Source organism: Anaerococcus hydrogenalis (assembly GCF_002871895.1).
Lineage (GTDB): Bacteria > Bacillota > Clostridia > Tissierellales > Peptoniphilaceae > Anaerococcus > Anaerococcus hydrogenalis.
This window is the reverse complement of sequence record NZ_PNHP01000006.1, coordinates 1-57,671: the sequence shown is the minus strand read 5'-3', so window position 1 is coordinate 57,671 and position 57,671 is coordinate 1. Positions and strand designations below refer to the sequence as shown.

At 30.2% G+C, this 57,671-nt stretch carries 44 protein-coding genes (1 of these 44 running past the window's edge); 35 read left to right on the top strand and 9 right to left on the bottom strand.

The annotated features are described in order from the left end of the window. The 8 genes from CJ192_RS08045 to CJ192_RS08010 all read left to right on the top strand — a co-directional run. Nucleotides 1-89, top strand: the end of a protein-coding gene (locus CJ192_RS08045; RefSeq protein WP_102198418.1) for a restriction endonuclease subunit S. It extends 1,135 nt beyond the left edge of the window; 89 of the gene's 1,224 nt are visible here — the last part of the coding sequence; its start codon lies beyond the left edge, outside the window; the stop codon is at nucleotides 87-89. 8 nt (nucleotides 90-97) lie between these two features. After that, complete coding sequence (locus tag CJ192_RS09395) at nucleotides 98-478, top strand: PDDEXK family nuclease (protein WP_219721375.1); 381 nt, start codon at nucleotides 98-100, stop codon at nucleotides 476-478. 18 nt (nucleotides 479-496) lie between these two features. Beyond that, entirely contained in the window at nucleotides 497-3,127 is a 2,631-nt protein-coding gene (locus tag CJ192_RS08040) for a type I restriction endonuclease subunit R, EcoR124 family (RefSeq protein WP_219721374.1), read from the top strand. A gap of 101 nt (nucleotides 3,128-3,228) precedes the next feature. Continuing rightward, nucleotides 3,229-3,489 carry a DUF4177 domain-containing protein gene (locus CJ192_RS08035; protein ID WP_102198417.1) on the top strand — a complete coding sequence of 87 codons (261 nt, stop codon included), beginning with the start codon at nucleotides 3,229-3,231 and terminating at the stop codon, nucleotides 3,487-3,489. A 288-nt stretch (nucleotides 3,490-3,777) separates the two neighbouring features. Next, a complete protein-coding gene (locus tag CJ192_RS08030) occupies nucleotides 3,778-4,461 on the top strand; it encodes a hypothetical protein (RefSeq protein ID WP_146001769.1) in 684 nt (227 codons plus the stop codon). Between the two features lie 63 nt (nucleotides 4,462-4,524). Next, nucleotides 4,525-4,797, top strand: a complete 273-nt coding sequence (locus tag CJ192_RS08025) for a hypothetical protein (RefSeq protein ID WP_102198415.1) — start codon at nucleotides 4,525-4,527, stop codon at nucleotides 4,795-4,797. 802 nt (nucleotides 4,798-5,599) lie between these two features. Next, entirely contained in the window at nucleotides 5,600-9,808 is a 4,209-nt protein-coding gene (locus CJ192_RS08015; protein WP_102198414.1) for an NACHT domain-containing protein, read from the top strand. A gap of 183 nt (nucleotides 9,809-9,991) precedes the next feature. Beyond that, entirely contained in the window at nucleotides 9,992-10,294 is a 303-nt protein-coding gene (locus CJ192_RS08010) for an ArsR/SmtB family transcription factor (RefSeq protein WP_102198413.1), read from the top strand. 435 nt (nucleotides 10,295-10,729) lie between these two features. On the opposite strand, the gene CJ192_RS08005 is transcribed toward CJ192_RS08010, so the two are convergent. Next, nucleotides 10,730-11,017, bottom strand: a complete 288-nt coding sequence (locus tag CJ192_RS08005; protein ID WP_425319625.1) for an ATP-binding cassette domain-containing protein — start codon at nucleotides 11,015-11,017, stop codon at nucleotides 10,730-10,732. 257 nt (nucleotides 11,018-11,274) lie between these two features. Between CJ192_RS08005 and CJ192_RS08000 the strand changes: the two genes are divergently transcribed. After that, a complete protein-coding gene (locus CJ192_RS08000; RefSeq protein WP_102198412.1) occupies nucleotides 11,275-12,408 on the top strand; it encodes a cation diffusion facilitator family transporter in 1,134 nt (377 codons plus the stop codon). 773 nt (nucleotides 12,409-13,181) lie between these two features. Here CJ192_RS08000 and CJ192_RS07995 read toward each other — a convergent pair. Then, the gene (locus tag CJ192_RS07995; protein ID WP_102198411.1) at nucleotides 13,182-14,216 is read right to left on the bottom strand and encodes a YeiH family protein; all 1,035 of its coding nucleotides are present in this window, start codon (nucleotides 14,214-14,216) and stop codon (nucleotides 13,182-13,184) included. Between the two features lie 132 nt (nucleotides 14,217-14,348). Between CJ192_RS07995 and CJ192_RS07990 the strand changes: the two genes are divergently transcribed. The 10 genes from CJ192_RS07990 to CJ192_RS07945 all read left to right on the top strand — a co-directional run bounded on the left by CJ192_RS07990 (nucleotide 14,349) and on the right by CJ192_RS07945 (nucleotide 26,715). After that, nucleotides 14,349-15,224: a LysR substrate-binding domain-containing protein gene (locus CJ192_RS07990; protein WP_102198410.1), complete on the top strand. Its 876-nt coding sequence runs from the start codon at nucleotides 14,349-14,351 to the stop codon at nucleotides 15,222-15,224. 270 nt (nucleotides 15,225-15,494) lie between these two features. Next, complete coding sequence (locus tag CJ192_RS09505; protein WP_102198409.1) at nucleotides 15,495-15,683, top strand: winged helix-turn-helix domain-containing protein; 189 nt, start codon at nucleotides 15,495-15,497, stop codon at nucleotides 15,681-15,683. A 180-nt stretch (nucleotides 15,684-15,863) separates the two neighbouring features. Further along, complete coding sequence (locus tag CJ192_RS09535) at nucleotides 15,864-15,998, top strand: hypothetical protein (RefSeq protein ID WP_280522493.1); 135 nt, start codon at nucleotides 15,864-15,866, stop codon at nucleotides 15,996-15,998. A 991-nt stretch (nucleotides 15,999-16,989) separates the two neighbouring features. Beyond that, nucleotides 16,990-18,771 carry a DUF262 domain-containing protein gene (locus tag CJ192_RS07975; protein WP_102198408.1) on the top strand — a complete coding sequence of 594 codons (1,782 nt, stop codon included), beginning with the start codon at nucleotides 16,990-16,992 and terminating at the stop codon, nucleotides 18,769-18,771. A 136-nt stretch (nucleotides 18,772-18,907) separates the two neighbouring features. After that, nucleotides 18,908-20,488, top strand: a complete 1,581-nt coding sequence (locus CJ192_RS07970; RefSeq protein WP_102198407.1) for a type I restriction-modification system subunit M — start codon at nucleotides 18,908-18,910, stop codon at nucleotides 20,486-20,488. Next, nucleotides 20,481-21,482: a virulence RhuM family protein gene (locus CJ192_RS07965; RefSeq protein WP_102198406.1), complete on the top strand. Its 1,002-nt coding sequence runs from the start codon at nucleotides 20,481-20,483 to the stop codon at nucleotides 21,480-21,482. Before CJ192_RS07970 ends, CJ192_RS07965 begins: the two co-directional genes overlap by 8 nt. Continuing rightward, entirely contained in the window at nucleotides 21,475-22,737 is a 1,263-nt protein-coding gene (locus CJ192_RS07960) for a restriction endonuclease subunit S (RefSeq protein WP_102198405.1), read from the top strand. The genes CJ192_RS07965 and CJ192_RS07960 overlap by 8 nt, the downstream gene beginning before the upstream one ends. Nucleotides 22,738-22,763: 26 nt before the next feature. Next, nucleotides 22,764-23,387 carry a restriction endonuclease subunit S gene (locus CJ192_RS07955; RefSeq protein ID WP_102198404.1) on the top strand — a complete coding sequence of 208 codons (624 nt, stop codon included), beginning with the start codon at nucleotides 22,764-22,766 and terminating at the stop codon, nucleotides 23,385-23,387. A gap of 10 nt (nucleotides 23,388-23,397) precedes the next feature. Continuing rightward, nucleotides 23,398-26,421 (top strand): type I restriction endonuclease subunit R, encoded by a 3,024-nt coding sequence (locus CJ192_RS07950; protein WP_102198403.1) that lies wholly within the window; start codon nucleotides 23,398-23,400, stop codon nucleotides 26,419-26,421. Between the two features lie 12 nt (nucleotides 26,422-26,433). Further along, nucleotides 26,434-26,715 carry a DUF6506 family protein gene (locus CJ192_RS07945; RefSeq protein ID WP_102198402.1) on the top strand — a complete coding sequence of 94 codons (282 nt, stop codon included), beginning with the start codon at nucleotides 26,434-26,436 and terminating at the stop codon, nucleotides 26,713-26,715. A gap of 104 nt (nucleotides 26,716-26,819) precedes the next feature. On the opposite strand, the gene CJ192_RS07940 is transcribed toward CJ192_RS07945, so the two are convergent. Continuing rightward, nucleotides 26,820-28,148 carry a radical SAM/SPASM domain-containing protein gene (locus tag CJ192_RS07940; RefSeq protein ID WP_102198401.1) on the bottom strand — a complete coding sequence of 443 codons (1,329 nt, stop codon included), beginning with the start codon at nucleotides 28,146-28,148 and terminating at the stop codon, nucleotides 26,820-26,822. 28 nt (nucleotides 28,149-28,176) lie between these two features. Next, nucleotides 28,177-28,755, bottom strand: a complete 579-nt coding sequence (locus CJ192_RS07935; protein ID WP_102198400.1) for a TetR/AcrR family transcriptional regulator — start codon at nucleotides 28,753-28,755, stop codon at nucleotides 28,177-28,179. 275 nt (nucleotides 28,756-29,030) lie between these two features. Between CJ192_RS07935 and CJ192_RS07930 the strand changes: the two genes are divergently transcribed. From CJ192_RS07930 to CJ192_RS07920, 3 genes are all read left to right on the top strand, one after another. Next, nucleotides 29,031-30,713 carry a Na/Pi cotransporter family protein gene (locus CJ192_RS07930; RefSeq protein ID WP_102198399.1) on the top strand — a complete coding sequence of 561 codons (1,683 nt, stop codon included), beginning with the start codon at nucleotides 29,031-29,033 and terminating at the stop codon, nucleotides 30,711-30,713. A gap of 82 nt (nucleotides 30,714-30,795) precedes the next feature. Beyond that, a complete protein-coding gene (locus tag CJ192_RS07925; protein ID WP_102198398.1) occupies nucleotides 30,796-31,521 on the top strand; it encodes an ABC transporter ATP-binding protein in 726 nt (241 codons plus the stop codon). Then, a complete protein-coding gene (locus CJ192_RS07920; protein WP_102198397.1) occupies nucleotides 31,511-33,145 on the top strand; it encodes a permease-like membrane multi-spanning protein in 1,635 nt (544 codons plus the stop codon). The genes CJ192_RS07925 and CJ192_RS07920 overlap by 11 nt, the downstream gene beginning before the upstream one ends. A gap of 341 nt (nucleotides 33,146-33,486) precedes the next feature. Here CJ192_RS07920 and CJ192_RS07915 read toward each other — a convergent pair whose 3' ends face one another. Further along, entirely contained in the window at nucleotides 33,487-34,353 is an 867-nt protein-coding gene (locus CJ192_RS07915; protein ID WP_102198396.1) for an aggregation-promoting factor C-terminal-like domain-containing protein, read from the bottom strand. Between the two features lie 251 nt (nucleotides 34,354-34,604). Between CJ192_RS07915 and hydE the strand changes: the two genes are divergently transcribed. Further along, nucleotides 34,605-35,639 (top strand): [FeFe] hydrogenase H-cluster radical SAM maturase HydE, encoded by a 1,035-nt coding sequence (gene hydE / locus CJ192_RS07910; RefSeq protein ID WP_102198395.1) that lies wholly within the window; start codon nucleotides 34,605-34,607, stop codon nucleotides 35,637-35,639. A gap of 17 nt (nucleotides 35,640-35,656) precedes the next feature. On the opposite strand, the gene CJ192_RS07905 is transcribed toward hydE, so the two are convergent. After that, entirely contained in the window at nucleotides 35,657-36,451 is a 795-nt protein-coding gene (locus CJ192_RS07905; protein WP_102198394.1) for a histidinol-phosphatase HisJ family protein, read from the bottom strand. A 137-nt stretch (nucleotides 36,452-36,588) separates the two neighbouring features. Between CJ192_RS07905 and CJ192_RS07900 the strand changes: the two genes are divergently transcribed. Continuing rightward, nucleotides 36,589-37,872 carry a V-type ATP synthase subunit I domain-containing protein gene (locus CJ192_RS07900; RefSeq protein ID WP_102198393.1) on the top strand — a complete coding sequence of 428 codons (1,284 nt, stop codon included), beginning with the start codon at nucleotides 36,589-36,591 and terminating at the stop codon, nucleotides 37,870-37,872. 52 nt (nucleotides 37,873-37,924) lie between these two features. Here CJ192_RS07900 and CJ192_RS07895 read toward each other — a convergent pair whose 3' ends face one another. Together CJ192_RS07895 and CJ192_RS07890 are read right to left on the bottom strand one after the other, a co-directional pair. Further along, complete coding sequence (locus CJ192_RS07895; RefSeq protein ID WP_004818642.1) at nucleotides 37,925-39,847, bottom strand: fructose-bisphosphatase class III; 1,923 nt, start codon at nucleotides 39,845-39,847, stop codon at nucleotides 37,925-37,927. Between the two features lie 71 nt (nucleotides 39,848-39,918). After that, entirely contained in the window at nucleotides 39,919-40,635 is a 717-nt protein-coding gene (locus tag CJ192_RS07890; protein ID WP_004818638.1) for a hypothetical protein, read from the bottom strand. Between the two features lie 116 nt (nucleotides 40,636-40,751). Here CJ192_RS07890 and CJ192_RS07885 point away from each other — a divergent pair, with 116 nt between their 5' ends. From CJ192_RS07885 to rpoC, 3 genes are all read left to right on the top strand, one after another. Continuing rightward, on the top strand, nucleotides 40,752-41,264 hold the full coding sequence (locus CJ192_RS07885; RefSeq protein WP_102198392.1) for a nitroreductase family protein: 513 nt from the start codon (nucleotides 40,752-40,754) through the stop codon (nucleotides 41,262-41,264). A gap of 247 nt (nucleotides 41,265-41,511) precedes the next feature. Continuing rightward, on the top strand, nucleotides 41,512-45,222 hold the full coding sequence (gene rpoB / locus CJ192_RS07880) for a DNA-directed RNA polymerase subunit beta (RefSeq protein WP_102198391.1): 3,711 nt from the start codon (nucleotides 41,512-41,514) through the stop codon (nucleotides 45,220-45,222). 10 nt (nucleotides 45,223-45,232) lie between these two features. Next, complete coding sequence (rpoC, locus tag CJ192_RS07875) at nucleotides 45,233-48,793, top strand: DNA-directed RNA polymerase subunit beta' (protein WP_102198390.1); 3,561 nt, start codon at nucleotides 45,233-45,235, stop codon at nucleotides 48,791-48,793. Nucleotides 48,794-48,823: 30 nt separating this feature from the next. Here the strand turns inward: rpoC and CJ192_RS07870 are convergent, their stop codons facing one another. After that, on the bottom strand, nucleotides 48,824-49,105 hold the full coding sequence (locus tag CJ192_RS07870; RefSeq protein WP_004818631.1) for a hypothetical protein: 282 nt from the start codon (nucleotides 49,103-49,105) through the stop codon (nucleotides 48,824-48,826). 190 nt (nucleotides 49,106-49,295) lie between these two features. On the opposite strand from CJ192_RS07870, the gene CJ192_RS07865 reads away from it, so the two are divergent. The 8 genes from CJ192_RS07865 to CJ192_RS07830 all read left to right on the top strand — a co-directional run. Continuing rightward, nucleotides 49,296-50,891 (top strand): alpha-glucoside-specific PTS transporter subunit IIBC, encoded by a 1,596-nt coding sequence (locus tag CJ192_RS07865; RefSeq protein WP_102198389.1) that lies wholly within the window; start codon nucleotides 49,296-49,298, stop codon nucleotides 50,889-50,891. Between the two features lie 39 nt (nucleotides 50,892-50,930). Next, on the top strand, nucleotides 50,931-52,256 hold the full coding sequence (locus tag CJ192_RS07860) for a 6-phospho-alpha-glucosidase (RefSeq protein WP_004818608.1): 1,326 nt from the start codon (nucleotides 50,931-50,933) through the stop codon (nucleotides 52,254-52,256). 98 nt (nucleotides 52,257-52,354) lie between these two features. Continuing rightward, nucleotides 52,355-53,044, top strand: a complete 690-nt coding sequence (locus CJ192_RS07855) for a MurR/RpiR family transcriptional regulator (RefSeq protein WP_102198388.1) — start codon at nucleotides 52,355-52,357, stop codon at nucleotides 53,042-53,044. After that, entirely contained in the window at nucleotides 53,031-53,804 is a 774-nt protein-coding gene (locus tag CJ192_RS07850; protein WP_102198387.1) for a MurR/RpiR family transcriptional regulator, read from the top strand. The genes CJ192_RS07855 and CJ192_RS07850 overlap by 14 nt, the downstream gene beginning before the upstream one ends. A gap of 99 nt (nucleotides 53,805-53,903) precedes the next feature. Then, the gene (gene rpsL, locus CJ192_RS07845; protein ID WP_004818588.1) at nucleotides 53,904-54,314 is read left to right on the top strand and encodes a 30S ribosomal protein S12; all 411 of its coding nucleotides are present in this window, start codon (nucleotides 53,904-53,906) and stop codon (nucleotides 54,312-54,314) included. Between the two features lie 132 nt (nucleotides 54,315-54,446). Continuing rightward, complete coding sequence (gene rpsG / locus CJ192_RS07840) at nucleotides 54,447-54,917, top strand: 30S ribosomal protein S7 (RefSeq protein ID WP_004818603.1); 471 nt, start codon at nucleotides 54,447-54,449, stop codon at nucleotides 54,915-54,917. 8 nt (nucleotides 54,918-54,925) lie between these two features. Continuing rightward, nucleotides 54,926-57,001, top strand: coding sequence for an elongation factor G (gene fusA / locus CJ192_RS07835; RefSeq protein ID WP_004818567.1), 2,076 nt, complete (start codon nucleotides 54,926-54,928; stop codon nucleotides 56,999-57,001). Nucleotides 57,002-57,010: 9 nt separating this feature from the next. After that, on the top strand, nucleotides 57,011-57,671 hold a 661-nt coding region (locus tag CJ192_RS07830; protein WP_146001766.1), incomplete at its 3' end, for a GTP-binding protein.

Here is a 57,671-nt window from a genome sequence, read left to right as displayed (position 1 = left end):
ACCTAGACAGCCAAATCGAAAACGAAGAAAAATTACTAGAGTCATATAAAATGATGAAAAAATCCCTACTCCAAAAGATGTTTGTATAGGAGATGTTATGGTAGAGATAAAATTTGATGATGAATTAAAATTAGAAAAAGACCTGATTAACCAGCTTATTTCAGGCAAGAGCCAGTGGACCTATGAGCCAGCTATCAAGACTCATGAGGACCTTTGGAATAACTTTAGAAGGATACTTGAGACTAACAACAAGTCTGTCCTTGCAGACTACCCTTTGACTGATTCTGAGTTTCGCCAAATCCAAAATGCCATGACTTTTTCTTCCTTTTATGAAGCGGGCAAGTTCTTGGTTGGGGAAAATGGCATAGCAAAAGTCTCTGTCCAAAGAGAAGATGCCAGCCTGGGTACCGTCAGACTTGTAGTATTCAAAAGAGAGGATGTGGCTGGTGGATCTTCTGTCTACCAGGTTATCAACTAATTTGTCGCCCCAAAGACCATGGGTCTAGACCGAGACGCTCGTTTTGATGTGACCCTCCTTATCAATGGGATTCCCCTTATCCAAATAGAGTTAAAGAAGAGATCAGTTTCTCATATGGATGCCTACAATCAAATCAAAAACTATATAGCAACAGACAAGTACAGGGGACTTTTTTCCTGTCTCCAATGTTTTGTGATTTCCAATGGATCGACTACCAGATACATTGCTGCCAATACTGATACTAAGCTTAACAAAAAGTTTCTAACTAGGTGGAATGATAGAGATAATAATTCAGTGGATGACCTCTTTGGATTTGCCAGAGATGTCCTTTCCATTCCCCAAGCCCACCAGCTAATCAGTCACTACAGTGTGCTAGATAATGAGGGAGAAAATATCATCCTCCTCCGTCCTTACCAAATCCACGCTATCAAGGCCCTAAAAGAGGCGGCAAGTAAGCACGAGTCTGGATATGTTTGGCATACAACTGGTTCTGGTAAAACCTTAACTTCCTACAAGGCCAGTCGAAACCTCTACCAGATTCCCCGTATTGATAAGACTATTTTTATAGTTGACAGGGTGGACCTTGACCAGCAAACTACATCTTCCTTTTTGGCCTATGCGGCAAACGATACGGTCGATATAGAATCAACTGACAATGTCAAAAATTTGAAATCTCATCTCCTATCAGATGATAGGTCGGTGGTGGTGACAACTGTCCAAAAGCTTAACTATATGATTAATAACAGGGATAAGTGGTTAAGAGATAGTCAGGTAAATAAGCTTAGAAAACTAGAAATAGCTTTTGTTATAGACGAATGTCACAGGGCTATATCTCCATCCCAGCAAAATATTTTGAAGAAATTTTTCATCAATTCCTTGTGGTATGGCTTTACCGGCACGCCGATTTTTGCTGAAAACAAAAAGTCTGCCGTTGGAGATTTGCCACAGACTACAGAAGAACAATTTGGCAAAAGGCTTCACGAGTACACAGTCAAGGAAGCCATAGGTGATGGGGCAGTGCTAGGCTTTCAAGTAGAAAATATGGATATGATTGGGGAAGGTGTATATGACATAGTGGCAAATGTTAAGCCAGATATGGATGTTTACAAATACGAGAGAGAGGACCTAGAGCCATATATACCAGACAAGGTTTATGAAAATGATGAATACAAGCTTGCTGTTATAGACAAAATTATTAATGGAATGGCCAGAAGATTTGCCCTAGATAGGGGTAGAGGCAAGACCTATGGGGCCATACTTACCACATCATCTATCAAAGATGCTAAGGATTATTATAGGCTCTTTAGACAAGTGATTGAGGCTAGGTCTGAGGTGAAAGTTTCCGATAGGATAAAGTCTATGGTGGCTGATTTCCCAAAGATTGCCATGACATATTCTATTGTAGAAAATGATGAAAGAACAATAGAAAACAACGAAGCTATGAAAGAAGCCTTGGCTGACTATAATGAGGAATATGGAACAAGTTTCTCCTTAGAAACCATAGGCTCCTACAACCGCAACCTAAACGAAAGGCTTGCCAGGAAAAAGGATAAGTATAAGTCTAGGGCTGAGCAGGTGGATATAGTTATAGTGGTCGATAGGCTCCTAACAGGATTTGACTCTCCAAGTATGTCATTACTTTTGATAGATAGAGCTCCTATGACTCCTCAGGGACTTATCCAAGCATTTTCTAGGACCAATAGACTCTATGATGAGCGCAAGGCCTATGGGCAGATAATAACTTTTAGGGCGCCGAAAGCCTTTGAAGAAGCAATCGAAAATGCCTTCAAACTCTATTCAAATGGTGGAGAAAACTATGTGACTGCACCGACCTATCAAGAATCCAAAGAGAAATTTGACCAAAGTGTAGAAGAACTATTGACCTATGATTTAGTAGAAAGCCCAGAGATTGAGTACGGCATAGAAAAAATGGTTAAATTTGTTTCGGTCTTTCAAAAATTCGACAAGGCTAATGCATCTGTAATGGTCTACAGCGAATATGAAGAGGATGAAGAATATTACAAAAACGCTATAGATAAGAAGACCTTGGAAAAATATTTTGACCAATATAATTATATAAAAGCATTGCTGCCAACAACAGACGAAACAGACATTAATCTCCCACTAGACCTGTACTATGAACCAATCTCAATACACCAAGGAACCATAGATTATAATTATCTAGCAAACCTCATGCAAGAAAAGGCCAAAAATAGGTCAAGTAATGATGCAAAACAAGATAGTGAAATAGAAAAAACTATAGAAGAACTAGCAAAAACCAACCCAGAAAAAGCAGAAATCTACAGAGAAATCTATCAAGAAATGAAAAAAGACCCAGATAAATTTGTAGATCAAAATATCGAAGATTTGGCAAGAATTAAAATAAATAAAATAATAGAAGAAAAAATAAACAAATTCGCCGACCACTACAAGGTAAAGGTAGACGACTTGGTATTCTACACTATCAACTACAAAGACAAAAAGGAAAACAACAAGCCTCTAGGAGAAGATGAGCTAATAAAAAACGCAGACAAAGACGCCTACAACAAAGAAAATGGAGAAAACATCAGTCTGTTAAGATATAGAAAACTAATAAGAACAGCTGCCTGTGACTTTGTGGAGGGGGAAGTGCTGGGGTATTTGGATTAGGGTAGAAAAAACGAAATTAGTGAATATAAAATATTTTTTGGAGGATTGATATGGCAAATTTTTTTTAAAAATCAAATGATGAAGATATTAATGAAGCTGATATGCAAAAGATTTTGAATGATGCATCTACGGTGTCCCTTGGCTCAGGTAAAAACTATAACTATGTTGTATTACAAGTTACCCTAAAAGAAAAATTAATAGGAATAGGATCTAAAAATCTATCCGAACTCGAAGCGGTTATCAACAAGCAAGCTAAGAAAGGTTATAGACTTCACACTATATCAACAGCAGTAGGTAGCAGTGTCGGACTTGGCGGAAGAGATAGGATTCAGGCAACTATGGTATTTGAATCTATGAATTAGATATTATTCATATATATTATGCTTTTTGGTTATTCGGAAATTCCGAACAACTGAAACTATTATATGATTGTTATTAAATAAAAATTTAGGTATAAAATGGAAATTTATAACAAAGGTCAAATAGTTATATATGTATAAGATAGTGTAGCCAAGTTGATTTGAGAAGGCATTTTAATAATAAACTTCGACAAATATGCTTATTATAGTCTAAACGGAAAGACAATAGATTGGTAAGAGAAAGAAAATTAACAAGAACTGCTGTAGCTGACTATGTGGAGAGAAAGTAATTTGTATATTGATGGATTAATATTTGCGAAAGAAGAACAAATTATATATGTAGATTTTATTAAAAATCTTATAGAAAATAACTCAATTGTTGAGGAAATTAAGATAAAATATCATAGTAAGGATCTTCGATTTGTTTATTCCAAAGGAATAAAAGGCAATGTTATAAATTTTTATATTTATTTAGAGGGTGATAGTTTTAATATTGCTAAAACACTATCATATATTAAAGAATTATTAAATGTACCAGACGTTAGAAAGGAATTTTATGTAATATATGCTTTTGATGGAGTATCTGACTATTATAGTAGAAGATTATTTCCTCGAATCACTGAATTTGAAAGTAAATTAAGAAGCTTAATATACATGTCCTTAATTAATAATCATGGTTTATCTTTGATTAGCGAGACAATTGTTAAAATAGACTACGAATTAGATGAATCTAATAAAATAAAAAATGTGTTAATGAGAAATAGTAATGGATCTTTTAATATAGATACAGCCTTACAAAATTTTACATTATCTACATATGAGAAGTTTCTATTTACTAAGTACTCTGATAGAAGTTATGAAGACATAGTGAATGATATAGAAGAACACTATACTAATAATATATTAGATGACTATTCATTACATTATATATTAATGCAGAAAGAGAAAAAAAGTATTTGCCACAGATATATATAAAACATTAATGAAATTAAATTTAAATCATTGTTTAAAAAAATACTAAAAATTAGGAATAAAGTTATGCATGGAAAAGAAGTGACGTTAAAAGATTATAATGAAAATACTGGAGTTCTAAGCACAAGTGTTTTTTTAATTGAAAGTTCAATTGAAGTCTATATGAATAATGAATATTATATTGATGAAAATAATATGTATGGTTCTGTTAGAAAAACGAGATATGAGTATCTAAACTTAGAAGATATTGCTTCTAAATTAACAAAAGCCTTTGAACGGTTTTATCGGAAAGATAACGATAGATACGTAAAGGCTAGACTTAAAAAGCGTTTGAATTAGCTGATTACGTTAGCTTGAATGTTTTTGATAATACTAATAAGCTTGAATTTAACATTAGAGGGTGATGTTACATAATATATTTACCTATTCCGCAGCATCATCCTTTTTCTTTTCTACTTTTACCAAAACTTTCTAGCGAACTCTTGCCATTGGTCAATCTGGTTCATTGTCCATCTATTATTAGTTACTGGTCTTCATCCCGTCGTCTTCCAAAATATTCTACAAACGTCAACAGAACATTTATCCTAGCAGTAAGTAAGCTATCACCCTGGTACCCTTAACCATATGTCCTAGGATTTAGAACAAATCCATGAGTAAAGTAGCTTCCTTAATCTCAGCCCTATCATCAAAACTATCCCCCAAGTACTCATAAGTATTGGTAGCCAATATAATATTTTTTTGGTAGACTTATCCTTTAGTAGGCTTTTAAGAGAAAGCCTCACAGGATAAAAATTAAAATCAATCAATGGTTGATCCATAAAAACCTCGAATCTAATACAGTAAAAATTAACTATTATTAATATTGTATCAGGTTTTAGTGAATAATTGAAACTGGGAAGTAAATGATTTATATATAATATCGGAAGGAAAAAGATAAATTAAGAATGACTTATCATTTATATATGTAATATGAAGTATAATTTATAATAATAATTACCTTTTAGTTACAGATTTGATCATACTTCAACTATTATATTGATTCATAAATTATATTTTCGATAAAAAGAGGTATAGGATAGGTTTAACAACAATAAAAATATATTATATATTCAAAACATTTAAAAGAGAAAGGTTTTAAAAAATGGATTCAATTAATTGGACACAATTTGAAGCGGTAAATGAAAATACTACAAAGAGTTTTGAAGATTTATGTAGAAATTTATTCAAAAGATATTTTTTCACCAAGGATGTAATATTTAGATCTAATCCAAATCATGCAGGAACAGAGATAGAACCTTTGTTTAGTGATGTAACAAAATCATGGATTTCTTTTCAATCAAAATATCTTTCTAAAAATGATTATTCACAGATAAAAAATTCAACAGATAAAGTAATCAGTAACTATAGAGGCGAATTAGATACTTTATATTTATATTGTAACAGAAATTTAGATGTAAATAGTCAGAGATTTACTAGAATTAAAGAATCTTTAGAAGATGCTGGTATTCAAATTGAGCTTATAACAAATGAAGAAATATTAGATCAAGTATTTAAACATAAAGATTTATGTTTATACTATTTTAAAAAACACAGTATAAATAAGAAATGGTTTGAAAATGAGTCCATTAAATCTCTGAATAACCTAGGTCCAAGGTATAATCCTGAATTAAATGAGAAGACAGAAGCAGAATCCCTTATAAATTTATTTATTAGAGACGAAGAAGCTATAATAAATATTAATAATAAGAAAAAAGACTTAAAAGATTATTTGTTGGGTTTAAATCGAGAAATAAGTAGCCAGCAAATATCAAAGGTTGTAGATAGTATTTTAGATGAAATAGAAAATTTAGATGATGTAGGCTATTATACTATGGATAAAGCCCTTAAATGGTCAAGTCAATTGAAAAATGAATTTTCTAATTCAATTGAAATAATTAATAATGAAATAAATGATATAAACGAGAAAAAAGATGAACTGTCTAATGAACTTAAGATCGATAACTTACAAAATGAATATCATAATCAACTAAATGAACTAGATAGAAAGTCTCTCTATTTAAAAAAATTATTAAACTTTTATAAGGAAATTGAATTAAATGAAAATGAAAAAGAAATAATTAATAATAAAATGCTAATACTTACAGGTAAAGCTGGTTCAGGTAAATCTCATTTATTGGGTAGTACTAATAAGAGAATAATTGATAGAGATGATTCTTCAATATTGATTTTAGGACATACTTTTATAAATAATAGTACTGTTATGAATCAAATAATGGAAAATTATGGATTAGATTATAGTTTTAATGAATTTCTCGACGTATTAGAAGGTATAGGCTCAATCAATAATCGAGATGTGTATATTTTTATAGATGCAATAAATGAAAGTAGCTTCAAATCAATATGGAAGAATAATTTATCCAAATTATACGATGAAGTGAATAAAAGAAAATTTATTAAATTAGCGGTATCAATAAGAAATGGATATGAAAACAGCATTCTTGATTACTATATAAAAAATGAGATAGAGAATAAAAAAATCGCAAAAGTAGAGCACTTTGGTTTTAAAGAAAATATAATAGAAGTAATGAATCATTTTTTTAATCACTATGATATAACTTTTTCTCCTTCTGATTTTTTAAGTTATGATCTAACTAACCCTTTGTTTTTAACACTATATTGTAAAGTATATTCTCATGGAAAAAAGAATATTTCTGAGCTTTTCAATAATGTTATCGATAAAACTAGCATAGAAATAAATGAAAGATTAAATTTAGGAATAAGTAAGAATAAACTTATGAAGATATTAGAAGAAATGGCATCAGTTTTATATAATAACAGAGCTATTTCAATATCAGAGGAAGCCTTATATAGCTTATATTATTGGAATATTTACGACTTAAAGCCAAGAGAGATTGTTCCAATTTTACTCGAATATGGTATATTAATAAATTTTATGTTTGAAGATGAGGAATTTTACAGTTTTGGTTATAATTTATTAGGCGATTATTTGCAAGCTAAACATATATTAAAGAAATCTAAAAATATCGATGATTTGTTTTTAATGCTAAATAATTTATTACAAATAAAAAATGGAGAATTAGAAAGATCGGATAATCTTGATATATTTAATTTTATATGTGAGTTATCTTTTGAAAAATTTAATATAGATCCTATAAATGATACTCTTAGTAAACTAGATGATCAAAAAAGTATTGATTTACTAATAGATAATTATATTGAAGGCCAATCAATAAGAGACTCTAGTAATATAGATATTCAATCATTCAATAAAATAGTAAAAAATAATCCTATAGTTCCAGAAACTTTTTTTAAAATGCTAATCGAAAATAGTTTGAAGAGTGAATGTGAATTAAACTCGAACTATTTGCATGATGTTCTATTTAAACAAGATTTAAATAAGAGAGACAGCATATGGACGACTTATATTAATCAGTTAGCACATGACGAAGATAGATTATATCAAATAGTAAGATATATTGAAGCAGGAAGAAGTATAGATAGTTTAAACATGGAAGATAAAAAACATCTAATAACACTCCTAGCTTGGCTATTCACATCAACTAATAGAAATTTAAGAGATAAGGCTTCGAAAGCTTTAATTGAAGTATTAAAAAATTCTTATGATTTATGTTTATATACTTTAGAAAGATTTGAAGGTGTCAATGACCCTTATGTTATACAAAGATTATATGGATGCGTTTTTGGAGCTTGTACGAAAAACTTGGATAGTAACAAAAAGGAATTTAAGAAATTAGCAGAATATGTTTATTCATCAGTATTCAATAAAGAAAATGTATATCCTGATATACTATTGCGTGATTATTCTAGGCTTATAATAGAAAAATATTTATCTATAAATGAGAATGGTGAAACTTCCATCAATAGAAAAAGAATACTTCCGCCATATAATTCAGAAAAAATTCCAATAGTACCAGAAAAAGAATATTATGATGAGGAATCGCTAATAGATAATGGATTAAATAGAATTGATTCTTCTATGAGACCAGATATAAAAGGTCTAGGATATGGTGATTTTGGTAGGTATGTATTTCAATCAGCCTTACAATCTTTTGAAAATGTAGATATTTTAAATTTATATCATTATGCTATGCATTATATAATAGATAATTTGGGATATAAAAATGAACTGTTTGGAGTTTATGATTCTCATATTGGCTATACTGATGGACATGATACAAAAAAATTAGAAAGAATAGGTAAAAAGTATCAATGGATAGCATTTTACAATATATTAGCTAGGGTATCAGATAAATATAAATTAGAAGACCTATATAATGATGGTGATAAATTTATAGGACCTTGGAATCCTTATGTTAGAGATTTTGATCCTACAGTAAACATAAATATAAGTTTGCCTGATGATCAAAAGCCTAAATTTACTATATATAATAAAGAAGAATTTATATCTGAGCAGGAAAAAGACGATAAGAAAATTACAGAATGGACTAAGCTTAAAGCAAATATGTTTGACGAATCCTTAATCCAATCTGATTATAGTTCAAGGGAGTGGATTGTTTTATATAATTTTAAAGAATTATATAGTAAAGCGGATAGCTATACAAAAAATAGTGAATATAATCGTAATGGAGAGCAGAATATTTGGAGAATCTCCCAAGGATATTTTATTAAAGAAGAAGAGTTTAATAGATTGAAAAAATCGTTAATTAATAAAAACTTTTTAGGAAGATGGTTTCCGGAAGGATATAGTTCTATATACAATCTGTTCAATAGAGAGTATTACTGGTCATCAGGATATAAAGATACTTTCAAGCATGAATGGAGCGAATATTTTAAAAAGACTGGTGAGAAACAGATAATACAAAGAGAAGGTAAATTACCTAAACTTGATGGATTCAGTATAACTTTTGAATCAAAAAAATGGGAAGAAGAGATTGAATTAAAAGAGAAGGTGGCTGATATACTACCTGCATTCCATAAGTATGTTTGGGAAGAAGAGTTTGATGCATCTCAAGAAGAACCAGTGTCGTTTCATGTCCCTTGCAAAGAATTAATTACTTCCTTAATAATTCAGCAAAAAAATTATGATGGATACTTTTATGATGATAAAGATGAGTTGATTGCTTATGATAGTGTTGATAATAAATATTCTCATAGATTTTTAATAAGAAAAGATTATATAGATAAGTTTCTAAAAGAAAAAAATTATGTTTTATTCTGGACAAATATGGGAGAAAAAAGATTTAATATAGGAATTAACGAATTGAAATATAGTGAGTGGAGTGGGTTCACTTGGTATAATAAAGGAAAATATCAAGGAGAAATGTCTAATAAAAGAGTAATTAAATAGAACTATGATGTCCTTAGTAGATAATTATTAATCAACTTATATTAAAACTTCCTATCATAGGATTTAGTCCGACAAACTTTAACTATTATCAACAATACTTATATAAATCTTCCCCCACCAAATTGACACCCTCAAATCCACCAGTAAAACAACATATAGAAATATTTCTATATGAGGTGGATTATGAGTGATGATTATGAAAATTTATCTAAAAAGCTAAGGGTGATTTCTGATCCTAAGAGGCTTAAGATTATTGATATGTTATCTTGTGATGAGCTTTGTGCTTGTGAGATACTTGAGAAGTTTGATAATACTCAGCCTACCTTATCTTATGATATGAGAAAGCTCGAAGAAGCGGGGCTTGTTACTAGCAGGAGAGATGGTAAGAATACCTACTACTCTTTAGATAAGGATAGTTTGGATGAGATTGAGGATAGCCTAAAGCTTATATTTCATATCCAAGATGATTGTATTTGCAAGGAGTAAATCCAAAGCAAATATTATATAATATAAAACTTGCTAGAGGGAATATTTATAGGATTAAGAAAAGTCCATTTATCTTAGGTGTTGGTCTTATTTAGCCCTAGTTATTTTTTATCTTTGCTTTAATTACTCAAAAGACTTCTTGGGTTTTCTTGTGGGGTTTTGGCTATAGGCTTATTTTTTATTTTTACTCTAGGTCAAGGTATAAGGGAAAACGGATTTGTTTTATTTTTAGGTAATATACCTATACTAAAGTTTGTTTCTTTTGAGTATATAAAGTGATTAGATAGTTCTTATGATAAACTTAGTAATTTGATCCTTGGGATTAAGGCACATTCTACCACTTATAAACAAACTTACAAGATAAGCGATAACTAACTATTTCCAAAACTTCATCAATCCTAGAATCTGGTAACCCTAGTAGGAGTGTCCTTACTTTTAAATTTTCCCTAGCTGATAAGTTCTCATGCAAGGCAGGCATTCTATCAAGGAACCAATATCTGATAAATCGTCACGACTCCACTCATGACCTTCAAAAAAGATTTGACCAGATGTTTTATGAATCATTCCAGTAATCATCTTTAATGTAGTCGATTTACCAGCCCCATTAGGTCCTAGCAAGCCATATATAGAATTTTCTTTTATTTTTAAAGAAATATTATCTACTGCTTTTTGTTTTCCAAATGTTTTAGTAAGATTTTTTGTTTCTAATATCAATTTGTCCATAAATGAACCTCCTATTCATTAGTGTTTCAGTAGGAAAATCACTGTTAGGAAAATTTTCTTATGGTCATAAATTACGTAGTTCACGCAGTAAAAATTTTTAATGAAACTTCCTTTAAATAATGATAAAATAGATTGGACCTATATGGAAACTCTCACACAGGTTATTAAAAAACTTGTAATTAAAGATCTTGTTTTATATACAGATCAAAAGATATCCGCTAGTAAAAAAGTTATTGCTAATAATAAGGAGTGAAAAAATGTCAAATAACAATTTTGAAGTATTAAATGAATCAGAAATCCGTGGAAAAATTATTGTAAGGACGAGTATTATTGGAATAATAACCAATGTTTTATTAGCGGTCTTCAAGGCAATACTTGGGGTTTTTGTCAATTCCATTGCCTTAACCCTTGACGCTGTTAATAACTTGTCTGATGCTCTTTCTTCTCTTGTAACTATTATAGGAGAAAAATTCGCAAGCAAGGCTCCAGATAGAAAGCATCCCATGGGTTATGGAAGGATTGAATATATTTCTTCTATGGTCATAGCCGCCCTTGTCTTATATGCTGGAATCACTTCTCTAGTAGAGTGTGTTAAAAAAATTATTAACCCAAGCCCTGCTACCTACACCAAGCTTTCTATTTTTGTAATTGGTCTTGCTGTTGTAGTGAAGTTTTTCTTAGGAAACTATGTCAAAAGACAGGGAAAAAAAGTAAACTCAGGAGCTTTAATTGCATCTGGGTCAGATTCACTATTTGATTCAATTCTTTCACTTTCTGTTTTTCTTTCTGCCATTGTTTTTATGGTTTTTGGACTTTCTCTTGAATCTTATGTAGGTCTTGTCATTTCTGTATTTATGATTAAAGCAGGAATAGAAATGATTCTTTCTACTATTGATGATTTAATTGGTCATAGATCCGATCCAGAAATGGTGAAAAAGATTGAAGACTTAGTAAAAGAAGAAGACCCTGTAATTGGAGTATATGACCTTGCACTTTTTAATTATGGTCCTAACAAATATTACTGCTCTCTTCATATTGAGCTTCCAGACCATATGGATGTTGATGAAGTAGATAAACTTACAAGAAAATTACAATACAAAATCTATAAAAAAACTGGTATTATCTTGATTGCTTTAGGTGTTTATTCCTACAACACAAGGGACAAGGAAGCTGGAGAAATTAGAAGAACAATTGAAAGAAAGATTATGAATCACGATTGGGCTCTACAAGTTCATGGATTTTATATAGACAAAAATAATAAAAGTATTAGATTTGATGTTATCTTGAGTTTTGATGTGGAGAGAGATGAAGCATTAAAAGTTATTGAAGAAGAAATTTCTAAACTTTATCCTGATTACAAAATTCAAATTGTTCCAGATATTGATTTATAATCATAGGTCACTGAGTAGGGAGCACTTTTTTTATTTTGTCACTGAATGGCCCTCCCAATTACAAAGAAATTTTCAAGTATGATATAGACACACTCAAACGCAGAGAATAAAAAATAGCTACTGGTACTCAAATGGTACTGGAAGTAAAAAAGAATAAATTGAATAATTCTTCCAAATACTTTACATTTGGACAAAAAATTAGGGGATGTTGCAGAATGAATAAATTGTACCAATATCATTAGAATAACCTCCACGGAAAGTCTCACTAAGCCGACGGGCTAATATAGCCTCCATCATCCGGTAGGCGCCGATCGGCCCACCGGCCAGTAGAGGTAAAATTTCCTAAGAGAAGCTTCTAACGATGGTACGATGATTATTCATTCTGTAACAGCCCCTTTTTCTATACACAAAAGTAAAGAGTTTCAGTGTCAAGATAAATAGTTTAATTGTATCAAATATGGTTGGAAACTAGGCCTAGATTGAGTTACTGGGATAGAGACGGGACTAAAATCTGAGAATTTCCTATAATTAGGTGGGTTTGATATATTTTTAAAATAGAATCTTGTATTTTGATTGGTTGGAATATTTCTTATGTTTGGAAAAGAATAATTAGAGTAAAAATATCTATAAATGGTAGGATTTGGTTTATTATTTTTTCATTAGTTATAATTTAAAGCTTTCTAATTACTGGTCTTGTATTTTTTAATAAAAAAACTGGCTCTAGTAGTTAGTTTTATTGCTAACTTTTGGAGTCAGTTTCTAAAAGATTTATTTTATAATATACCTAGTACTTTTTGTAGTATTAGGGTTATTGAGGTTATTGCTATGAAACACACGCCACCTAGGGCAAGGGGTCTTGCTTCTGATTTTAATAGTTTTACTATATCACTATTAAAACCAATAGCTGACATTGCCATTACAATAAAAAATTTGGATAAGTCCTTAAAGGGTTTGAAAAATTCAATATTTACTCCTTTGGCTAGGGCTATGGTTGTAATCAAACTTGCAAGGATGAAGTAGATTATAAAGAATGGGAAAATTTGTATTATAGAAATTTTTTTATTATCTTCTTGATTAGCGTTTCTCATCTTAATGAGGGCTAGTCCTAAGCATATTGGAATTATTGCTAGGGTTCTAGTCAATTTTACTGTTACAGCCTTGTCAAGCGTCTGACTACCTAGATTATATATTGTATCCCATGTTGATGCACATGCTGTAACTGATGATGTATCATTAACAGCAGATCCTGCAAATATACCAAAGGCATGACCATCAGTAGTAGAAAATCCAATCATACGACCTAAGCTTGGAAATAAAATAGCAGATAAGATATTAAAAAAGAATATAACAGATATAGCTTGGGCTATTTCATCTTCATCTGCATCTATAACTGGAGCGGCAGCTGCAATTGCAGATCCTCCACAAATTGATGATCCAACACCAACAAGAGTTGCGATATGTCCTTTTATAAGTCCAGACTTGTAGGCTAGGTATGCTATTATAAGTGATGTTGATATGGTAGATAGGATGATTGGAAGTGATTCTTTACCAGTTTTTAAAACAATTCCAAGATCAAGACCAAACCCAAGGAGGATTACAGAATATTGAAGGATTTTCTTTGATGTAAATCTCACACCACCAATATAAGGTTTTTTGTCTTTTATAATTTGACCTAGGGCCATTCCAATTAGAATACCAAAGACTGCTGGGCCTACTAGTGGGATTTTTTTGCCGATTATCTGGGATATTATTGCAATTATAAGGCAGAGAATAATCCCTTTTATATTTTTTTCTATAGATTTTATCATATATTCTCCTTTCGCTTTTTTTTATTATATAATAACTTTCACTTTTGTTATTATATAATAAATAGATATAATGTAAAATTATAATTATTTACCATATGATAAAAATTTGTTATGATGGATGTGGAGGATGCTATGTTAGATTTTAGGATAGAAAGTTTTTTGGAAGTATGTAAATATATGAATTTTACAAGGGCTGCTGAAAGTCTTAATATAACACAGCCAGCCATATCTACTCATATTAAATATTTAGAAACCTATTACAATTGTAAGCTTTTTTATAGAAATAAGAGGAATTTGTGTCTAACAGATGAGGGCAAGATTCTAAAATCTGCTTTACTTTCTATGTCAAATGATCAAGATAAGTTGAAGATGATATTATCTGAGAAAAAAACTAAGAGTGAAAAAATTTCCCTGGGTTTTACTAGGTCGGTAGGAGAATACCTAATATTGGATAAGCTTATAGCCTTGATTAAAGAAAACCCTTCTTGTGATTTCCATATTTATTATGAAAATACGGACGAGATTTTAAGTGATATTGATAGTGGGAGGATAGACTTTGCCATTATAGAGGGATTTATAAAATCTAGTGATTATTTTATTAAAAAATACAAAAGCGATAGGATTGTTTGCATCAGCCACAAGGACCACAAGTTTAAAAAACAAGTAAAAAAGTTAACAGACTTATTAGATGAAAGAATTATTATTAGAGAAGACGGATCTGGCACCTTAGATATATTAAAAAATTTTCTAAGCATGGACAATATTGATACGAAAGATTTTGCAAATATCATAGAAATAAATAATATGCATTCCATAGTAGAAATGCTCAAATCGGATTGTGGCATAAGTTTTATTTTTGAATCTTGTGTAAAAAAAGAACTAGAAGAAGGTATTCTCATGGTTATTGACCTAGAAGATTTCAATCTAGTTCATGATTTATCCCTTGTTGCCAGTAAAAATTCAATATTTACTGATTTGTATTTGCAAATAGCTGAAACTTTTTATTAGAAAAAATTTCATAGTATTAGGTTAAGCTAAGATGGGTATAGAAAAATATCGTTTTATAAAAGCAAAAAAATGGCTAATCCCAAGTCTTGAGGTGTTTTATATTAGGTGATATCTTTTAGCAATATAATAAACTTAGATATAAGAACAAAGTCTGATTTTGAAATATAAAAATATGTCAAAGATGTTTTTGAAATTTAAAACAACTATATTAGCTGTACTATTCCTTTTGAACAAGAAGTAATTGACCAAATATACAATGAAAATGTCGTTTTGAACAAGTCTGAAAAGAAAGTGATAGAACTTTTAATAGAAAATCCAAGTCTAACATCAATTGAACTTGCAGAAAAAATAGGTGTAACTTTAAGGACTATTGAAAGGTCATTTAAATCATTACAAGAAAAGAAGATGATTGAAAGGATTGGAACAAAGCGTGATGGAAATTGGATCGTGGTTAGGTAAGCAAAATATATTTCTAAATTAAAGTTAATAGTTGTGCGTTGTTTCAATATATTGAATGATTTTACGATTGACATAATAAAAGAAATTATATTCTCATACAACAAAAGAAATTAAAAGTTAGAGAATTATAAAAGTAAAATTCAAATTTTTGAATTAAATGTGATATCTTAGGCAAAATAAATGAAGAAATTAATAATAATGTTAGATTTTACATCTCGTCTACTTTGGAAGGGTGTTTTTGACGCAAAAAAGAAAGAGTTAATTACGGTAATAGATGTAGTTGATAATGACAAGTATATCAAAAAAATTAAATAATGAAATTCTAGATTTATATTCATCACATTATAAAATAAATTACAATGATGAACTTGTATATTTTGACAGGGAACAAGAAAAAAAGATAAGTACAAAATGTTTAATTTACTTGGGAAACATATGAAAGGCCTTGATGAAGTAAATGACAGTTCCTTCGAGGTTGATTATAGGGAAATTTAAAGGGTTAAAAATTTATAAATTTTTGTCTGGTACTGGTATTGGGAATGGGACGGGACTAAAAATCTGAAAATGTCCTATAATTAAATGGATTGGTGATACTCTAAAAAATAGAATGTAGTATTTTGAATGGTTTGGGATATATTGTACGTTTGGAAAAGAAGAATGGGAGTAATTCCACCGTACTGGGTGACCGATGCTTTTGCATCAGTCATTTTTGAGACGAAGCGAAAATGAGTCCGAAAAAATAAGTCATGAAACTGAAAGTTTCTTAGAAGGTTATTTCCTATGTAGGAATTTTATTTAAAAAAATGCAAAGTAGGAAAACAGCTTTAGTTATAATTTTCCTTATTATCAAAATTTTAAAATTGTAAGTTATAATGAGAATGTGAATTAACTTATACTTATTAAATATTAATAGAAGTAAAAAATTTAAAGTAAATTATTGGTCCAAGTAGTTTACTATTGGACAAAAAAACAGATCGCCGCTTCAAGCTGCGGTCTTTTTTTATACGATATGGTATTTATTTATATATTAAAATATGCTCTTTACAGAAATCCTTTCTCTACTAATCCATTAGCTTGTAATATAAATATCTTGGCTTTAAATTCTTAAAATAAAGGTTTTATAGCAAATTCATATATATTTATTTAAATTGAAATTTTATAATTATAAGAATATTTTATGCTATGATATAATGTAAATAAATATACAAATATTTTAGAATAAAGTAAGTTTAAAAAATATAAATTTAGTAAGTAGATAACTTATTTTGTTTTATAGAAAGAAATTTAAAGGAATTTAATAGAGGTTATGTCAACAACAATAGAAATAAATAAGAAAAGTGTAAAAGAATTTTTAGATGCAGGAAAAAAACAAAAATTTATAATACCTGAGTATCAAAGACCTTATGCATGGTCAGAAGATGAAGTTCAAACTTTATTTGATGATATAGTTGAGTATACTCAAGAAAGAATTGATTCTCCATATTTTCTAGGAACAATTGTTTCATATACGAATGATCATAATGAACAAGAAATAATTGATGGCCAACAAAGAATTACAACCCTATCTTTGTTGCTAAGAGCTTTATATACAAAAATTGAAAAAATGGATGATACTAAGGAGAGAAATAATTTTATTGGTCAGATTGAACCTGCTTTATGGGAAACTGATGAGCTAAGTGGTGAAGCAAATAAAAGTAAGACTTTAATAGAATCTAGGGTTTATGAATCAGAGTATAATGAGATTTTAAATAATATACTAAGTACTGGTCTTTGCGATAAAGATTCTAAAGATAATTACACAAAAAATTATTTGTTATGTCAAAAACTTATAGATCAGTATGCCAAAGATGAGCCCCTAACTTTCTATCACTTGATAAACAATATTTTAAATAAAGCAATTGTTCTTCCTATCAAAGCCGATAGTCAGGATACTGCCCTTACAATATTTTCAACTCTCAATGACAGGGGCTTACCCTTATCAGATGCGGATATTTTTAAAGCAAAAATCTATAATAATATTAAAGATAGTGAAGCTAGAAATGATTTTATTCAAAAATGGCAAGAACTTAGTGTAGGTGCAGAATATGCTGGTGAAAGTATTCAGAAATTATTTTATTATTATATGTTTTATCTTAGAGCAAAAGAGAATGATAAGAAGACAACTACTCCAGGTCTAAGAAAATATTATTCAAGTAGTAATTTTTTTAGGTTATATGATTTAGAATTAATGGATAATTTGAGACTTATATTAAACTTTTGGTCAGTAGTTAATAACAAGGAAGTAATAGATGGTGAAAATTGGTCAAGTAACTTTGAAATTTTAAAAGTTTTAGATATCCTTACCTCCTATCCTAATGAATTTTGGAAATATCCAGTAATAAATTATTACCTATCCTACAAAGATTCAGTTAAGTTCGAAGATAAATTTCTTTTATTTTTAAGAAAACTATTTGTTAATTTATGTAGTAGATATATTGTAACTCCTACAATTAACGCAGTTAAGCAAAATATTCTAAACTTAAATGCAGATATCATTAATAGCGATGAACCTAAAGTTGAATTTAAAGCGGTTGATAAAAATATAATTAGAGAGCAATTAAAAAATCCACATAGAAATGTGGTAAGGATGTTATTAAAACTATTGGCTTATGATAATAACTTACAAGATGAACTTTTGCCAGAAAAATGGGAAATAGAACATATTCTTCCTAGTAAATGGCAGAACTCTTATTTCCTAAATTCTTCAGAAGAAGAGGTCAATGATGTGATTGAACATCTGGGAAATAAGATACCCTTTGAAAAAAGGTTAAATATAATTGCAAGTAATGGATATTTTGAAAAAAAGAAAGAATTGTATAGAAAATCAAAGATAGCCATAGTTAAAGATTTTTCACAAACTCATTCAAAAGACTGGAAGATAGAGCAAATAATGGAAAGGGATGTAAGAGTTTCTGATAGAATCATAGAAATATTTAATTTGTGGTCTGCTGATATAAATGATTCAAATAAATCAAAACTAACACAAGAAGATAAAATGGCTATAGAATTAATAAAGTCCAGAGGTTTGGAAGACTATTTTAAAAAATAAATATATTACAAAAATACCATATGCTATTAACATGTGGTATTTTTATATCCATTTTGTAATATATTTTTAAAAAAATCGATTTTCCCATATGTTATAATATAAACAGATTAAATAATTATAAAACAAGGAAGGTTATATGACTGATTTAAATATAAAAAATAATGAAGCCTTGCAAAGAGCTGAGCTTCATAGGAAAATTTGGGCTATTGCTGATGATGTGCGTGGTGCTGTTGATGGTTGGGATTTTAAACAATACATACTTGGAATTTTGTTTTATAGGTTTATTTCCGAAAATATTACAGAATTTTTTAATGAGGCTGAGCATGAAGCTGGAGATTTGGAATTTGATTATGCAAAAATTTCTGATGAGGAAGCAGAAGAAGATTTTAGGCCTAATACTGTTGAAGATAAGGGCTTTTTTATTTTGCCAAGCCAACTTTTTGAAAATGTAGTAAAACACGCAAGAGAAAATGAAAATCTTAATACAGATTTGGCAAATATTTTTAAATCAATAGAAAAAAGCGCTATTGGATATCAATCAGAAGATGACATTAAGGGACTTTTTGAAGATGTAGATACTACAAGTAATAGACTTGGTGGAAGTGTTTTAGAAAAAAATAAAAGATTGGCTGATATTTTAACAGGCATAGGTGAAATAAATTTTGAAAAATTTGAAAATAATGACATTGATGCCTTTGGAGATGCCTATGAATATTTAATTTCAAATTATGCAAGTAATGCAGGAAAATCTGGAGGAGAATTTTTCACACCCCAAACCGTATCAAAACTTTTGGCAAGACTTGTTATGGATGGAAAGAAAAATATTAATAAGGTCTATGATCCAACTTGCGGAAGTGGGTCCTTGCTTTTGCAAATGAAAAAGCAATTTGATCAAAATATAATTGATGAAGGATTTTTTGGTCAAGAAATAAATATGACAAATTTTAACCTTGCCCGCATGAATATGTTTTTACATAATGTAAACTATAATAATTTTTCAATAAAAAGAGGGGATACTCTATTAAATCCACTTCATAATGATGAAAAACCTTTCGATGCAATTGTTTCAAATCCACCTTATTCAATAAAATGGATAGGAGATAAGGATCCTACTTTGATTAATGATGAGCGTTTTGCTCCAGCGGGAAAACTTGCTCCAAAATCCTACGCTGATTATGCCTTTATTATGCATTCACTTTCTTACCTATCAAGTAAGGGTAGGGCTGCAATTGTTTGTTTTCCAGGAATTTTTTATAGGAGAGGGGCTGAAAAAACTATAAGAAAATATTTAATTGACAATAACTTTATTGATTGTGTAATCCAACTTCCGGAAAATTTATTTTTTGGCACATCAATTGCAACTTGCATTTTGGTTATGGCGAAAAATAAGACGGAAAATAAAATTTTATTTATAGATGCAAGCAAGGAATTTAAAAAAGAAACAAATAATAATATCCTAGAAGAAAAAAATATAAAAAATATAGTAGAAGAATTTAGGGATAGGAAAGAAAAAGAATATTTTTCAAGATATGTAGACAGGACAGAAATCGAAGAAAATGACTACAATTTATCAGTTTCAACCTATGTAGAAAAAGAGGACACAAGGGAGAAAATTGATATAAAAGTTTTAAATAAAGAAATTGAAAAAAATGTCAAAAAAATAAATGAGCTTAGAGCATCAATTGATGAAATTGTAAGGGAGCTTACTGATGAATAATGAAATAATTATTTATAATACCGAAGATGGTAAGGCAAAAATCAATTTAAAATATGAAGATGGGACTGTTTGGCTAAATCAAAATGAAATTGCAGAATTATTTCAAACAACCAAGCAAAATATTAGTAAGCATATAAAATCAATACTTGAAGATGGAGAAGTAGATAATTCAACTGTAAACTTAAAGTTGACAGTTCAAAATGAAGGTGGAAGAGAAGTAGAAAGAGAAATTGCCTATTATTCATTAGAAATGATACTAGCAATAGGATATAGAGTTAGGTCAGTTAGAGGAATACAATTTAGAAAATATGCAACAACAGTATTAAAAGAATACCTTATAAAAGGATTTGCCTTAGATGATGATAGGCTAAAAAATTATGGCGGAGGAGATTACTTTAAAGAACTTCTAGAAAGAATAAGAGATATTAGATCAAGTGAGAAAGTTTTTTACCGTCAAGTTTTAGATTTATTTTCAACAAGTGTTGACTATGATAAAAACTCAGATTATGCAAAAAGATTTTTCGCAACAGTTCAAAATAAAATGCACTTTGCTGTACACCACTTAACAGCAAGTGAGCTTGTATATAATAGAGTTGATTCAAATAAAGATTTTATGGGTTTGACGACCTTTAAGGGAGAACTTCCTACCCTAAAAGAGGCAAATGTTGCAAAAAATTATCTAGATGAAAAAGAGCTAAAGACTTTAAATAATTTAGTTTCAGGATATTTAGACTTTGCAGAATTAAGAGCTGAAGAAGAAATACCAATGACAATGAAAGATTGGTCTGACCATGTAGATAAAATCTTACTTGCAACAGGCAAAGAACTTTTGAAAAATAATGGCAAAATATCTAGAAAACAAAAAGAAAAGAAAGTTGAAAATGAGTTTAAAGAATATAACAAAAAAACTCTATCACAAGTCGAAAAAGATTATCTGGAAAGTATAAAATCACTAGAAAAAATCGCCAAAAAAAAGGTTGGAAAAAATGAGTAAAATTTTGGAAATGATTAAAAATGAAACGGTTGAGTGGAAAAAGCTGGGTGAGATTGCTGTAATATCAGGTGCAGGAGTAAATAAAAAAGTTAAAGAAGATGAAAAATCTATAATATTACTTAATTATATGGATGTATATAAAAATTTATATATAAATAGTGATATTCCTCAAATGAAAGTTACAGCTAGTGATAAAAAAATAGAGGACTGTAATATAAAATACGGGGATATATTTATTACACCTAGTTCTGAAACAAAAGAAGATATATTTATGTCTTCAGTTGCTGTAGAAGATTTTGAAAATACAGTATATTCATATCATATAATGAGGATTAGATTAAAGGAAAAAAATTTTATAACATCCTGCTTTTTGAATTATATTTTTAGATCTGTAGAATTTAGGAAAAAAATGCAAAAGAAAGTGTTTGGGAATACTCGTCAAACAATAACAAAAACAGAGATAGAAAAACTAGAAGTTCCAATTCCATCAATAAAAACTCAAGAAAAAATTGTAGAAATACTTGACAATTTTGTAAAATATAGTACTGAATTGCAGGCTGAATTGCAGGCTGAATTGCAAAATCGCTCTAGCCAGTATGAATACTTTAGGGATTTGGTTTTGAGTAAAGATTATTTGATAAAATTAGAAGATAAATTATTTTATGAAAGAAATAAAAATATAGAAATTTATAAAATAAAAGATTTGTGCAAAAGGCAAAGAGGAATAAAAATTACAGCTAAAGAAATGGAAGAATTAAATGATGAAAATTCTCCAGTTAAAGTTTTTGCTGGTGGAAATACCAGTGCTAAAGTTAGCAAGGAAAGAGTAGGGAAAGAAAATATAATAAATAATCCGAGTGTCATCGTAAAATCAAGAGGAAATATTGATTTTGAATATTACGATAAATCCTTTACTCATAAAAATGAAATGTGGTCTTATTCAAGCAAAAATGAAAATGTTTTAAATATAAAATTTTTGTATTATGTTTTAAAAAATAATCTAGGATATTTTATAAATAATGCAATATCAGGGAAATTACCTCAAATATCAACGGGGGTTACAGATAATTATAAAATACTACTTCCAAGTATAGAAATTCAAAATAAAGTAGTGGAAGTTTTGGATAAATTTCAAAATTTAATTTCTAATGCTGAGGGATTATTGCCAGAAGAAATTGAACAAAGACAAAAACAATATGAATATTATCGTGAAAAACTCTTGACTTTTGAAAACAATATGGTACAAGGCAAGTAGTACTCTCTAGGTGCTATTTTGAAACCTTGCGTAAGGCTTGTAAAATTGTTGATGTTAATTTATTTGATATTAGATTTAAAACATTGGGAGAAATTGCTAAAGATAAACTTGAATATGGTTCAGGAGCTTCAGCTGTTGAATACAACGATAAAGTTAGATATATAAGAATAACAGATATAGATAATTTTGGTAATTTAAAGTCGGAAAAAGTATCTCCAAGTAAAATAGAAGAAAAATATTATTTGGATTATGGAGATATTTTATTTGCAAGAAGTGGTGCTACTGTTGGGAAAAATTTTATTTATAATGATAATCAAAAAGCAATATTTGCTGGTTATCTTATTAGGCTTAAAGTTAATGAAAAAGTCGCAAATCCAAAATATGTTTATAACTGTTTGAATACTACTTCATATAAAAATTTTATTTTTAGAAAAAAAGGTATGAGTTCAAAACCTAATATTAATGCTAAGCAATATTCTGAATTTAAAATTCCAGTACCACCTGTCCCAGTCCAAGAACAAGTAGTAAAAATTCTTGATAAATTTGATACATTAATCAACGATATTAACGTTGGTTTACCTAAGGAAATTGAATTAAGACAAAAACAATATGAATATTATCGTGAAAAATTATTAGATTTTAAAAAATAAAGGAGATTTTATGGCGGAAGATGTAGCAAAATATAATGCATCAACTATTGCCGAAATGAATAATGGGATTATTTTGGCAAATTTTGAAAAAGATTTAAAAGTCAGGGAGACTTCATACCAAAGCGAGGCTGAGCTTGAAAGGAACTTGATTTCTAATTTAGTTTCTCAAGGTTATGAAAGAATTTTTGTTAAGTCTAATGAGCAAATGTATGAAAATTTGAAAGTTCAAATTGAAAGATTAAATAATATTTCTTTTTCATCTTCTGAATGGGAGAGGTTTTTGCTTGAATATTTGGATTGTCCTAATGATGGGATGGTTGAAAAAACTCGAAAAATTCAAGAAAATCATATTTATGATTTTATTTTTGATGATGGAGAGGCAAAAAATATTAAAATTATTGACAAGAAAAATATCCACAATAATTTTTTGCAAGTAACCAACCAAGTTTGTGGGGAGGGTAAGTGTAATAATCGCTATGATGTTACAATTTTGGTCAATGGCCTTCCTCTTGTTCACATTGAGCTTAAAAAAAGAGGGGTGAATTTACACGAGGCCTTCAATCAAATTCACAGGTACAGCAAGGAAAGTTTTAATAGTCAAAATTCACTCTACAAGTTTGTACAAATTTTTGTGATTTCTAATGGAACCTATACCAGATATTTTGCCAATACTACTGCTCAAAATAAAAATAATTATGAATTTACTTGTGAGTGGGCTGATGCCAAAAACAAGGTTATTTGTGATTTGGAAGATTTTACTAAAACTTTTTTTGAAAAACGTGTTCTTCTCGAAGTTTTGACCAAGTATTGTGTTTTTGATGTAAATAATACTCTTTTAATTATGCGTCCTTATCAAATTGCTGCAACTGAAAGAATTTTGTGGAAAATAAAATCATCTTATGAGGCTAAAAAAGCAGGAAGCGCTGAGGCTGGTGGTTTTATTTGGCATACTACAGGATCTGGAAAGACTTTAACTTCTTTTAAGGCGGCAAGGCTTGCTACAAATTTGGATTTTATCGACAAGGTATTTTTTGTGGTTGATAGGAAAGATTTGGATTTTCAAACAATGAAAGAATATCAAAGATTTCAACCTGACAGTGTAAATGGGAGCAAGGATACCAAGGAGCTTAAAAATTGTATTGAAAGTAATGATAATAAAATTATTGTAACTACAATTCAAAAGTTAAATGAATTTGTAAAGAAAAATCCTAATCACGAAATTTATGACAAGGATTGTGTTTTGATTTATGATGAGTGTCACCGTTCACAATTTGGAGATGCTCAAAAAAATATTAGAAAATCTTTTAAAAAATATTACCAATTTGGTTTTACTGGAACTCCAATTTTTGCTGAAAACGCCCTTGGAAGTGAGACCACTTCAAGTATTTTTGGGGCTCAACTTCATTCTTATGTTATAACTGATGCTATTCGTGATGGAAAAGTTTTGAAATTTAAGGTTGATTATAATAATATAGAGGCTAAATTTAAAAGTGCTGAGAAGGAAGATGATCTTAAAAAATTAAAGAAACTTGAAAATAAAATGCTCCTTCATCCAGATCGTATTAGCGAAATTACCAAGTATGTTTTAGATGTTTTTGATACAAAGACCCACCGTAATGAATTTTATGACCTTAAACATAGGAGGATTAACGGTTTTAATGCTATGTTTGCTGTTTCAAGTGTTGATGCTGCAAAATTATATTATGAAGAATTTGAAAAACAACAAAGGACCTTGCCAAAAGAAAAGAGACTAAAAGTTGCAACTATCTATAGTTTTGCTGCAAATGAAGAGCAAAGGGCTCTTGGAGAAATTTCTGATGAATCTTTTGACGTATCTGCTATGGATTCTTCTTCAAAAGAATTTCTGGAAAAGGTCATAGATGATTACAACGGATATTTTAAAACAAATTATTCAACCAATGGCAATGAATTTCAAAATTATTATAAGGATTTATCTCTTAGGGTTCAAAAGAAGGAAGTCGATCTTCTAATAGTTGTAGGAATGTTTTTGACAGGTTTTGATGCACCTTGCCTTAACACTCTTTTTGTTGATAAAAATTTAAGATATCATGGTCTTATTCAAGCTTTTTCAAGAACAAATCGTATATTAAATAAGGTAAAAACTTTTGGAAATATTGTATGTTTTAGGGATTTGGAAAAAGCTACCAAGGATGCAATAAAAACTTTTGGTGATGAAAATAGTGTAAATGTTATTTTGGAAAAATCATACCAAGAATATATGCAAGGTTTCAAGGATGAAGAAAGTGGAAAAGTTACCAAGGGATATATTGATATTTGTAATGAATTATTAGAAAAATTCCCCGAGCCAACAGAAATTTCCTTGGATACTGACAAAAAAGAATTTGTTGAGATTTTTGGGGAACTTTTAAAATCAGAAAATATTCTTAGAAATTTCGATGAATTTTCTAATTTTGATAAAATAATTTCAGATAGGTTGATGCAAGATATGAAAAGTGTCTATGTTGATATTAGGGATAATATTTCAAAACCTAATGGTAAGGGTAATTCTGATGGGATTCAGATTGATTTTTCTGATGTTGAATTTCAAATTGATTTGCTTAAAACTGATGAAATTAATTTAGATTATATTTTGACCCTAATTCTTGAAAAATCAAAAGAAAATGAAGATATAGAAAATTTAAAAAGTGAAGTAAGAAGGGTTATTAGGTCATCTCTTGGAACAAGGGCAAAAGAAGAATTAGTTATGGATTTTATTAATAAGACTGATTTATCAAAATTAAAAAATAACGATGATATTCTAGAAGCTTTTTATACTTTTGCAAGAGTAGAAAAAGAAAATAAGATTGAAAGTTTAATTAAGCAAGAAAAGTTAAAAGATAAGGCTCATAGATTTATAGAAAAATCTATTTCAAAAGGATATGTAGAATATGCTGGAGAAGATTTGGATAAGATTATTCCTCCTACTTCTAGAAGACATGGGGCCAGGGAGAAAAAGAAAGCGAGTATACTTGAAAAAATAAGACAAATAGTTGAAGTTTTTGTTGGAATTTAATAAGGAGTTAGAATGAAATTTGTTTATATAATCATGGGACCTTTTGATCCAAAGATTGATAGAAAGGCCATTGGGAAAAATAATAATGCTGAAATTATTGGGGTTAGAAATTTAGATCAGGCGAAAGAAGTTTCTAAGTCTTTAATTGGCCTTGCTGATGTGATTGAGCTTTGTGGAGCTTTTGAGGAAAGTGGGGCAAGGGAGATTATTGATGCAACAGATGGGAAAATTCCTGTTGGTTTTGTTACTCACCTTGATAGTCAGAATGATTTATTTGATGAATTATTTTCTTAATTTATTAAATTTAGTAAAAAACAAAAAAAGTGCCAAATTTTATATTTTGGCACTTTTTAATTCTTATTTTTCAATAAGTTTGCTAATTCGATTTATTTTTAGGTTTAATTATTCCACAACTCTTCTGCTACTGGCTTCCAATCTTCTGCATAGTCTTCACATTTATCGCACAAGTCGTCTACATTTTCTTTTTCTAGTATATCTGTAGATTTTGCTTGAGATTTTTTTACCATATCTCTTAATAAATTTGGATTTTCTAGCATTGGACAAGGTCTTAACATATTTTCGTTAAAAGGTTGTCCATCGTGATATGCCATAAATAATGGAGATTGGAGACTTTCTACTAGAGTTTTTTCTTTTATATTTGAGTCAGAATAGTGTATAAATACACAAGGTTCTAAGTCTCCGTTTGCATTTATGTGAAGATAATTTCTTCCTCCTGCTATACATCCTCCAATATATTCGGCATCATTTTGAAAATCTAGGAAAAATAATGGTTTTGTTTTTCTAAATTTTCTTAATTGATGGTAGATGTGTTTTCTTTGGTCTGGTTTTGGCAATAGTTCTTTGCCTGTACCTTTTCCTACTGGCATAAAGTGGAAATACCAAGCAAATAAAGCTCCTCTTTCTATCATTTCATCTACAAATTCTTCGCTAATTATTGACTTGTAATTTTGAGAAGTGTAGCAGCAAGATATTCCAAATGGAACTTTATTATCTTTTAGTAATTTCATAGATTTTATTACTTTATTATATATTCCATCTCCTCTTCTTGCATCTGTTGTAAATTCTGATCCTTCAACTGATATTGCAGGAACTATATTTTTAAGTCTAAGCATCTCATCAATAAATTCTTGATCAATAAGGGTTGAATTTGTAAAGATTAAAAATTCACAGTCCTTGTGTTTTTCACAAATTTTTAGTATATCTTTTTTTCTTACAAGTGGTTCTCCGCCTGTAAATATGTAAAAATAAATTCCAAGTTCTTTTCCTTGACTTATTATATCATCAATTTGTTCATAGGATAAATTTAGACTATTTCCATATTCAGCTGCCCAACAACCCTTGCATTTTAAATTGCATGCTGTTGTTGGATCTAATAGTATGGTCCAAGGAATATTACAATTATATTTTTCTCTGCTTTCTTTTTTCAAATCTTCACTAAATAATACAGAGTTTAATAGAAAGTTAATAACTGTTTTGTCAAATACATCTGGATCTATAGTATTTAACATATTTAATATGTATTTATGAAAAACATCATCTGGATCACTTATAACTTTATCAATTGTTTCTATTTGTGACCTATAATCATTTGGTGAAATTTTTCTTGCTAAATTAATTGCATTTTTAAGATTTTTCTCTGGATTTTTGTGTACATATTTTAAAGTTTTTTCAACGCCATATGTCTTAACTTTGTTATTTATATTCATAATTCCTCCTTTTGAAAATATAAAAATATTAGCTTATAATTTTTTCCAATTGCTTATAAGAATTTTTTAATAAATTTATTAACTCATCTTCTTTTTCAGGATCTGCGTCATATAATTTTACTGCTAGTAAAATAGGTGAATAGAATATTGTTGATAAAACTTCCAAATCACCAAATTTACTTAGTCCATAATAATCAATAATCTTTTGTTGTTTAGTCATTGGATTATGGATAAATTTTTCTACATAAAACTGCATAGCTTGAGGATTTTTGTACATTTCTATAGATAACATTTTCCTTACTTTTGAAACAAATGGGTCATGTAGTAAATATTTGAAAATATCTATAGATAATTTTTCTATATTTAATGTTTTTTGATTATTTTTCATTATTTTATAATCTTCTACATCATCAATTTTCTGGTCTATTTTAATTACTGCATCTTTTAATATAGTTTCAAAAATTGTTTTTTTTGATTTGAAGTGCTTGTAAATAGAAGGAGCTTTGATTCCAACCTCTTTTGCAATTTTTTCCATAGACACATCCGAATATCCATATGTGGAAAATAATTCCAAAGAATTTAAATAAATTTTTTCTTTTGTGTTCATAAAGCCTCCTAAGAAATATTTCTTAAATCCATTATAGGCTAATAATAATTAGCTGTCAATTATATTTATTTTTAAATATTTTTTGATTTTAAATTTGAAATAATTTTAAAAATTTTTAAAATAAAAAATAGGAAAATATTTGTATAATTTTATTTTTATGAATACTAAGAAATATTAATTTTTCAATTGTTGTTTTGAATTTTTTATGATAATATTATATTTAGGTAAGATTTTAGTAAAATCTTTTAAATTTAATATATTTATATGGAGGAATTATGCAATTATCGGCATTATCAACATTGCAATGGAACCTGATTGCGGGTGGACTTGCAATATTTTTGTTTGGTATTAATTTGATGGGAGATGCCCTTACAAATTTTGCTGGACCTAAACTAAGGGGATATGTAGAAAAATACACTTCCAATCCTATTAAGGGAGTACTTGTTGGAATTGTTATTACTGGCTTAATTCAATCATCATCAGCAACTACTGTTATCGCCATTTCTTTTGTTAGGGCAGGTGTTATGAGCCTTGAACAAGCAATTGGCGTAATTTTGGGTGCCAATATTGGTACAACTGTTACTGCTGTTTTGATTGGTTTTAATTTAGACTATTTGTCTTATTTTATTTGCCTAATTGGTGTAGGAATTTTTCTATTTTCTAAAAAAAGAAAAGGAAAATATATCGGTGAAATTCTTATAGGTTTTGGGCTTTTGTTTATTGGTTTAAAGATGATGGGAGATAGTCTTTCTGAACTTAAAAACATACCGGGCTTTGAAGAAATAGTTACAGATCTTGGTAAAAATCCTATTATAGCTGTTTTGGTTGGTGCAGTTTTAACTGCTCTTATCCAATCATCATCAGCATTTATTGGTATAGTTCAATCTTTGTACGCATCAGGAGCTATAGGTTTAAACCTCTCTTTAGGATTTTTGTTTGGAGCTAATATTGGAACTTGTATAACAGGAATTCTTGCATCTTTGGGTGGGTCTTTATCTGCTAAAAGAACAAGTCTATTCCATGTTTTATTTAATGTAATAGTATCAACTATATTTTTATTGATACTTGTTCCATATGAAGGATTTATATCTTTTGTTGCAAATAAGTTTTCTCTAAATCCAATGATGACTATAGCTGTTGGCCATTTTTCATTTAACTTTGTTGGTATGATTTTATTTGTTCCACTTATTAAGCAAGTATCAATTGTACTTCACAAAATTATTCCCGGAAAAGATTCAATCTTCTCAGACGTTTCTGATATTGATCTTGAGGAAAGCTTGATTAATACTTTCCCAGCTGCAGCACTTGACCAAGCTAAAACTGCTATTATTAAGGAAAGTAAAATTGCCCTTGAAACTATCAAAGCTTCTAGGAATTATCTAAATTCTAGGGATAAAAATGATCTTTCAACTGTAAATCAAGCAGAGGCCTTGGTAAATGAGATGGATACAAAAATCCAAAAATATATTTTGGATATTTCAAAGTCAAATCTTGTAAGCGAGCTTGAAGGTGATATTCATAATTATCTACAAGTTCAGATAAATGTAGAAAGAGTCTCAGACCTTGCTCAAAATCTTGGAGAATATTTTGATGAAATTAACGAGGCTGGGGAAAAATATAATGAGGGAGCCTTGGAAGATTTAAATAAAATTTACGATTTGGTTATTAATAACTATGTAAATTCTATTGAAGTATTTGAGAGTGAAGATATGACCCTTTATCAAACTTTAAAAGAAGATGAGTCAAATCTTGACTTGTTAGAACAAAATCTAAGAAGGTCTCACTACAAAAGACTTACAGAAGGAGAAAAAATATCTACAGTGGCAAGTTCAGTATTTGTTGATATAGCATCAACAATAGAAAGAATTGGTGACCACGCCTTTAATATTGCTCGTATAACAGTCGATCCTGTTAAGGTTCACGATGAGTACGAAAAACAAATTGTAACAATTAAATAATTTAATAAAAATCTCGCAGATTATCTGTGGGATTTTTTATTTTGGGTAAATATACAATAACTTTTAATTAAAGGAGGAAATTTTGTTAGAGGTTAAAAATTTTACAAAAAAATACAAAAATGGAAAACTTGCTGTTGACAATATTTCTTTTGATGTGAATAATGGAGAAATTTTTGGATTTTTGGGGCCAAATGGGGCTGGAAAATCAACGACAATTAAGGCGATTGTAGGTTTGATTAAAAAAAGTAGGGGAGAGATAAAAATTGATGGAATAAAACTTGAGGATGATCCGCTTCTTTATAAAAATAAATTTTCCTACCTGGCTGATAATCCTGATTTATTTGATAAATTTACAGGGGTAGAATACATAAATTTTGTGGCAGATATATATGGGATTGATGAAAAAACACGTAATGAAAGGCTAAATACCTACCTTGATTATTTTGATATAAGAGAGGCTATGGCTGATTTGATTTCGTCATTTTCTCATGGCATGAAGCAAAAACTTGCTATAATTTCATCTCTTATCCATGACCCAGACCTTTTGATTTTGGATGAGCCTATGGTTGGTCTTGATCCAAAATCTTCTTTTAATCTTAAAAAAATAATGAGAGAGAGAAAAGACGCTGGGAAAATGGTTTTCTTTTCAACCCATATAATGGAAGTTGCTGAAAATATTTGCGACAGGATTGCTATAATTTCAAATGGAAAAATAGTCGCCCAAGGAAGTCTTGATCAAATTAGGGAAAGTCTTGATGAAGATAAGTCCTTAGAAGAATTATTCTTGGAGCTTACTGATGAAAAATAAAAGATTAAAAGTACTTTTTAAGAAGTTTTTTAAGGAGGAAATTTCTAAATATTTGCCAGGGACAAAAGTATATGGACTTCCAAATGACTATAATTTAAGAGTTTTATACCTAATATTAATGTATGGATTTTATACTATTATTGGTATTTCTACTTTTGCCTTTTTAGCCTTTTTCTATTTAAGTAAAAATGATGAATTTTCTTATTTTACATCTGGATCATTAATAATAAGTGTCTTTTTGCTAATAGCTTGTGCTGTGGATTTGATTTCAGATTATTCCAAAAGTAAGGATATAAATATTTTGATGACCATGCCAATAAAAGATGAGGAGATATACTTATCAAAATTTTTGGCAATAATTTTATCAAAATTTGAAATTTTTTATTTTTATATTTTGATGATAGGAGTCTATTTATTTAATATGGGCTTTTCTTTTATAAGAATTTTGGGACAAATAATAAATGTCTTTCCAATATTTGTAACATCTCTTGCCATAATTTCAATTCCTATAATGCTAATAATGAGATTTTCAAATTTAAGAAATTACAAAACAATTTTTAAATTTATAGGCTATGGATTAGCCTTATTTGGGCTTGGTTTTATTTATTTTTCAGCCTTTGCAAAAGAGGGAAAGTCAGCTAGTATAATTTCAAATTTAATGAAAATATTTGTAAAACATGCGGGCAAGGCTTCATTCTTATTTTTTCATACAAGACTATATGGGAAAAGTTTGAGTGGAAATTTGGGTGATTTTTTCTTGTATAGCTTTTTACTATATTTATATAGCTTTATAATTTTGTTTATCCTTTCAAGGCTTGCATCAAAAATTTATCTTGATTCTTTAACAGGAAATGAACAGGTTAAAATTCACAAAAAAAGTAAAAATCTTTCCTACAAGAAATCATCAACTATACATGCTATTTACAAAAAAGATCTAAGAACAATTTTAAAAAGTCCGGTTTATCTTTTTCCAGTATTATCATCAATAATAATGCTTACAATTTTGTGGGGATTTGGGTCAAGTGGACTTTTTGAACTAATAAAAGAGGTAAATCTTAAAAACAAAGAAATATATTTATTTATAATTTTGGGATCATTTGTCTTTAGATTTTTTGTATCAGCAAATGATATTGGAATAAATTCATCCCTATCAAGGGAAGGAGATAGTCTGTACCAAACTTTGACTTTGCCAATAAGCCCCAAAGAAAATGTACTAGCAAGGGCCCTATCCATAAATACAGTAAATTTTCTTATAAATTTATCTCTAACGATTGTCCTAAGCCTTATTACAAAAATAAATATTTTGGCAGCTATTTCAATTTTTATAGGATTTAGCCTATCAAGTCTTATCTCATCCTTACAAGGTCTATTGATGGATGCAAGCTCAATAAACATTCACTGGGAAAAGGAAAGAGACCTTACAAGAGGATCATCACAAAATATTGGTTACTATATAGTAGAAGGATTTATCCTAATAATAGTAGGAGCCATAAGTTTTATAATTTACCAATTTACAAATATTTACCTTGTATTTTTATTTATAATGGCATTAATTGTCCTTACCATAGTATTCTTGTACAAAAAAGTAATAAAAAAATACCAAGAAGGATTTTTTGATCTATAAAAAATAAATAAAACTAAGAAACTCCATCTCGAGCAGATAAATATGCCTTGATTTGGCATATTTATCCCTAAAACTAGTGCAGATTTATAACCGTTGATTTCGGTTATAAATCCTGAAAACTAGTGTGAGAGCACGGAAGAATTTACCTAGTAAATGAGTTTTCATAAGCACGGAAAAATTTGCTAAGCAAATGGATTTTAGTGTCTAGAAATATCATTATTACTCAGATTAGAATTTAATAGAAACTTGATATAAAAAAATATTTAATTAAAACAAAATTTTCCAAGAAAAAAACTTCAAGCAATTAAGCTTGAAGTTTTAAATTTATATCTTATTTAATTTTAGTACCAACCATTGTTGTTCCAAAATGCAAGTGCATTATCCCAAGAACCATATCTTTGAGCTACATATTGATCAGCAACTCTTTCTTGGTTAGCTGGTGAATAATCTCCATTTAAGTAAGCTGAAGATAATTGATATTTACCAATATATTGACCATTTCTAGCATTGTATGATCCACCAGATTCTCTTTGAGCTATAATTTGTTTAGCTGATGAATTGTTTGCTGTGTAAGTTGTTTGAGCAGGTGCTTGGTAAGTTTGTGCAGGTTGTTGGTAAGTTTGAGCTTGTTGTTGGTATGTTTGTGATGAAGCTTGAGTATTTGCCTTAGTATTATTTTGACCTACTTTTTGGTTTTTATTTTCTGTTTTTTCTGCTTCAACATTTCCCATAGCATTGTTTATAATGTGGTCTGAAACTTCAAGAAGGTTGCTGTATACATATCCTTCTTTTCCTTCAAAAGCAACTTTTATATAACCATTTTTTGCAATTTCTTTAACTTCAACTACGTCTCCAGCATTAAGAACTTGGTAAATTTCAGAATTTAAATCATCAGAACTTCTAAAGTTTGCAGGGCTTAAAACTTTAGCTTCTTCTGTTACATTAAATAAGTATCTTGCAACAAATGCTTCTTTTCCGTTATAGTTTATTTTTAACCAATCATTTTCTGATCCAATTACTTGATAAGCTGTGTGGTCATTGATTCCACCAATTACATTTGAATCTAATCCAGCATTTTCTCTAACATTTACAACGTGTGCTTTGTTTTCATCTTTAACTGCAACAGAAGCTTCTGCCTTGTTAGATGCTGTGAAAATTGTCGGTATTACTATTGCCGCTGCTAGGGCATATTTTTTTAAGTTTGTCATAATGATTACTCTCCTTATGTATTTTTTTAATGTATTGTAACTATTTATAGTTTTTTTTATTATTTCTTTTTCTATTTCGTAACATTAGTTACAAAATATTTACAACTCATTTTTACAAGGATTATAATAACTTATGATTGTGTGGTAAATATGTAGAAATAAAATATTTTTTAAAATTTTAATACCCGTTTGATTTTTCTTAAAATTTATTATTTGTTATAATAGATGAATGTACAAAGGAGTGGATTAATATGAGCTTTGTTAAAGCAGAAAATTTTACTGATCAAAGACTTTTGGAATTGATTAGCGATGATAAATATAATGAATATTTGGCAAAAAAAGCCGATAAGGTAAGGCAAGAAATATATGGTAAGGATGTTTACGTAAGGGGTCTTATTGAATTTTCGAATTTTTGTAAAAATAATTGTTACTATTGTGGGATTAGAAAATCTAATTTAAATGTAGAAAGATACAGACTATCTTTTGATGAAATTATTATGTGTGCAAAAATTGGTTACAAATTAGGTTACAGAACTTTTGTCCTCCAAGGTGGGGAGGATTTAAAATTTAAAGACGAGGATATTTGTAAAATTGTTGAAGAAATTAAAAAAATTCACCCAGATTCTGCCATCACCTTATCTATTGGAGAAAGATCAAAAGAAGCTTATAGGTCATTTTTTAATGCTGGAGCTGATAGGTATTTATTAAGGGAAGAAACTTCTAATAAAAATCACTATTACAAACTCCATCCAAAGGAAATGTCTTTTGAAAACAGGAGAAAGGCTCTTTTTGATTTAAAGGAAATTGGCTTTCAAGTTGGGGGAGGATTTATGGTTGGATCTCCTTATCAAAAAGATGAAGATTTGATTTCGGATTTGAGATTTTTGCAAGAATTAAAACCAGATATGATTGGAATCGGCCCATATTTGTCTCAACACGACACTCCATTTAAGGATATGGAAAATGGGTCCTACAAAAAAACTTTAAGGCTAGTTTCGATTTTAAGGCTTATGTTTCCTTATTGTTTGATCCCTGCAACAACTGCCCTTGGAACTATAAATCCTTTTGGTAGGGAGGAAGGATTAAAGGCAGGAGCTAATGTATTAATGCCAAATTTATCTCCTACTTCTTATAGAGAGCTTTATTCTTTATATGATAATAAGATATGTACTGGAGATGAGGCTGCTGAGTGTAGAAATTGTTTGGAACTTAGGATAAAAAAAGCAGGCTACAATATTGTAACCCACAGGGGAGATGTGTCTGAGTATAAAAAAATGTATGAATAAAGGCTCTTTAGAGCCTTTTAAATTTCTATAATTTTTTCCTTTTTATTTTCAAAATATGATAGGTGATCAAAGCCCAATTCTTTTAGATGGTCTATGCCATCATATATTTTGTAAGATACTGTATCATTAAAGTGAGAATCGGAACCTATTGTTATTGTTGTTCCACCTAATTCTTTGTATCTTTTTAAAATTTCATCTTTTGGATTCGCATGAGGAAGATTATTCCTAAATCCTGCTGTATTATATTCTATGCCCCTATTTGTTTTTATTATTTCTTTTAGTATTTCATCAATTAAGTCAGAATAGAAAGAAAATTCTGGGATTACATTTTTATCTTTAATAAACCTATCAATAAAATCAATGTGGCCAAGAATATTGAACTTATTACATTTATTTACAGATTCTAGCATACATTGGTAGTATTTTCTAAAATGATATTTTGGATCTTTTTCTATATTTTTTCTATTTTGCCAAATATCTTGAAAATCCATGGCGTGGATTGATCCAATTACAAAGTCAAAATCATTTTTATCTATAAATTCATTTATCTTATCAGCATTATCTGGGCCTAAACCTATTTCTATTCCCTTTAGAATTTTTATTTGACCTTGATATTTTTCTCTTAAAGTATCTATAGTAGAAAAATATTTTTTTAAATCAAAATTTAAAGTTTGGTCATGTTTACAAAAAGTTTCGTCGTGGTCTGTGAAGGCCATTATTTTTATATCATTTTTTATAGCTTGTTTTACATTTTCTTCTGGATCGGCACTTGAATCAAAAGAAAAACTTGAATGTAAGTGTAAGTCTTGCATTTTTTTCCTCTCTTTTTTCTATTATCGTTTCTTTCTATATGATAACACAATTTTTATTTTTGTTTTCAAATTATCCTACAAATTTATCCAAAACTTTGTTATAATAAATAATAGATGTTAAACGGGAGAGGGGAATAATGAAAAAAAGTAATAAAATTTTAGCTTTGGGATTAGGACTATCCTTAATTTTTGCACCAGCAACAAGCCTAGTTTCAAATAATATTAATTTAGTATATGCAGAAGAAAGCCAAGAAAAACAAGAAAAAGAAGTAAGTCCTGAAGAATTTGTAGCTTATGCAAATGAATTCGTAGACTCAGATGAATTTAAGGCCTTGGATGAAAAGGATCAAAAAACATATAAGGAATTGATAAAAGATTTAACTGCCGAAAATCTAGGTCAAGATGAGATTGATGAAATAAATAAAACAATTGATGATATTAAATTTTCTTATATTAAAGATAAGTATGATAAGTTGAAACAAGAACTTGATGGCTTAAAGGCTGATAATTTATCTGATGATTTAAAAGAAAAAATTAAATCTTATGAAGATTCTTACCAAACTTATGACAAATATTTTGAAGCTGTAGATAAGATAGAAAATACAATAAAATCTATTGAAATTTATAATAAAGATTTAAAATCTCACAAAGATGTGCTTAAAAAAGCTATAAAAGCTATAGAAGATAATAAAAATTTTAAAATTGACCTAAATAATGAAAAGGCTGTTTTAGAAAATAAAAATGCAAAACTTGATGAAGTTGATAATGCTATTAAGAATTTAAATATTAAGGTTAATGCCTATAATAAAAAAGTTGAAGAAGAAAAAAATAGACTTTCAAATATGGCGAAGCTTGAAGAGAAAATGGATGGCGAAAAATCAACAAAAGAATCTACAAACTATAAAAAAGCTAGTAAGGCTATAAGGCAAGATTTTGATAAGAAAATCCAAGCTGTAAAAGATGCTTATAATAAGCTAGATAAAAAAGAAAAGGTAGAAAATGTAGATCAAATAATTTCAAATTATAATTCAGCCTTTGATAAACTTGATGGTGATAAAAATCTTGAAGCATATAATAAGTTATTTACTTATTATAATGAAAACAAGGAAAAATTATCAAAAGAAGACCAAAAAAAATACGAAGATCTTATAGAAAAGCTTGATAAAAGTGAAGATTTTGGTATGGATAAGATAAATGAATTAAAGTCTCAAATAGAAAAGGCTATAAAAGATGATGAAGATTCTGCAACATTAAAAAAAGTAGGAGCAAAAAAAATAGGAGTTCAAAAATCATCAGGTCCAAAGGTAAAAAGAAGTCGTTCTTTTGTAAGAACTGGAGTAAAATCTGTAGGAATTGTCCTAATAGTATTAGTTGTAGCAGGACTCGCTTACTTCTTTGTAGCAAAAAAAGATAAAAAGTAGAAAATAAAAAGATCTTCAAGTATGCTTAAGCATAAACTTGAAGATTTTTTCTTTACTTAAAATTTTTCCCTTCATCAATCACTTGTAAAAGTTCTGTTAAAACTTCAATCCTACTTTTTATTTTTTGACCTTGATCTGTGTCTTTTATGAGCATTCTTGGAATTAATTTTTCTGTTTCATAAATTTTTGGGGTATAGGAGCCCATATTATCTCTTATATTTGTATAGGAAAGGTGTTCTGCCAAGGCTAGGTGATGAGAATTGTACATCAAAGTGTAACCTGCAATGCCAGTCTTTTTTTGGTAGGGTTTAGAAATTCCACCATCTATTACATACAGTTTTCCATTTGCCCTTACAGGTTTTTTTCCTTCCTTTACTCTTACAGGAACGTGACCATTTATAATTCTTCTTCTCTCACTTTTTAGGTCGAATTCATCTAAGATTTTATCACAAATTTCTTCCTTTTTATTTAAATCATAGTATGGATTCATCTCTTCTTTTTTCAAATCCTTATCATCAACTAAGGAATTTTCAAAATATGAATACTGACTTTTGCCAAAAATTGGAGATTTTTTCCCACAAACTAAATACCAACAAATATCTTGGGCAAAAAGTTTTTCGGAAGGATCTTTTGAAAAATAAGCATCTCTTGCAAGTTTATCAAAAATATCAAGCATGGCACGACCCTTATAAGATTTTCCCTTTATTGTAACAGTTTGAAAATTTCCATCCTTATCCATGGGTATACAACCATGAAAGAGCAGGGACCCGTTTGATTTTTTATACATTGATCCATTTTCGTAGATAAATTTAATGTGCTTGTTCAAAATAATATTTTTAGAAAATTCTTTTTGCAAAATATCAATAATATATTCTTCTTCAGGACTTAATTTACTTGGATTTTTTGGATCTATAGTTGGAAAATTTGTATCAAGAAGTTTGGCTTTCTTGTAAGTCATATTTGAAAAATCTATAAATTTTAAGGAGTTTCTATCTTCCATATTAAATTCGGGATTCCTATCTAAAAGTTGGCTATCAAGTTTATACCTAATAATGCTCATTGCTTTGTGCATCTTTGCTGCAATATCCTTATTTACCTTGTCATAGATATTTTCTTCAAAAACTTTAGGCATAAAGCAAAGGCAAGGATCATCCCTATAAGTTTTCATAGAAAATTCATACAAGGGTCTCAAATTAATCCCATATCCTTCTTCAAGAAAATCAAAATTATTATAAGAAATAGAGCTACAAATACAAGCTGCAACCAGGGCCTTGTTTCCAGCACAGGCTCCCATCCATTCCATATCGTGGTTTCCCCATTGAATATCAACGCTTGGAAAAGAAATCAATTCATCCATAATAATATGAGCACTCGGACCCCTATCATAAATATCTCCAACTATATGAAGGCTATCAACAGAAATTCTTTGGATTAAAGTCGATAAAACAATAATAAAATCATCAGCTGACTTATATTTGATAATATTTTCTATTATTTTCTCATAATATAGTTTTTTATTAAACTCAGAATCATTGGTGTAGAGAAGTTCATCAATAATTTCCCTATAATTTGTAGGGAATTTTTCCTTAACAGTCTCCTTTGGATACTTTGTAGAAACAAACCTAAATAAATTAACTAGCCTGTGGATATTTATTGTATACCAATCATTATCAATGATATTTTCTTCCTTCAACCTAAGTAGCTCTTTTTGAGGATTATAAATTAAATTTGCCAAATCATCTTGGTCTTTTTTAACTAGAGTATCACCGAAATACTGCCTAGTCTTATCCCTAATATTTCCTGCAGCAGACCTTAAAAGGTGAATAAAAGCCTTTGCCTCACCGTGAAGGTCAGAAAAAAAGTACTCAGTTCCCTTAGGTAAATATAATTTTGCATTTAAGCTTATAAGCTCGTCAACCAAATTAGTCCTACTTGGATAATTTTCTCTTAAAATATCTAAATATTTTTCATTCATAAAAAACCCTTTCATAAGTTTTAAAAAAAGGGATGTTGAAAATTATAAATAACACAACATCCCTTAAAACACTAAGAATCAAGCTCTTTCGTATTTTCTCTTATTTCATCTTTATCAATTTTATCTTTTGAATCCTCTAAATCTTCTTGGTCTTTATTTTTATCAGATTCCTTCTCTTCTTTAATTTCTTCTTTAGGATTTGTATCCTTATCTTCTTGATTGTCATTTTCTTTTTCATTTAAATCATCAAAACTTTGAAGCTCATCCTTTTTTACTATATCTTCACTGTCTTCATGATCTTTATTAGAATCTTCATTTGAATCGGAAAAAGTAATATATTCATCTTCCTTATTTTCATCTTCTTCATTATCATAGTATGTATCACTTTTTTCCTTAAGAGCAAGCATAGCCCCTACAATAAGGATAAAATTAAAAACATAGGCAATAATAAAAATCCTATCTCTTATAAGGACATGGCCAATAACAGAAACAAAGATAAAGAAAAAACCAGTAAAGATATCAAACAAGTAATTTTCTTTATATTTAATAGATTTAAAAATCTTAAAAGTAATATTTGAAATTATTAAAAAGATTAAAAATAGCATCACAAAAGATATAGGCTTTATAATTTCAAGTGAAATATTTGAAAATCCTAACAAATCAAATATAGCAAAAACATATTTTCTATCGACAAACAAAGAAAATAATGATATCAAAAAAAGCCCAAGACTTATAAATAAATAATAAATCGATGCTAGTCTTAAGAAAAATTTACTAATTTTTTTCATCAAACCCTCCTATTTAAATTAATTATACCATAAATAAATAAAATTTATGAAGGTAAAAAGTGAGTTTCTAAAAGTATTTATAGTATAATAATATAAAGAAGAGAAGGGAGATATTTATGGAATTTGATAAGGTGATAGATAAAAGAGTTTCAACAAGAGCTTTTTTAGATAAAAAAATTGAAAAAAAAGACTTGGAAAAAATAGTAGAGGCTGGAGTAAAGGCCCCAGTTGGAAAAAGTCAATACGAAAATATGGCCATAAGTGTAATTACTAACAAAGAATTTATAAATGAAATTTTAGAAGAGGCAAGAGAGATTGTAAATGATCCAAAGGCAAATCCAATCTATTCAGCTCCGTATTTAATAATAATTTCAGCAAAGGATGGACATGTAACAAGACTTGAAGATACAGCCTGCATTATAGAAAATATGTCTTTAAAGGCAACAGATCTTGAAATAGGCTCATGTTATATAAGAGGAATGTTTGAAAGATTCGATAAAAAAGCAAGATTTATAGAAAAATTAAATATAGAAAAAGATTTTTACCCGGTTCACGGATTAATTTTAGGTTATCCTAAAGAAGAATTAAAGGGAAAAAATCATAGTATTAAAACAAACTACATTGATTAGCTTATTTGACAAAAATTAATAAAAAAATATAGTAAGAAAAACTTATAAATAGAGATAAAAAAATCTCCTAAATTATTTGACATTTACTAGCGTGTAGTGATATAATAAACAATTGCTAGAATTCTAATTTAGCGAGATTTTTTATTTATGTAAAAAAGGCTTGTTTTCAAAAGAAAATGCTGTAAAAATTACATAAAGGTCAAAAGCGAAGTTTTAGGCTTAAAGCAAGATAAAGGAGTAATTTATAGTGCAATATCATAAAGAGTTATTTGGTAAAACTGAACGTGTTAGCTTTTCTAAATTTCCTCAAGTTCTTGATTTGCCAAACCTATTAAAAGTACAAAAAGATTCTTATAGGTGGTTTATAGAAGAGGGCTTGGGAGAAATCTTGGAAGATATTTCCCCAATCGAAGATTATAATGGCAATTTAATACTTGAATTTGTTGGATATGATTTTGATGATGAAACAAAATATACAATAGAAGAAGCAAAATATAAGGATACAACATATTCTAGAGACCTTAAAGTTAAGGCAAGACTTATTAATAAGGAAACTGAAGAAGTAAAAGAACAAGAAGTGTTCATGGGAGATTTCCCAATGATGACTGATTCAGCAACTTTTGTAATTAATGGTGCTGAAAGAGTTATAGTAAGTCAGCTAGTTAGAAGTCCTGGAGTTTATTATGCATCAGAGCTTGATAAATCAGGAAACAAAATGTATTCTTCAACAGTTATACCTAACAGGGGAGCTTGGATTGAATTTGATACAGATGCATCTCATACAGTAAATGTAAGACTTGATCGTACAAGAAAACTTCCAGCAACAACTCTTGTAAGGGCTTTACTATTTGAAAATGATGAGGAAATAATTGAAGCCTTAGGTGATACTGAACATTTAAGAAATACACTTGAAAAAGAAAATTCAGAAACAAGTGAAGAAGCTTTAATAGAAATTTATAAAAAATTAAAACCAGGTGATCCAGCCAGTCTAGAATCTGCACAAAATTTAATAAATAATCTTTTATTTGATGATAGAAGATATGACCTTGCTAAAGTAGGAAGATATAAATACAACAAAAAATTAGCCCTACACGACAGGCTAATTGATCAAATTTCTGCAAAAGATGTTATAGATGACGAAACAGGAGAGCTTTTTGTTAAGGCAGGAGAAATGATTGATAGACAAACTGCTCTTAACATAGAAAACAGTGGAATTAATGTTGTAGATGTAATTGTAAAACAAGAAAACGGTGAGGATAAAGAATTAAGAATTTGTGGTAACCACTTTGTTTACCTTGATTCTTTCGAAGAATTAGAAGAAATTGATCTCTCAAACATAGAATTATCTGAAAAAGTATATTATCCAGTTATGAGAGAAATACTTGATGATAATGAAGATAAAGAATCAATTATAAATGAAATTGAAAGAAGAAAGAAAGAACTTTGTCCAAAAAATATAGTAAAATCTGATATTCTTGCTGCAGTAAATTATCAATTTAACCTTTTCGAAGGAATTGGCGATGTTGATGATATTGACCATTTAGGAAACAGAAGAGTAAGAGGAGTTGGAGAATTATTACAAAACCAATTTAGAATTGGTCTTGCTAGGATGGAAAGAGTTGTAAGAGAAAGAATGACAACTCAAGATCCAGATCTTGCTACACCTCAAGGGCTTATCAATATAAAACCAGTTACAGCTGTAATAAAAGAATTTTTTGGTTCCAGTCAGCTTTCACAATTTATGGACCAAACAAATCCAATGAGTGAGCTTACTCACAAAAGAAGATTATCAGCTTTAGGACCAGGTGGACTTTCAAGAGATAGGGCAGGAGTAGAAGTAAGAGACGTTCACGATTCCCACTACGGAAGAATTTGTCCAATAGAAACTCCAGAAGGACCAAACATCGGTCTAATCACATCTCTTACAACTTATGCAAGAATAAATAAATATGGATTTATTGAAACACCTTACAGAAAAGTTGGAAAAGATGGATATGTAACAGATGAAATAGATTATCTAACAGCAGATATTGAAGATGATTTTATTATTGCCCAAGCCAACGAACCACTTGATGAAAACAATAGATTTATAAATGATCGTGTATCAGGTCGTGGTATTAACGGTGAGAATGATATTTATCCAAGAGAAAGCGTTGAATATATGGACGTTTCTCCTCAACAAATCGTATCAGTTGGAGCAAGTTTGATTCCTTTCTTGGAAAATGACGACTCAACTCGTGCTCTAATGGGTGCCAACATGCAAAGACAAGCAGTTCCACTTTTAAAATCCCAAGCACCAATAGTTGCTACAGGAATTGAACATAGGGCTGCAAAAGATTCTGGAGTTTGTGTAGTAAGCAAAAACGCCGGGGAAGTTGTTTATGTTGGTGATGAAAAAATCAGAATCAAAAGAGATTCAGATGGGGAAATTGACTATTATAGACTTCTTAAATTTAGACGTGCTAACCAAGGAACAACAATTAACCAAAGACCAATTGTAAAACTTGGAGATCATGTTGATGCAAACGAAATAATAGCAGATGGTCCTTCAACAGAACAAGGAGAGCTTGCTCTTGGTAAAAATATTCTTATTGCCTTTACAACTTGGGAAGGATATAACTACGAAGATGCTATGCTTTTAAATGAACAACTAGTAATGGATGATGTTCTTACATCAGTTCATATAGAAGAACATGAATGTGAAGCTCGTGAGACAAAACTAGGTGCTGAAGAAATTACAAAAGATATTCCAAATGTTGGAGACGACATGAAGAAAAATCTCGATGAAAATGGTGTAATAAGAATCGGTGCTGAAGTTAAAAGTGGAGATATCTTGGTAGGAAAAGTTTCACCAAAAGGAGAAACAGAACTTTCACCAGAAGAAAGATTATTAAGAGCAATATTTGGAGAAAAAGCTCGTGAAGTTCGTGATACATCTCTTACAGTTCCACACGGAGAAAGTGGTATTGTTGTTGATGTAAAAGAATACAATAAAAAAGATGGTGATGAATTATCACCAGGCGTAAATAAAGTTATAAGAGTGTTTGTAGCAACCAAAAGAAAAATCATGGTTGGAGATAAAATGTGTGGTAGACACGGTAACAAGGGTGTCGTTTCAAGAATTATGCCAAGAGAAGACATGCCATTTTTACCAGATGGAACACCAATTCAAATTTGTCTTAACCCATTAGGTATTCCTTCACGTATGAATATAGGACAAGTTTTGGAAGTACACATGGGTCTTGCTGCAAGAACTATGGGATGGAAAATAGCAACTCCGGTATTTGACGGAGCACTTGATACAGAAATAGAAGAAGCTTTAGAAGAAGCTAAAAAAACAGCTCCATACGTAAATAAAACAGGAAAAATTAGACTTCGTGATGGAAGAACTGGAGAAGAATTCCAAAATCCTGTTACAGTTGGAGTAATGTATATGCTAAAACTTCACCACATGGTAGAAGAAAAAATTCACGCAAGAAGTATAGGACCTTATTCACTTGTAACTCAACAACCTCTAGGAGGTAAAGCACAATTTGGTGGACAAAGATTTGGAGAAATGGAAGTTTGGGCTCTAGAAGCATACGGAGCAAGCCATACTCTTCAAGAAATGTTAACAGTAAAATCAGATGATGTTACTGGAAGAGTTAAAACTTACGAATCAATTGTCAAAGGAGAAAATGTACCAGAACCAGGTACACCAGAATCTTTCAAGGTATTGGTAAAAGAATTACAATCTCTAGCCCTAGATGTTGAGCTTTTAGATGAAGATGGAAATGTAATTGAATTAAAAGAAAATATTGACGAACAAGATAAGTTCTCAGATGTTGAAAAAATTGATGCTTCAAAAATTAGAAGCCAATCAAAAAAACTTAGTGGAGCAAATCTTTCAAAATTAGAAGATAAAAAGGTAGAAAGTACAGATTCTACAAATGAAGGTGTAGAAGAGCTAGAAGATTAAGGGGGATTTTTTGTCAGAATTACAAGAATTTGGTGCTATGAGGATGAAAATAGCATCTCCTGAAAGAATCAGATCATGGTCCCATGGTGAGGTAAAAAAACCAGAAACTATAAATTATAGAACACTTAAACCTGAAAAAGATGGTTTGTTCTGTGAGAAAATTTTTGGACCTACCAAGGACTATGAATGCTCTTGTGGTAAATACAAGAGAATAAGATATAAGGGTGTTGTTTGTGAAAAATGTGGTGTTGAAGTAACTAAGTCTAAGGTAAGACGTGAAAGAATGGGACATATAGAACTTGCAGCCCCTGTAAGTCATATATGGTATTTCAAAGGAATACCATCAAAAATGGGTCTTTTATTAGATATGAGTCCAAGAGTTTTGGAAAAAATCTTATATTTTGCATCATATGTAGTAATAAACCCAGGAGAAACTGAATATTACGAAAAACAAGAATTATCTGAAAGTGAATACTCAGAAGCTCTTGATAATTATCCAGATGATACAGAATTTCAAGCTGAAATGGGAGCAGAAGCTGTTAAAAAACTTCTTGCTAACATGGATCTTAAAAAAGAATACGAATCATTAATGAAAGAACTTGAAGATGCAAAGGGACAAAAGAAGGTAAGAATCTCTAGAAGACTTGAAGTTGTCGATTCATTTTTAACAAGTGGAAATAAACCAGAATGGATGATACTTGATGTACTTCCAGTTATGCCACCTGAACTTAGACCTATGGTTCAACTTGAAGGTGGAAGATTTGCCACAAGTGATTTAAATGATTTGTACAGAAGAGTTATAAATAGAAATAACAGACTAAAAAGACTACTTGATATTGGAGCTCCAGAAATTATTGTTAGAAATGAAAAAAGAATGCTCCAAGAAGCTGTAGATGCTCTTATAGATAATGGTAGACGTGGACGTGCTGTAACAGGTGCATCTAATAGAAATATGAAATCTCTATCAGATTTATTAAAGGGTAAAAGTGGTAGATTTAGACAAAACTTACTTGGTAAGAGGGTAGATTATTCTGGTCGTTCTGTAATTGTAGTAGGACCTAACCTTAAATTTAACCAATGTGGTTTGCCACAAGAGATGGCTTTAGAATTATTTAAACCATTTATCATGAATAAGGTTGTAGAAAAAGACCTTGCCCATAATTTAAAATCTGCTAAAAAAATGGTAGAGAAAAAAGACCCTAGAGTTTATGAAATTCTAGAAGAAGTTATCAAAGATCATCCAGTTTTATTAAACCGTGCCCCTACACTACACAGACTTGGTATTCAAGCTTTTGAACCAGTTTTGGTTGAAGGAAAGGCAATGAAACTTCACCCATTGGCTTGTCCTGCCTTTAACGCAGATTTTGATGGGGACCAAATGGCTATACACTTACCTTTATCAAATGAAGCTCAAATTGAAGCAAGACTTCTAATGATGTCAACAAACAATATTCTTGGTCTAAAAGATGGAAAGGCAATTACAACTCCATCCCAAGATATGGTATTGGGCGCTTATTATCTTACAACTATAAAAGAAGGCGCTAAGGGTGAGGGAATGATTTTTGAAGATATTTCAGAAATGAAAAAAGCCCTACTAAACCACAATGTAACCCTTCAAACAAAAGTTGGAGTTAGGATAAGAAAAGATGAAAATGATCCTGGAAAAATTGTAAATTCTTCAGTTGGTAGATTTATCTACAATGAAGGAATTCCACAAGATTTAGGATATGTAAATAGAAAAGAAGATCCATATTCACTAGAAGTTGATCAAGTTACATCATCTGGTGTTTTAAAAGAGATTGTTGATCGTTGCTTTAGAAAACATGGAAATATTAAGACTGCTTCAGTTCTAGATTATATTAAATCTACAGGCTATAAATATTCAACCCTTTCAGGACTTACTGTTTCTATGTCAGACGTTACAATCCCTCACCAAAAATGGGATATTGTATCAAAGGCAGATAGTGAAGTTGATAAGTATGAAAAACTTTATAGACGTGGATTTATAACAGATAACGAAAGATACGAAAAAGTTATAGATATTTGGAGAGAAGCTACTGATGAAGTAACAGCAGCCCTACTTGATGAATTAAAATCTGACAATAATATTAAAATATTTGCAGATTCCGGAGCCCGTGGTTCTACAAACCAAATCAGACAATTAGGTGGAATGCGTGGACTTATGTCAAGGGCTGATGGAAAAATCATAGAAATTCCTATAAAGGCTAACTTCCGTGAAGGACTTTCAGTACAAGAATACTTTATTTCAACTCACGGTTCTCGTAAGGGACTTACAGATACAGCTTTAAGAACTGCCGATTCAGGTTATCTAACAAGAAGAATGGTAGATATTTCACAAGATGTAATTGTAACAGAAGATGATTGTGGTACAGATGGATATGTTATAGCTCGTGAATTTAAAGATGGAAACGAGTTAATAGAAAACTTGTACACAAGGATTGTAGGCCGTACATCATTTGAAGATATATTTGACAATGATGGAGAACTTATAGTTGGTAAAAATCAAATTATTGATGAAGATAAGGCTGACAATATTGTTGCAAGCGGCATTAAAGAAGTTAAATTACGTTCAGTTCTTGAATGTAAATCTAAACATGGTGTTTGTGAAAAATGTTATGGTAGAAACCTTGCTACAGGTAAGAAAGTAAATATTGGAGAGGCTGTAGGAATTATAGCTGCCCAATCAATCGGTGAGCCGGGTACACAGCTTACAATGAGAACCTTCCACTCAGGAGGAATAGCAGGAGTTGGAATTACTCAAGGTCTTCCAAGGGTTGAAGAGTTGTTTGAAGCAAGAAAACCAAAAGGACTTGCCTTTATTGCTGAAAACTCTGGAACAGTTTCACTAATTCAAAATGAGAAGAAAACTGACGTTGAAATCTTATCAGAAGATGGATATTCTAAAAAATATAATATACCATTTGGTGCAAGACTTTTAGTTTCTGAAGGCGATGTAGTTGAAAAAGGACAACAACTTACAGAAGGTTCCCTTGATCCACATGATGTATTAAAGGTTCTAGGAAAAGTTGGGGTTCAAGATTATATAACTAAAGAAGTTCAAAAAGTATATAGACTTCAAGGTGTAGAAATCGACGATAGACATATAGAAGTTATAGCAAAGCAAATGCTTAAAAAAGTAAAAATAGAAGATGCAGGAGATACAGAATTTTTACCAGGTTCTTTACAAGAAATTAGAGAAGTAAGAATTGTAAATGAACAAATGGTAAAAGAAGGTAAAAAACCTTGTGAGTATTCTCAACAACTTCTAGGAATTACAAAGGCATCCCTTGCTACAGAATCTTGGTTATCAGCAGCATCCTTCCAAGAAACAACAAGAGTTCTTACAGATGCTTCAATCAAGGGAAAAGTTGATGATCTTAAAGGATTAAAAGAAAATATAATTATAGGAAAACTAATACCAGCAGGTACAGGTATGAAAGTTTACAATGACTTTGATATAAACTATGAAAATAAAGATCTTGAAGATGCACAAATACAAATGAATATTGAAGAAATTGAAAATAGAGAAAAAGAAGCTCTAAATGAATAAAAAAATAAGAGTCGGCAATAGCCGGCTCTTTTATATTGCATTTATTATATTTAAAACTACAAATACCAATAAGAAAATTGTAGTTAGTTTTTTATATTTTATATCTTTTAAAGAAATATTAACTTTTTGGACCTTTGCCAAAAGCGATGATACAATAAAAAATCCTATGGCAAAAACAAGCGATCTTTTAAATGAATCTGCTTGATTATTTTTGTAAATATAAAAATATGCTAAATATTGTACTAGCAAAATTAAACTTGCTGCACATGGAAGGCTTAAAATATAGTCTCTAATATTATCATTTGTATTCATAATATCTCCTTTCTTTTGCTAATAATACTATACTGGACTTAGGATTACTTTTTTATGTGAATATTCACAAAATAAAAATAAATTTCACTATATGTTAAGAATACCTAAATTTCAATGATTGTTGACATATATCTTTTTAGAGGATATTATATAAGCATAAGATACCGTTTACCTAAGGAGGGGTTAAAAAATGATGGAGAAAATTCAAAAGTTCGGCGGGGCGATGTTTACTCCAGTAATGTTATTTGCTGTTTCAGCAGTACTTATTGGTTTTGGAATATTGTTTACTAATGAACAAATACTAGGATCTATTGCCGCAGAAGGAACTTTCTGGAGAGGATTCTGGGATATGGTTCTATCTGGTGGATGGACCGTGTTTAATCAGTTGCCACTTTTATTTGCAGTTTCACTTCCAATAGGACTTGCAAATAAACAAAATGCTAGAGCTTGTATGGAATCTTTAGTTATTTATTTAATATTTAATTATTATGTAGCTTCCATACTAGGAACTTGGGGATCAGTTTTTGGTGTTGATTATGCACTTGAAGCTGGAGCAGAATCAGGACTTGCAAATATTGCCAATATTAAAACCCTAGATATGGGTATGATGGGAGCTTTATTAATTTCAGGACTTGCAATATTTTTACATAATAAATATTTTGATACAAGACTTCCTGAATGGCTTGGAGTTTTTAGAGGATCTGCTTTCGGAGTAGGACTTGGCTTTATAGTTATGATTCCAGCTGCAGTACTTGCTTGTTTGGTTTGGCCAAAAATTCAAATGGTAATATCAGGCTTCCAAGGATTTGTAACAAGTGCTGGAGGACTTGGTGTTTGGGTATTTATCTTACTTGAAAGATTGTTGATACCTTTTGGTTTACACCATTTATTGTATGCACCTATTTATTATGATTCAGTTTTAGTTTCTGGTGGAATTTATGCTGCTTGGGCAAAACAATTACCAGAACTCGCAGCTAGTACAAAACCACTATTAGACCTTGCACCTTATGCAGCATTTACTTCTACAGGTTGGTCAAAATTATTTGGTTGTGCTGGTATAGGACTTGCTTTTTATAAGACTGCAAAACCAGAAAACAAAAAGAAGGTTGCAGGGCTTATGATTCCAGTTGTAATTTCAGCTATAATGTGTGGAGTAACTGAACCAATTGAATATACATTCTTATTTATTGCACCACCACTATTTATAGTTCATGCAATTCTTGCAGCTTGTCTTTCAACAGTTATGTATTATTTGGGAGTTGTAGGAGTATTTTCAGGTGGAGCTATAGAGATGGCTTCTTTAAACTGGATACCACTTATGGCAAATCACTGGTCAACTTATTTAAAAATGTTGGTAGTTGGAATTATTGCAATTGCAGTTTGGTATTTTGTCTTTACTTTCTTAATTGAAAAATTTGACTTCAAAACACCTGGTAGGGAAGTTGAAAGCAATGTTAAACTTTATTCTAAAAAAGAATACAGGGGCAAAAAAGGTGGAGCTAAGGCAGAAGATGCTACAAAAGTTGATGCTAAAGACGAATTCGAAGTTATGGCTGATGAAATATTAATTGGACTTGGCGGAGCTGAGAATATAAAAGACTTTACAAACTGTGTAACAAGACTTAGGGTTAATGTAAATGATCCTGAGAAAGTCATGGAAAATGACTACTTTAAGCAAATTGGAACTTATGGAACAAGTAGAAACGGTAAATCAGTACACGTAATAGTTGGTACAAATATCCAATATGTTGCTGATGAATTTGGAAAAATATTAGAAAACGAATAAGAATAATAAAATAATAGAAATTTAAAAAGGAGATTTAAAATGAAAAAATACGCTATAACAATTGCAGGTGGTGGATCAACATTTACACCAGGAATGATTCTAATGCTTATGGACAATCTTGATAGATTTCCAATTAGATCAATCAAATTATATGATAACGATGAAGACAGACAAAATATAATTGGAAATGCTTTTGACATCTTTATGAAAGAAAGACATCCTGATATTGAATTTATTCATACACTTGATCCAGAAACTGCATTTTCAGATACAGACTTTGTAATGGCACAAATCAGAGTTGGTAAATATGAAATGAGATCTAAAGATGAAAAAATTCCACCAAAATATGGTGTAATAGGACAAGAAACTTGTGGACCAGGTGGAATTGCTTACGGACTTAGATCAATCGGTGGAGTAATTGAAATCTTAGATTATATGGAAAAATACTCACCAGATGCTTGGATGCTAAACTATTCTAACCCAGCAGCTATAGTTGCAGAAGCAACAAGAAGATTAAGACCAGATTCAAAAATCATAAACATTTGTGATATGCCAATTGACTTAATGTACAAGATGGCAGATATGGTAGGACTTAAACACTGGAAAGATTTAGACTTCTCATATTACGGACTTAACCACTTTGGTTGGTTTACAGAAATTAAAGACAAAGATGGAAATGATTTAATGCCACAAATCAAAGAACATGTATCAGTAAATGGATTTGCTGATGGAATCGGAACAGCACAACACCTTGATGAATCTTGGGTTGAAACATTTACAAAGGCAAAAGACGTTTATGCCCTAGATCCAGAAACAATTCCAAACACTTATCTAAAATACTACCTATACCCAGACTTCGTTATGGAACACACAGACATTAACCACACAAGAGTTGATGAAGTAAAAGAAGGTAGAGAAAAAGAAGTATTTGGTTTATGTAATACAATCACAGATAGGGGAACAGCTGAAGGAATCGACTTTGAAATAGACGCTCACGCATCATATATAGTTGACCTTGCAATTGCCCTAGCTGAAAATACAAAAGAAGTATTCTTATTAATAGTAGAAAACGACGGAGCAGTATCAAACTTTGACCCAACAGCAATGGTAGAAGTACCATGTATAGTTGACAAATCAGGATACAAAAAAATCTGTCAAGGAAAAATTCCACAATTCCAAAAAGGTATGATGGAAGAACAAGTTTCAGTAGAAAAACTAGCAGTAGAAGCTTGGATAGAAGGATCTTACCAAAAATTATGGCAAGCACTTACACTTTCAAAAACAGTACCAAGTGCAAAAGTTGCAAAATTAATCTTAGATGATTTAATCGAAGCAAACAAAGACTTCTGGCCAGAACTTCATTAAAGATAAAAATAAATCCTAGTAGCAGTATAATGTTACTAGGATTTTTTTATTTGGAAAAATATATATTAATCATATAGATTTTTAAAGCAGGAGATATAATGAAGCTAGAAGAATTGATAAAAAAAAATAAGGAAAAATTTACTCAAACAGACCTTGCCATAGCAGACTTTTTAATGGATAACAAAAATGACGAACTAGACCTATCTATAAATGAATTAGCAAAAAAATGCCTTACATCAAGAACAAGTATATTAAGATTTACTCAAAAAATTGGCTTTGGAGGCTATAGTGAATTTAAATACTTTCTAAAGCAAAAAGATCATACAAAAAAAGATCAAACAAAAGAAGACGATAAAAAACTTAATCAAATATTAGAAAGTCTCGACAAGTCAAATAATATCTTTATATATGGAAATGGAGATTTTGAAGATATAATAAAAAAATCTATAAAATCCTATTTAAAAGACTTAGGAAAGCTATCAGAAACCTTTCAAGGAAGGGATGAAATAAGCACCTTCAACAAAAATTCTCTAAAAGATTCCACAATATTTATAATAGATTTATCAGATGATCCAAATACCTTAGAGCTATTAAGTCTTATTTCAAACTTAAACACAAAAAAAATCCTAATAACCGACACTTATTCCAAATCATTTTTGGGAAATTATACAATTCACATAAAAAAGCTAGAAAAAAATAAAATAAACTCGATAGCAAAAAATCTTGAAGAAATAGAAAAGTTTTTTGTAAAATACCAAGAATATAGGATGAAAAATGAAAGTAAATGATTTAATAAAAGAAAATTACGATACCTTAGATAAAAACGATATAAAGTTATATTCTTATATAATGCAAGAAAAAACAGATTTTATAGAAAAAAATTTAAAAGAATTTTCTAAAAAATCAAAATTTAATGAATCATCAATTGTAAACTTTGCAAAAAAAATAGGACTAGATGGATACTCGGAATTAAAATATCTAATAAAGTGGGAAAGAGAAAAAATAGTTGACTTCGATGAAAATGAAATAGATTATACCTACAATGACATATCCTTATCAATGAATATGATAAAGGGATTAAATTTAGATGGCTTATTTGAAAGCTTATATAATACGAATAAAATATATTTAATATATACAGGCTATATTCAAAAAAATTTGGCAGAAGAGCTAAAAAGAAATTTTCTAAACATAGGTATAATTGCCTACACCCTAGATATAAAAAATGACCTAGAATTATTAAATAAAAATATAAAAAGAGACGATATACTAATAGCCATATCATTTTCAGGTGAAAATACCATCTTACTAGACTTTATAAAAAAAATAAGAAAAAAAATAATTTTAGTATCAATAACAAAACTTTCAAACAACAAGCTATCACAAATATCTGACTACAATCTTTCCTTTGTATCCCATGAAGTATATAGGTACGAAGAAAACACATCCATAAGACCTGTATGCCAGTATTATGTAATAGTAGATTTTCTAGTTTTAAAATATTTAAATTACAAGTCAAAATATAAAAAAAAGCAAGAAAATGCTTAAATTACTTGACATATAAATACTTAGAGTGTAAAATATTTAAGGATTGGCGTAAAAGCCAATTTTTAAGATGATTAAAATTTAGAAAAAAGGAGGTGCATTATGCCTACAATTAATCAACTTGTTAGAAAAGGTAGAAAGACAATAAAAGAAAAGTCAGCTACACCAGCTTTAGGTTACAACTTCAATACACTTAAAAGAAGACAAACTAAATCACAATCACCACAAAAACGTGGAGTTTGTACTTCAGTAAGAACAGTAACACCTAAAAAACCTAACTCAGCTTTGAGAAAAGTTGCCAGAGTTAGACTAACTAATGGTGCTGAAGTTCTTTCTTATATACCAGGAATCGGACACAATCTTCAAGAACACTCTGTTGTACTTATAAGAGGAGGAAGAGTAAAAGACCTTCCAGGTGTTAGATACCATATTATAAGAGGTACTCTTGATACAGCAGGAGTAGAAGGAAGAAAACAAGGTAGATCTAAATACGGAGCTAAAAAAGAAAATTAGTAGTATTTAGATGTAGTGCATAGTGTACTAATTAATATAAAGTATATGTGCACACAAACGGCTTTAAGGTCGTTTAAGGCCTTATGGTCGAGTACTAAAGATATTACTAAATTGGTAAAGGAGGGAAGCAAAGTGTCAAGAAAAGGACATATACCAAAAAGAGAGGTAATGCCTGATGCTAAGTATAACGATAGAGTTGTAACAAAACTTATCAACAATGTTATGCTAGACGGTAAAAAAGGTGTTGCTACAAAAATAGTTTATGATGCTTTCGAAATAGTTGGAGAAACTTCTGGAAATGATCCATTAGAAGTATTCTACCAAGCTTTAGAAAATATTATGCCAACACTTGAAGTTAAAGCAAGAAGAATAGGTGGAGCTAACTACCAAGTACCTATGGAAGTTAGACCAGAAAGAAGACAAACTTTAGGTTTAAGATGGTTAGTAAATTTCTCAAGAGCACGTGGAGAAAAAACTATGGTAGAAAGATTATCTAAAGAAATTTTAGATGCATCAAACAATGCTGGTGCCAGCGTTAAACGTAAAGAAGAAATGCACAGAGCTGCAGAAGCTAACAAGGCTTTCGCACACTATAGATATTAGGGGGATCAATGTCAAGAGATGTCTCATTAAAAGAAACCAGAAATATAGGTATCATGGCACATATCGATGCTGGTAAAACAACAGTAACAGAAAGAATGTTATATTATACCGGTAAGATATATAAAATTGGTGATACTCATGATGGTACAGCAGTAATGGATTCTATGGACCAAGAAAAGGAACGTGGAATTACAATCGGATCTGCTGCAACAACATGTTACTGGGATGGTCACAGAATTAACATCATAGATACACCAGGCCACGTTGACTTTACAGTTGAAGTTGAAAGATCTCTAAGAGTTCTTGATGGTGCTGTTGCGCTATTTGATGCTAAAAGTGGTGTAGAACCACAATCTGAAACAGTTTGGAGACAAGCTGACAAATACGACATTCCAAGATTTTGTTTTATAAATAAAATGGATGCTACAGGCGCAGATTTTTATATGTCTGTAGATACAATCAAAGAAAAATTAAAAGCAAATGCAGTACCTATAGAAATTCCTATAGGAGCTGAATCTGAATTTGAAGGTGTAGTTGACCTAGTAACAATGGAATCTGTAACATACAAAACAGAAGACTTAGGTGCTCACCCAATAAAAGGCGAAATTCCAGAAAACTTAAAAGAAAAAGCAGAAGAATATAGGGCAAACCTATTAGAAGAATTATCAGAAATTGACGATACAATCATGATGAAATATCTTGAAGGTGAAGAAGTTTCTGAAGATGAAATTAAAGCTGCTATAAGAAAAGGAACAATAGAAAAGAAAATTTTCCCATGTCTTTGTGGATCAGCTTACAAAAACAAAGGTGTTCAAGCATTACTTGATGCAATAGTTGACTACATGCCAAGTCCACTTGATATACCAGATGTTCAAGGAACAGATCCTAAAGATGACGAAAAAGTTCTTCAAAGACACCCTGGAGATAATGAACCTCTATCAGCTTTAGCCTTTAAAGTAGTAACTGACCCATATGTAGGTAAGTTAATATATGTAAGAATCTACTCAGGAACAATCGAATCAGGTTCATACATCTATAATGCTACAAAAGGAAAAAGAGAAAGAGTTGGAAGAATCCTACAAATGCACTCAAACAAACAAGAAGAAATCGAAACAGGATATTGTGGAGATATAGTAGCTCTTCTTGGACTTAAAAATACAACAACAGGTGATTCACTATGTGTTCAAGATGATCCAATCATCCTTGAAAACATGGAATTCCCAGACCCAGTTATCTCAGTTGCTATTGAACCAAAAACAAGAGCATCACAAGATAAAATGGCTATAGGACTTCAAAAACTTGCAGAAGAAGATCCAACATTTGTTACAAAAACAGATGAAGAAACAGGACAAACAATAATTTCAGGAATGGGTGAATTGCACCTTGAAATTATCGTTGATAGATTACTTCGTGAATTTAAAGTAGAAGCTAATATTGGTAACCCACAAGTAGCATACAGAGAATCTATAACACAACCTGCAGAAGCACAAGGTAAGTTTGTAAGACAATCAGGTGGTTCTGGTCAATACGGTGATGTTGTTCTTAGAATTATGCCAGGCGAAGAAGGAGCAGGAATTACATTCGAATCTAAAATCGTCGGAGGAGCTATTCCAAAAGAATACATCAAACCAGTTGAAGAAGGTGTTAGAGAAGCAGCTACTCAAGGTATACTTGGTGGATACCCAATGGTTGATATGCACGTAGAAGTATTTGATGGTTCATACCACGAAGTAGACTCATCAGAAGTTGCCTTCCACGTAGCAGGATCTATGGCTCTTAAAAATGCTGTAGCAAAAGCTAAACCAGTATTACTTGAGCCAATGGAAAAAGTAGAAATTACAACACCAGATGAATATCTTGGAGATGTAATGGGAGATGTTTCATCAAGAAGAGGAAAAATTGATGGAATGAATCCAAAAGATGGAATTCATATATTAGATGCATTCATTCCACTTTCAGAAATGTTTGGATATGCAACAGATCTAAGAAGTAAGACTCAAGGTAGAGCAACATATTCAATGCAATTTGACCACTATGCTCAAGTACCTGAAAGTGTAAAAGAAGAAGTTTTAAATAAAAATTAGGAGGACGACATGAGTAAAGAAACATTTGAAAGAAGTAAACCACATATTAATATTGGTACAATCGGACACGTTGACCACGGTAAAACAACAACAACAGCAGCAATTACACAAGCTCTAAACAAAAAATATGGAACAGGTGAATACGTAGATTACGAACACATCGATAAAGCTCCAGAAGAAAGAGAACGTGGAATTACAATCAACACATCAGTAGTAGAATACGAAACAGAAAAAAGACACTACGCACATATAGACGCTCCAGGCCACGCTGACTACGTTAAAAACATGATCACAGGAGCAGCACAAATGGACGGAGCAATCATAGTAGTATCAGCTGCAGATGGTCCAATGCCACAAACAAGAGAACACATTCTATTAGCAAGACAAGTAGGAGTACCAAAAATCGCAGTATTCTTAAACAAAGAAGACCAAGTAGATGATCCAGAACTAATCGAATTAGTAGAAATGGAAGTAAGAGATTTACTATCAGAATATGAATTCGATGGAGACAATGCACCAGTAGTAGTAGGATCAGCATTAAAATCTTTACAAGAAGGTGGAGAAGGCCCATGGTCAGACAAGATCCTTCAATTAATGGATGAAGTAGACGAATACTTCGACATCCCAGAAAGAGATAACGACCAACCATTCCTAATGCCAGTAGAAGACG

What these genes read in the sequence shown, in the direction of transcription:
- CJ192_RS08035 (WP_102198417.1), top strand. Translation starts at nt 3,229, where the DNA reads ATGCAAAAGATTTTGAATGATGCATCTACGGTGTCCCTTGGCTCAGGT.
- CJ192_RS07965 (WP_102198406.1), top strand. Translation starts at nt 20,481, where the DNA reads ATGAATAATGAAATAATTATTTATAATACCGAAGATGGTAAGGCAAAA.
- CJ192_RS07940 (WP_102198401.1), bottom strand. Translation starts at nt 28,148, where the DNA reads ATGAATATAAATAACAAAGTTAAGACATATGGCGTTGAAAAAACTTTA.
- hydE (WP_102198395.1), top strand. Translation starts at nt 34,605, where the DNA reads ATGAGCTTTGTTAAAGCAGAAAATTTTACTGATCAAAGACTTTTGGAA.
- CJ192_RS07975 (WP_102198408.1), top strand. Translation starts at nt 16,990, where the DNA reads ATGTCAACAACAATAGAAATAAATAAGAAAAGTGTAAAAGAATTTTTA.
- CJ192_RS07950 (WP_102198403.1), top strand. Translation starts at nt 23,398, where the DNA reads ATGGCGGAAGATGTAGCAAAATATAATGCATCAACTATTGCCGAAATG.
- CJ192_RS07990 (WP_102198410.1), top strand. Translation starts at nt 14,349, where the DNA reads ATGTTAGATTTTAGGATAGAAAGTTTTTTGGAAGTATGTAAATATATG.
- CJ192_RS07870 (WP_004818631.1), bottom strand. Translation starts at nt 49,105, where the DNA reads ATGAATACAAATGATAATATTAGAGACTATATTTTAAGCCTTCCATGT.
- CJ192_RS08015 (WP_102198414.1), top strand. Translation starts at nt 5,600, where the DNA reads ATGGATTCAATTAATTGGACACAATTTGAAGCGGTAAATGAAAATACT.
- CJ192_RS07885 (WP_102198392.1), top strand. Translation starts at nt 40,752, where the DNA reads ATGGAATTTGATAAGGTGATAGATAAAAGAGTTTCAACAAGAGCTTTT.
- CJ192_RS07855 (WP_102198388.1), top strand. Translation starts at nt 52,355, where the DNA reads ATGAAGCTAGAAGAATTGATAAAAAAAAATAAGGAAAAATTTACTCAA.
- CJ192_RS07930 (WP_102198399.1), top strand. Translation starts at nt 29,031, where the DNA reads ATGCAATTATCGGCATTATCAACATTGCAATGGAACCTGATTGCGGGT.
- CJ192_RS07920 (WP_102198397.1), top strand. Translation starts at nt 31,511, where the DNA reads ATGAAAAATAAAAGATTAAAAGTACTTTTTAAGAAGTTTTTTAAGGAG.
- fusA (WP_004818567.1), top strand. Translation starts at nt 54,926, where the DNA reads ATGTCAAGAGATGTCTCATTAAAAGAAACCAGAAATATAGGTATCATG.
- CJ192_RS07905 (WP_102198394.1), bottom strand. Translation starts at nt 36,451, where the DNA reads ATGCAAGACTTACACTTACATTCAAGTTTTTCTTTTGATTCAAGTGCC.
- CJ192_RS07995 (WP_102198411.1), bottom strand. Translation starts at nt 14,216, where the DNA reads ATGATAAAATCTATAGAAAAAAATATAAAAGGGATTATTCTCTGCCTT.
- CJ192_RS08040 (WP_219721374.1), top strand. Translation starts at nt 497, where the DNA reads ATGGGTCTAGACCGAGACGCTCGTTTTGATGTGACCCTCCTTATCAAT.
- CJ192_RS09535 (WP_280522493.1), top strand. Translation starts at nt 15,864, where the DNA reads ATGAAGAAATTAATAATAATGTTAGATTTTACATCTCGTCTACTTTGG.
- CJ192_RS07945 (WP_102198402.1), top strand. Translation starts at nt 26,434, where the DNA reads ATGAAATTTGTTTATATAATCATGGGACCTTTTGATCCAAAGATTGAT.
- CJ192_RS08005 (WP_425319625.1), bottom strand. Translation starts at nt 11,017, where the DNA reads ATGGACAAATTGATATTAGAAACAAAAAATCTTACTAAAACATTTGGA.
- CJ192_RS07900 (WP_102198393.1), top strand. Translation starts at nt 36,589, where the DNA reads ATGAAAAAAAGTAATAAAATTTTAGCTTTGGGATTAGGACTATCCTTA.
- CJ192_RS08010 (WP_102198413.1), top strand. Translation starts at nt 9,992, where the DNA reads ATGAGTGATGATTATGAAAATTTATCTAAAAAGCTAAGGGTGATTTCT.
- rpsL (WP_004818588.1), top strand. Translation starts at nt 53,904, where the DNA reads ATGCCTACAATTAATCAACTTGTTAGAAAAGGTAGAAAGACAATAAAA.
- CJ192_RS09395 (WP_219721375.1), top strand. Translation starts at nt 98, where the DNA reads ATGGTAGAGATAAAATTTGATGATGAATTAAAATTAGAAAAAGACCTG.
- CJ192_RS07850 (WP_102198387.1), top strand. Translation starts at nt 53,031, where the DNA reads ATGAAAGTAAATGATTTAATAAAAGAAAATTACGATACCTTAGATAAA.
- CJ192_RS08025 (WP_102198415.1), top strand. Translation starts at nt 4,525, where the DNA reads ATGCATGGAAAAGAAGTGACGTTAAAAGATTATAATGAAAATACTGGA.
- CJ192_RS07860 (WP_004818608.1), top strand. Translation starts at nt 50,931, where the DNA reads ATGAAAAAATACGCTATAACAATTGCAGGTGGTGGATCAACATTTACA.
- CJ192_RS08000 (WP_102198412.1), top strand. Translation starts at nt 11,275, where the DNA reads ATGTCAAATAACAATTTTGAAGTATTAAATGAATCAGAAATCCGTGGA.
- CJ192_RS07960 (WP_102198405.1), top strand. Translation starts at nt 21,475, where the DNA reads ATGAGTAAAATTTTGGAAATGATTAAAAATGAAACGGTTGAGTGGAAA.
- CJ192_RS07915 (WP_102198396.1), bottom strand. Translation starts at nt 34,353, where the DNA reads ATGACAAACTTAAAAAAATATGCCCTAGCAGCGGCAATAGTAATACCG.
- CJ192_RS07865 (WP_102198389.1), top strand. Translation starts at nt 49,296, where the DNA reads ATGATGGAGAAAATTCAAAAGTTCGGCGGGGCGATGTTTACTCCAGTA.
- CJ192_RS07970 (WP_102198407.1), top strand. Translation starts at nt 18,908, where the DNA reads ATGACTGATTTAAATATAAAAAATAATGAAGCCTTGCAAAGAGCTGAG.
- CJ192_RS07890 (WP_004818638.1), bottom strand. Translation starts at nt 40,635, where the DNA reads ATGAAAAAAATTAGTAAATTTTTCTTAAGACTAGCATCGATTTATTAT.
- CJ192_RS07935 (WP_102198400.1), bottom strand. Translation starts at nt 28,755, where the DNA reads ATGAACACAAAAGAAAAAATTTATTTAAATTCTTTGGAATTATTTTCC.
- CJ192_RS07895 (WP_004818642.1), bottom strand. Translation starts at nt 39,847, where the DNA reads ATGAATGAAAAATATTTAGATATTTTAAGAGAAAATTATCCAAGTAGG.